Source organism: Pseudomonas sp. SA233 (assembly GCF_054792385.1).
The window spans coordinates 1,487,734-1,544,482 of sequence record NZ_CP096449.1 but is presented as its reverse complement, the minus strand read 5'-3'; the positions used below and the strand labels follow the sequence as shown (position 1 = coordinate 1,544,482).

Here is a 56,749-nt window from a genome sequence, read left to right as displayed (position 1 = left end):
GCCCGGTGCGCCGAGGCTTTGCCTTGTTCCAGCAGAATTGCCTGGCGTGTCATAGGTTGAATGGCGCAGGGGATGCACAGGTGGGGCCGGACCTGAATATGCCGCATAACCCGACCGAGTATTTTCGGCCTGAATATCTACGCCAGCTGATTCGTGACCCGCAAAGCCTGCGGCAGTGGCCGCAGGCAAAGATGCCGGGGTTTGCAGAGAGTGTCTTGAGTGAATCGGAGCTGGATGAATTGCTGGCTTACCTGGGGCATATGGCTGGGCGCAGGCCTTGAGGGCTGTGTGTGCTTCTTCGCGGGCTTGCCCGCGAAGAAGGCAACACAAAACTCTCAGGCTATGGGCCGCTCCTGCTTGACCCCCCACCCTTCCACCTCACCGCCATAAGGTGTCACCAGCTGCTCGAAGGCCTCTTCAAAGTCGCCAATCCCGCCATGGGTGGCATACATGACCTTGCTCAGTTCCAGATGCCATGCACCGTCGCCCATCTCCTTGACCTGGGCATTCAGCGATTCCCCACGAAACTGCCCGGCCGCACGGCGGGCCCCTGCTTCGTCGGGGAATATGGCGTAGAACTCGATGGGATGGATCTGGGTGAAGTCGAAACCGCCTGCCTTCATCTGGCGCAGGACGTTGCTGCTGATATCGTCGTTCTGGCTGCTCATGAAACGTCCTCCTGAATAATGCGATGGATAGACTTTCCGTGCACTACGCACCTGCCGGCAGCGGCCGGGCAGTTCGAGCTGATGCAAGACGCGAAGGGATGCGGTGCCGACCCGCAGAATAGGCCGGCACCTTCATGCAGCGTAGTGCCTGCCAGGGCACCACGCAAACGTGTGGTTCAGGGCGTTTCGTGGATGCTGGTGATGGTCACGCCACTCTGCTCCTTCAGCCAGCGTGCGGTGGGGGAAATGGTGCGGTCCTGGAAGTCGTTGAGGTCCAGCTCGTCCATCACCGGGAACAGGTGCGAACGGATGGCCCGCGCGGCGTCCTCTTCGCTGGGGCACTGGTCGCCGCGCAGCGTCAGGGTGGTGAGCACGCCTTTCTGGTCGGCAAAGATGACTTCCCACTCTTTCATTGAACGAACCCTCTCAGTCAACGAACACCAGGTGTGTAATGCCTGAAACAAGTGACCTTGAGGTGGGGAGAATGTTCAGTCTGTGCCGGCCTCTTCGCGGGTAAACCCGCTCCCACAGGGATATCACTGCCCTCAGACCCTGTGAAATCCCTGTGGGAGCGGGTTTACCCGCGAATGGGCCGCAAAGCGGCCCCTGTTGCAGCCTTACTTAGGCGTGCCGTGCACTACACCAGCAGTGTTATCCAGCAAGCTCTTGGTCGCAGTCTGGATATACGCTTCCAGCTTCTTCAGCATTTCCGGCTGGTCCGGGCTTTCGATCAGCTCGGCCTTGAACTCGCTGCCCAGCTGGTAGCGGTACATGCGCGGGGTCATGTCCTTGGACTCGATCAGGATACGGTCGCCCTGTACCAGGCCGACGATCTGCTCGCTGCCCGATGGCTTGATCATGCCCATGCCCTGGTCGCCCTCAGGCAGGTTGAGCAGGTCGCGGCCCCAGCACTGGTGACGGGCCTGGCCACCCAGGCGGCCCATGATGGTCGGCACGATGTCGACCTGGGTGCCCACGGTGTGGTTGACCGCACCGAACTTCTCCTGGATGCCTGGGGCAATCAGCAGCAGCGGCACGTTGAAGCGACCCAGGTCCAGCTCGGTGACCTGCTGGTGGTTGCCAAAGCCATGGTCGCCAACGATGACGAACAGGGTTTCCTTGAAGTACGGCTCCTTGCGCGCCTTCTCGAAGAACTGCCCCAGCGCCCAGTCCGAATAGCGCATGGCAGTGAGGTGCTCGTCCAGGCGACCCTGGCCGGTTACCGGCTCTACCGGCAGGTCTTTGGGCAGCGCGTACGGGGTGTGGTTGGACAGGGTCTGCAGCAGCGCGTAGATCGGCTTCTTGCCATCGTGCTTGGCCAGCTCTTCGGCGCCGCGGTCGAACATGTCCTGGTCGGACACGCCCCAAGTCGGGTCGGAGAACACCGGGTTGACGAAGTCGTTACGGCCAATGAAGGTGGTCATGCCCTGGTTGCCGAAGAACCCGGACTGGTTGTCCCAGGCAAAGTCGCCGTTGTAGACGTAAACGTCGTCGTAATCGCGGGCGCTGAGCAAGGCTGGCAGGCCGGAGAGCTTGTGGCCCCCTTCCGGGGTCTGCATCAGGTACTCAAAGCCTGGCAGGTTGGGGAAGCAGGCCATGGTGGCGAACATGCCCTGGTGGGTATGGGTGCCGTTGGAGAAGAAGCGGTCGAACAGCAGGCCTTCTTTGGCCAGCTTGTCGAAGTACGGGGTGATGTTGTTGGGGCTGCCCAGCGCGCCCACCGAGTGGCCGGCGAAGCTTTCCATCAGGATCACCACCACGTTCTTGATCGGCAGGGTGCGCTCGGCCGGCGGCACGAAGTCGCGGCGGATTGCAGCCTCGTCGGCATCGACCAGGGTGTCGTGGGCGGTCAGCAGCTGCTCGCGCACGCTCTGCGTGGCCACGTCCTGCTCCAGCACCGGCTTCCAGATGTTGGCGCGGTCTTCGCCGAAGCGGCTCTTGGCAGCATCGATCAGGGTCAGGGTGCCGTTCAGGCCCAGCTGGTTGACGAAGTTGGAATCGGTGGTGAAGGCATCACCCCAGCGCATCGGCGGGCCCTGACGCAGGGTGCCACGGGCGGCGACCACGGCCACCAGCAGGATCACCATGAACACCGCCAGGCGGTTGTACCACGGCGCGGCACGGCGCTGCAGGGTGACCTCGCCGGCACCGTTGCCACGGGTCATGCGGTCGATGCCCTTGAACAGCAGGCTCAGCAGCCAGGTGCCGAACAGCCAGGCCAGCAGGTAGCGCACCACCGGGAAGCCGTACCAGAGCATGCTCAGCACGGTCTTCGGGTCTTCCTTGATGTACTGGAACACCAAACCGTTGAGGCGCTGGTGGAACTCGCGATAGAAGTCCATTTCCATCAGGCCGAGGAACATCACCACGCTCGAGGTGATGGTCAGCCAGAAACGGAACAGGCCACGCCGGGCCATGGCCCAGGGACTGAGGATGGCCAGCAGCAGCGGAATGCTGATGTACACCACTACCCGCAGGTCGAAGCGCAAACCGTTGAGGAAGCCTTCTGCGACGGTCGCGCTGGGGGTATCGCCGATCATGTCGCTGTTGTAGACCAGCAGCGCCAGGCGCACGAGGCTGAGCATCAGCATGATCACCAGGCCACTGAGCAGGGTGTAGGCCAGGTGGGATTTCAGAGTGGGCGAGAACGACGCTCGCGCGCCCCGTTGCTTCAAGGCGTCCAGGTTAGCCATGAATGGGAAGGTCCTAGGATTGCGGGTTTGCGGAGATGGCGCAGGTGTTTACCAACGCAGCATTGTGCGGGTGCGGATTCTGTTTAAACCAATGTGAAAATTTTGTCACGGGGGTGTTGCCGCTTTTGTCTGTTACGGCCTCTTCGCGGGCACGCCCGCTCCCACAGGAAGATCACTGCCCTCAGGTCTAGTGATCCCCCTGTGGGAGCGGGTTCACCCGCGAAGAGGCCAGCACAGCCATTCAGATCCGCACATTCCCCCGCGGCCCGGCGATCGCCCAGATCACCAGCCCCACCACCGGCAGCAAGGCGATCAGCAGGATCCACAACACCTTGATGCCCACTTCACTGCCACTCTTGATCACATTCAGGATGGCCCAGATATCCAGCGCCAGGATGATCAGCCCGACCAGGCTGTTGAACGTCGACCCCATGCCAAAACTCCTGTCAAAGGCTTTGCTGCACAGCATAGTCAGCTATCAAGGCGATAGAAGGGAATCCTTGGCGATTGGTGCAGGTCCCTGAGTAGACTGCCATTATTTACTGATTCGAGGTTCACATGCCCCCCGCCCACACTCAAAGCGCCGCCCCGACCTCGCTGCTGAACGCCTGGCGCCAACAGGCCGTGAACACCCCGTGGCTCAGCGCCGGCCTGGGGTTGAGCCTGCTGGCGGTGTTGCTACTGCTGGCCGCCAGCCTGTGGAACGCAGTGAACGGCGACCATGCCGACAACCTGCACCTGGCCATGCTGGGAGGGTTGTCCGGCTTTGGCGCCACAGCGCTGGGCGCGGTGCTGGCAGTGGTGCTGCGCGATGTCAAGGCCCGCACCCAGGATGTGATGCTGGGTTTTGCCGCCGGCATGATGCTGGCGGCCAGTTCGTTTTCGCTGATTCTGCCGGGCCTGGATGCCGCCCGCGAAATTACCGGCAACGGCCCGGCCGCGGCCTTTACCGTGGTGCTGGGCATGGGCCTGGGCGTGCTGCTGATGCTGGGCCTGGATCGCTTCACCCCGCATGAACACGAAAGCACCGGCCCTTGCGGCCCGGAGGCCGAGCGCATCAGCCGGGTATGGTTGTTTGTGCTGGCGATTACCCTGCACAACCTGCCTGAGGGCATGGCCATTGGCGTGAGCTTTGCCAATGGCGACATGAACATCGGCCTGCCGCTGACCAGCGCCATTGCCATTCAGGACATCCCCGAGGGGTTGGCCGTGGCGCTGGCCTTGCGCGCTACCGGGTTGTCGAACCTGAAAGCCGCGCTGGTGGCGATCGGGTCGGGGCTGATGGAGCCGCTGGGTGCGGTGATCGGCCTGGGGATTTCGACCGGCTTTGCCTTGGCCTACCCGGTCAGCATGGGGCTGGCGGCGGGGGCGATGATTTTTGTGGTGAGCCACGAGGTGATACCCGAAACCCACCGCAATGGGCACCAGACGGCGGCGACCCTGGGGTTGATGGGTGGGTTTGCGGTGATGATGTTCCTCGATACCGCGCTGGGCTGAAGATTGAAGCTGCCTGTGCCAGCCTCTTCGCGGGTAAACCCGCTCCCACAGGGGTCTCACTGGGCCCGAGGGAAGTGATGTCCCTGTGGGAGCGGGTTTACCCGCGAAGAAGCAAACGCGGAAATCAGACGTGTACGGCGACCTTCAATGCCTCAAGCGCCGGCTCGACCTTGATCCCCACCTCAGCCCCCAGCTCCAGCACCCGCGCCAGGTCGTTCTGCCCTACCATCACCATCTGCAGCTCGTCATCCAGCAACTGGCTGAAGTTGAGCAGAACATACCCACCCGCCTCCTTGTTCAGCGCCCCCATCTGCACCTGAATGCGATTGAGCGCGGTCAGCGGCTCGGTGCGGGCCAGTTGTTTGGGCTTGAGGGTGAACGGCACGCTCTGGTCGAACGAGTCGCTGATCTGCTGGAACAGGTCCTGGTAGCTGTCGGCCTGGAACACCACGGTGTCCGGCAGGCTGCCCAGCACCACCCATTCGCCCAGCGGAATGGGGAAGCTGTCGTCGTAGTTGATGTCGGGGTTGGCGGCCAGGAAGGCGGCGGGGTCGGCGTAGGCCTGGGCGGCCTCGTCGGCGATGCGCTCGATGTCTTCCTCGCGCATGCAGCCAGCGCCAATGAGGCTGATGAATTCGAGCAACTGAGTTTTCATGAAAGGGGGCCTGCGACGGGTGAAAAGTCGCCAAGGATAGCCGCAAATGCCCCCTTGCGGTTAGCCGGCCAGCACTTGCAGGCGCGCTGCGGCGTCCACGGCCCCCATGGTTTGCGCTGCCATCAGTGCGGTGGTACCACGGGCATCCTGACGGGCCGGGTCGGCACCCTGGGCCAGCAGGTACTCGAGGATTTCGCTGCGGTTGAACATGGCTGCCAGCATCAGTGCGGTGCGGCCATCCTGCGCGGCGGCGTCCACCGGTACGCCGTGCTCCAGCAACAGGCGAATCATGGCCAGGTCCCCCTTGAACGCGGCGCCGGCGATGGGCAGTTGGCCGTTATCGTTGGCAATCAGCGGGTCGGCGCCATGCGCCAGCAGCACACGCACTGCGTCGTGGTGGCCGTGGTAGCTGGCCAGCATCAGCAGGGTGTCGCCCTTGTGGTTGCGCAGGTTGGCCGGCAGGCCGCTGGCTAGCAGGCGCCCGAGCATCTCTGCATCGCCCTGTCGGGCACGTTCGAACACCTGCTCGGCAAAGGCGGCGGTCTCGTCGTCGGTCATGGTGGTGGGCGTGGGTTGGCTGGACATTTGGAACCTCCTGGCAGAAATCGTTGCCCAAGTCTTTGTCAGGCAAGGCTGCCGGGTCAAAGGTTCAGATTCTATCGGGGCGATAGCTGGCCGCGGGTCGTGCAATATGCACTGTGCAAAATGCACGACCATGCAGGTTGCACGACAGCGTCTCGGCAAAAAATACGTAATCGACTGAAATTAAAGGGTTTTTTCAGAAAAAGCTTCCTGGCACGGTCACTGCAACGATCAACTCACGTCTGCCACGCAACAGCCAGGAGTTGATATGGACCTCATCCAGGAAAAGTTCGTTTCGGTATTTTCGGCCTACCAGGTGAACACCCAGGCCCGCCCAGACGGCGGTGTGCTGCTGACCCTGCGCGCAGCTGATGGCAAGGTCACCCGCCGCGTGCTGACCTACGCGCAATTGCACAGTGCCGAGCAGCTGTCCTGGGCGATCAGTGCGATTCGCCGCGATTTGGCCGAGCAGGCCAGTGAATTGCCGGTGATTTCGATGCTGCAGAGCCAGCAGCGGTTTGCCTTGCCGACTTATCGCTGAGTTTTGTGTTGGTTGATCTGGCCTCTTCGCAGCACAAGGCTGCTCCTACAGGGCCCGCGCTGGCCTCAAGCTTCGCGTTTTACTTGTAGGAGCAGCCTTGTGCTGCGAAGAGGCCGGCAAAGCCATCACAACTCATCAATACCCAGAAACGCCCGCGCAGTCACATCCCCGGTAAACCTCGGCTGCATCCCTTCCTCGCTGCTGTACAACCGCAACGCCAAGCAAAACGGTGTATCGCCCAGCTCGACCCAGCGCCGAGTCCCCGCCGGCAGCACCAGCTGGTCGCCCTTCTCGCACAGCACCGAATACACCCAATCCCCCGCACGCAGGCCAACCTGAGCCCGCCCGCTGACCACGGCGAACACCTCGTCGGCGTCATGCACATGCTCATCGCGAACGTCCACCTGCGCAGGGGCCTCACCCTCACGGTTGAGTACCACGAAAGCCTTGCTGCCATGCGCCGTCATCAGCTGGTCAAGGTGCTCGCGACAGGCCTCCAGTACCTCCTCCTGGACGGTACCAGGGCGCACACGCAGGCCATGCTCGGCATGGGCAAAGCGCACGCCCTGCTCGGCCAGGGTGGCAACGATATCGTCGTGGTGGGTCAACACCTTGTTCGGCAGTTCCGGGCTGGAGGGGTGGAAAACGCTGAGAATGCTCATCAGGGGCGGGTCCTGGTCGGTTGCGAACAAAGGGCAATGATAACGGCTGCAGCCAAGGCTGCGGCACTGGCCATACCAAAGGTGAAGGTGGGCCCCAGCAGTTTCCAGCTGTAGCCCGAATACAATGCCCCCAGCGCACCGCCAGTGCCCGACAGCGCCGCATACAGCGCCTGGCCCTGGCCCTGCTGGCGGGCACCGAAGCTGGCCTGCACGAAAGCGATGCTGGCGGCATGGAAGCAGCCGAAGGTGGCCGCGTGCAACACCTGGGCAAACACCAGCACCGCCGGCTCGCCGGCAAGGTTGCCCAGCAACAGCCAGCGCAGCGCCGCCAGCACGAAGCTGGCCAGCAGCACCCGCTGCACCGAAAACCGCGCGAAGATACGGCTCATGGCCATGAACACCAGTACTTCAGCCACCACCCCCAGTGCCCACAGCAGACCGATGGCCCCCCTGGCATAGCCCAAGTGTTCCAGGTGCAGAGTGAGGAAGGTGTAGTACGGCCCGTGGCTGAGTTGCATCAGTGCCACGCAGGCGTAGAACGCGACCACCCCCGGCGCCCGCAGTTGCTGGAGGAAGCCGCCCGCGCCACTGCGCTCGCCCTGCTCCACCGGCTGGGCATTGGGCACCCACAGGCTGGCGGCGACGATGCCGGCCATGATCGTGACCAGCGCCACCGGGTAGATGTCCAGGCTCAGCCACTCGAACAGCCGGCCCAGGCCGACCACGGTGAGGATGAAGCCGATCGAGCCCCACAGGCGCACCTGGCTGTAGCGCGCGGTTTGCCCATGCAGGTGGGCCAGGGTGATGACCTCGAACTGCGGCAGCACCGCATGCCAGAAAAATGCGTGCAGGGCCATGACCAGCGCCAGCCAGGCGTAGCTTTTGCCAAGGAAGATCAGGGCGAAGGTGGCCAGGGTAGATAGCGCGCCCAGGCGCACGATCAGCAAGCGCTGGCCAGTGCGGTCACCCAGCCAGCCCCACAGGTTGGGGGCGATGCAGCGCATGAGCATGGGGATGGCCACCAGCTCGCCGATGCGTGCCGGAGAGAAGCCCAGGTGGTCGAAGTACAGCGCCAGGAACGGGGCGGTGGAACCGAGCAGGGCGAAGTAGAACAGGTAGAAGCTGGACAGGCGCCAGTAGGGGATTGGTTGCATGGGTGACCTTGTGGGGACCTGTGCCGGCCTCTTCGCGGGTAAACCAGCTCCCACAGGTACCTCACTGCCCTCAGGCCCAGTGATATTCCTGTGGGAGGGGATTGGTTGCATGGGGTGGCCTTGTGGGGACCTGTGCCGGCCTCTTCGCGGGTAAACCCGCTCCCACAGGTACCCCACTGCCCTCAGGCCCAGTGATATTCCTGTGGGAGCGGGTTTACCCGCGAAGAGGCCGGTACTGGCGAATCAGAGCTGGCCCAGCACCGGGGTATTCACCTTCACATCGGCATTCTGCGCGCGGTGGCGCAGCAGGTGGTCCATCAGCACGATGGCCATCATCGCCTCGGCGATCGGCGTGGCGCGGATGCCCACGCACGGGTCGTGGCGGCCTTTGGTGATGACGTCCACCGGGTTGCCGTCGATGTCGATGGAGCGGCCCGGGGTGGTGATGCTGGAGGTCGGCTTCAGCGCCAGGTGGGCAACGATCGGCTGACCCGAGGAAATACCGCCGAGGATGCCGCCAGCATTGTTGCTGAGGAAGCCTTCCGGGGTCAGTTCGTCACGGTGCTCGGTGCCGCGCTGGGCCACGCTGGCGAAGCCGGCGCCGATCTCCACGCCCTTGACCGCGTTGATACTCATCAGCGCGTGGGCCAGTTCGGCGTCGAGGCGGTCGAAGATAGGCTCGCCCAGGCCCGGCATCACGCCTTCGGCGACCACGGTAATCTTGGCACCCACCGAGTCCTGGTCACGGCGCAGCTGGTCCATGTAGGCCTCCAGCTCCGGCACTTTGCTCGGGTCTGGGCTGAAGAAGGCGTTCTGCTCCACCGACTCCCAGGTCTTGAACGGGATTTCGATCGGGCCCAGCTGGCTCATGTAGCCGCGCACGGTGATGCCTTGGGTGGCCAGGTATTTCTTGGCGATGGCACCGGCGGCCACGCGCATGGCGGTTTCGCGCGCCGAGCTGCGGCCACCGCCGCGGTAGTCGCGAACGCCGTACTTATGGTGGTAGGTGTAGTCGGCGTGGGCCGGGCGGAACAGGTCCTTGATCGCCGAGTAGTCCTTGGACTTCTGGTCGGTGTTGCGGATCAGCAGGCCGATCGAGCAGCCGGTGGTTCGGCCTTCGAACACGCCGGAGAGGATTTCCACCTCGTCGGCTTCCTGGCGCTGGGTGGTGTGCCGGCTGGTGCCGGGCTTGCGCCGGTCAAGGTCGTGCTGCAGGTCGTCGAGAGAAATCTCCAGGCCCGGTGGGCATCCATCGACAATGGCGACCAACGCCGGGCCATGGCTCTCGCCAGCGGTGGTGACAGTGAACAGCTTGCCGTAGGTATTGCCGGACATGGACGCTCCGCGAGATCTGCCTAAAGTGAACGAAAGCGGCAGTATACAGATGGATTGATCGCCTGTGCTGGCCTCTTCGCGGGTAAACCCGCTCCCACAGGGTAGTCACAAGATGCGAAAATTGTGCTGTACCTGTGGGAGCGGGTTTACCCGCGAAGAGGCCAGTACAGGCAACCTCCCCTTCGAACCTTCCCGCAAACACTGGGTCAAACCCTCATCTCCCCATGTAGTACCGCATGATGTCGCGCCTCGTCGCCCTCTTCTTCCTGCTGTGCACCGGCCTGGCCCAGGCCGCCGCCCCCACCGTGCTGCAACGCCCGATCGACCTCGATACCGGCCAGGGCGTGCTGCACGGCAGCCTGCTGCTGCCGCAACAGCCAACCCCGCCACCGGTGGTGCTGATCATCGCCGGCTCCGGCCCCACCGACCGAGACGGCAACAACCCGGCGTCAGGCCGGGTCGACAACCTCAAGCGCCTGGCCCTGCTGCTGGCCAACGAACACATCGCCAGCGTGCGCTACGACAAACGCGGGGTGGCCGCCAGCCAGCCGGCCACGCCCGACGAGCGTGACCTGAGCGTGGAGCGCTATGTAGCAGACGTGGTCGCCTGGAGCCGCAAGCTCAAGGCCGATCCGCGCTTCGGCCCGTTGGTCCTGATCGGCCACAGCGAAGGCGCGCTGATCGCCAGCCTGGCCGCCGAGCAGGCCGGCGCCAGCGCGGTGATTACACTGGCTGGCAGCGGCCGACCGCTGGCCGACGTGCTGCGCGAACAGCTGGCCCAGCGCCTGCCGCCGGCACAACTGGCCGGCGGCAGCGCCCTGCTCGACCGCCTGCAGGCCGGGCAGACCAGCCTGGAGGTACCGGCGCCGCTGCGTCAGGTGTTCCGCCCTAGCGTGCAGCCCTACCTGATTTCGCTGTTCCAGCAAAACCCGGCGGCGGCCTTCGCCCGCCTGCCCATGCCCGCGCTGATCGTGCAGGGGCGCAACGACGTGCAGGTAGGCGTGATCGACGCCGAACGACTGAAGGCGGCCAAGCCGGATGCACAACTGGTGCTGATCGATGGCATGAACCACATGCTGCGCATCAGCCCCAAGGCGATGAGCCAGCAGCGCGACAGCTACCTCAACCCAGAACTGCCGCTGGCAAGGGAGCTTGGCGAGCAGATTGTGACGTTTATCCAGCATTTGCCTTCGGCGTAAGGGAAATAGCCTCAGGTCCTGGGCGCTTCTGCCGATAGGGTGGATAACGGCGAAAATTGGGGCCGCTGCGCGGCCCTTCGCGACACAAGGCCGCTCCTACAGCGTTACGCGTCGTCTCTGCGATGCGCGATCCTCTGTGGGAGCGGCCTTGCGTCGCGAAAGGGGCACGCAGTGCCCCCTCTTGCAGCCGGCACGCACTTGAGGACAAGCCCTGATGACAACCGCCCCCGCCGCCGTAGAGCCAGCCGAAGAGCCCGAGGAAAGCCCTGCCCTGCCCTGGGCCGAGCTGGCCGCCGAACATTTCCAGCTGTTGCGCCTGGCCGCCCTGCCCACCGACCGCAACACCGGCGCGCGGCCCCTGCGCTTCGTGCAGTTCGGCTATGCCGAACGCCACGACAAGGCCCACAGCCTGCTGCGCATGGAAATCCAGCTGCCCGGGCAGAAGGTGCACAAGGAACAGAACCGCCTGGACATTCGCGTCGACCACTCCGCGCGCCTGGTGCGCATTGGCAATGAACATGGCCTGCAACTGGAGCCGCTGAACCGTGGCATCGGCCGCTTCCTGCTGGCCCAGGCCGCGCAGTGGCTGCAGCGCAAGTGGTCGCACTACCGGATCGAGGGCATGGCGCTGCCGAGCAAGGATGCGCTGAACGAAGACTCACGCCTGCGTCGTGACCACTGCCTGCGCGGGATGGGTATCGAGGTGGAGTACGAGGACAGCCAGCATCTGAAGGGCCGTACCGTGGAAATGACGGTGGGCGAGCTCAAGGGGGCATGGAACAGCGAGCGCTTGCAGCGAGTGGGGATACTGGATGCTGCCGGCCTGCTGCAGCAGGCTGACCAGCAGTTGCAGGAGAAGGAAGGGCAACTGCGTGAGCGGGATGAACGGGTTGCCAAGTACCAGCGTGAAGACAGCGGGTTGCGCTTTACCATTACCTGCCTGGTGGCGTTTGCGGTGTTCCAGGCGGGGTTGCTGATCTGGATTGCCACGCGCTGAGACCGCGTCGCCTAATTCGCGGGTAAACCCGCTCCCACAGGGTCCGCGTCGCACCTGAGGGCAACGCTATACCTGTGGGAGCGGGTTTACCCGCGAAGAGGCCCTGGAATCAGACCCGGGCCTTGAACAGTTCCTGATGCTGGCGGCACTGCTCGGCGGTCAGCATGAACACCCCGTGCCCACCGCGCTCGAACTCCAGCCAGGCAAAGTCCACCTCGGGGTATAGCGCCTCGACATGCACCTGGCTGTTGCCCACCTCGACAATCAGCAAGCCCTTGTCGGTCAGGTGGTCCGCCGCCTCGGCCAGCATGCGCCGCACCAGGTCCAGGCCATCGTTGCCGCAGGCCAGGCCCAACTCGGGCTCGTGGTGGTACTCGGCCGGCATGTCGTCGAAGTCTTCGGCATCGACATACGGCGGGTTGGACAGGATCAGGTCGAAACGCTGCCCCGGCAAACCACCAAAACCGTCGCCCTGCACGGTGTACACGCGCCCGTCCAGGCCGTGGCGTTCGATGTTCTGGTTGGCCACTTCGAGCGCTTCGAACGACAGGTCGGCCAGCACTACCTCGGCCTCGGGGAACACGTCGGCGGCAACGATGCCGATGCAGCCAGAACCGGTGCACAGGTCAAGAATGCGCGCCGGCTCGCTCGCCAGCCACGGCTCGAAGCGTTTCTCGATCAGCTCGCCAATCGGCGAACGCGGCACCAGCACGCGCTCGTCGACGATGAACGACATGCCGCAGAACCAGGCCTCGCCCAACAGGTAGGCGGCCGGCACGCGTTCTTCGATACGGCGCTTGAGCAGGTGCTGCAGGCGTACCCGCTCGTCGTCCTCGAGCATGCAGTCCAGATAGCTGTCGGCCACCTCCCACGGCAGGTGCACCGCCCCCAGTACCAGCAGGCGGGCCTCGTCCCAGGCATTGTCGGCACCGTGGCCGAAGAACAGGTCGTGCTCGTGGAAGCGGCTGACCGCCCAGCGGATGTAGTCGCGCAGCGTGCGCAGGCGGGATGTGATCACGGGGTACTCCTAATTCAGACCGGACAAAAGTCTAACAGCCCCACCCGCACATTTGTTCCTTTGCCTTACCCAATGGCTAGCCACAAGCCAGTAACCATGCCGCTTGCGTTGTCAACCATTCCCATTGGCGCCAAGGCAGGGGAGAATAGGTATACAAAAGCCCTATCCAAGGAGCCCTTGATGTCCGTTCCAACCACGATGTTTCGCCTCACTGGCCGCGACTACCCGCCGGCCAAGCTGAGCCACGCCAGCCTGATCATCATCGATGCGCAAAAGGAGTACCTCAGCGGGCCCCTGGCGCTGTCGGGCATGGACGAGGCCGTGGCCAACATCGCCAGGTTGCTCGACGCCGCGCGCAAGAGCGGCCGTCCGATCATCCACGTTCGCCACCTGGGCACTGTCGGTGGCCGCTTCGACCCACAAGGGCCGGCCGGCCAGTTCATTCCGGGGCTGGAGCCGCTGGAAGGCGAAATCGTCATCGAAAAACGCATGCCCAACGCATTCAAGAACACCCAGCTGCATGAGACCCTGCAGGCGCTGGGCCACCTGGACCTGATCGTCTGCGGTTTCATGAGCCACTCCAGCGTCAGCACCACGGTACGCCGCGCCAAGGACTATGGTTACCGCTGCACCCTGGTGGAAGACGCTTCGGCGACCCGCGACCTGGCATTCAAGGATAGGGTGATCCCGGCCGCGCAGATCCACCAGTGCGAAATGGCCGTGATGGCCGACAACTTCGCTTGCGTGGCCCCCACCGCCAGCCTGATCTGAGCGGCTGAGCACAACCGCCCGGCAGCCGGGCGGAACCCGATGGGCGGCCCCAGGTCGAATTCCGGATATCCACAGAGGAGAGCGGAATGAAGCTCAAAGGCAGTTTCGACGCCAAGCGCCTGCGCCCGCGCGAACCGCGTAACTGGGGTGCCCGCCTGGCGGCAGGCCTTTCGGCCATGCTGGCGACCCTTGGCGTGCTGCTGGCGATGGCCGGCGTTGCCGGCCTGCTGGGCAACTACCCTGCCCTGGCGGAGCTCAATGCCAACAAACCGCTGGCCGGCATCCTCACCGTGGCCGGTTTGCTGCTGCTGTGGCTGGGCGTGCGCTTCTGGCGGCGCAGCCGCATTCGCCTGCGCCGCGGGCGGGAACTGAACCTGTCGCCGCACCTGATGAAAAAACACGATTGAGGCACTGCTGACGCGGTCCCTGTGGGAGCGGGTTTACCCGCGAAAGGGCCGGCACAGGCTGCACAAGGCCCCACAGTCGCGTAAACTACGCCGCCCACGTGGAGGCATCATGCAAGACGACGATTTTTCCCTGTTCAAGGCCGAAGTGCGCGGTGTCAAACCGATCAGGCACGACCGCGCCGAAGTCGGCAAGCCCAAGGCCGACCGCCAGAAGCTGGCCGGCCTGCGTCAGGCGGCGACCGTGCGCAGTGACAAGGCGCTGGTGATCGACGGCATGTCCGACCAGTTCGTCATCGACGTTGGCGCCGAAGACGAGTTGCTGTGGCGCCGCGATGGCGTACAGGAAGGCCAGCTGCGCAAGCTGAAGCTGGGGCAGATCCCGTTCGAGGGCAGCCTCGACCTGCATGGCATGACCGTGGAAAAGGCCCGTGAAACCCTGTGGGATTTCATCGCCGAGGCCACCAGACTGGAAGTGCGCTGCGTGCGGGTTACCCACGGCAAGGCCGCGCGCCTGGACGGCAAGCGCCCGATGATCAAGAGCCACGTCAACACCTGGCTGCGCCAGCACCCGCAGGTGCTCGGTTTTGCCTCGTGCAGCGCCCGCCATGGCGGCACCGGCGCGGTGTATGTGATGCTCAAGCGAACCATGCTCGAAGGCCGCGACGAGTAACGCCGCGCTTGCAGCGCCGCCCTCACCGCCGTACCCTTCGTTTTTGCGATTTTTTCCCACAGGTAGATCCATGTCCCTGGAACAGAACTACACCGAGATCCTCAGCCAGATTGGCGAGGACGTCTCCCGTGAGGGCCTGCTCGACACGCCCAAGCGGGCTGCAAAGGCGATGAAGTACCTTTGCCGCGGTTATGAGCAAACACTGGAAGAAGTCACCAACAACGCGCTGTTCAGCTCTGACAACAGCGAAATGGTGCTGGTCCGGGACATCGAGCTGTATTCGATGTGCGAACACCACATGCTGCCGTTCATCGGCAAGGCGCACGTGGCCTACCTGCCCAAGGGCAAGGTACTGGGCCTGTCGAAGGTGGCGCGCATCGTCGACATGTACGCTCGCCGCCTGCAGATCCAGGAAAACCTCAGCCGCCAGGTTGCCGAGGCCGTGCAGCAGGTAACCGGTGCCGCCGGCGTTGCCGTGGTCATCGAAGCCAAGCACATGTGCATGATGATGCGCGGTGTCGAGAAGCAGAACTCGACCATGATCACCTCGGTGATGCTGGGTGAGTTCCGCGAAAACGCCGCCACCCGCAGCGAGTTCCTCAGCCTGATCAAGTGATTGGCTGCTGACCCCGAGCCGACCCTGCCGGGTCGGCTTTTTCATTTCAGGAGTTGCCCATGATCGTCAAAGCCCTGCGGGTTGGCCTCGGCCAGCTCATCGTGTTCGGCGACTGGATCAGCCGCCCGGCCAAGCGCAAACGCGACGCCACCGCCCAGGCTCGCGTCGAGCAAGCGGCCCAGGGCCTGGCGCTGTACCAGTTCCACGCCTGCCCGTTCTGCGTCAAGACCCGCCGCACCCTGCACCGTTTGAACGTGCCGGTAGCGCTGCGCGATGCCAAGAACGACCCGGTGCACCGCCAGGCCCTGCAGGAAGGTGGCGGCCGGGTGAAAGTGCCGTGCCTGCGCATTGAAGAAGCGGGCAAGGTGACCTGGATGTATGAGTCCAAGGCGATCATTGCCTACCTGGATGAGCGGTTCGCGTCGGCCTGACCGTTTGCAGGTGGCCTGTACTGGCCCTTTCGCGGGTAAACCCGCTCCCACAGGTACTCCGCTGCCCTCAGGCCCTGTGATTTCCCTGTGGGAGCGGGTTTACCCGCGAAGAGGCCGGCACAGGCTATAACCTAACCCACCATCGGCACATGCCGCGGGTGGCTGCTGACCCGCTCCAGCCAGGCCCTCACTGCGGGGTAGTCGGCCAGGTCGAACCCGCCCTGCTGCGCCACATGGGTGTAGGCATACAACGCCACATCGGCAATCGAATACTGCTCGCCGACCAGGTACGGCGTCATCTGCAGCTGCCGCTCCATCACCTTCAGTGCCTTGTAACCCCCCTTGTGCAGCTTGCGGTATTCCTCCACTCGCTCGTCCGGCAACCCCAGGTAGAACTGGATGAAACGCGCCACGGCAATGTAGGGCTCATGACTGTACTGCTCGAAGAACTGCCACTGCAGCACCTGGGTGCGCAGGCGTGGCTCGGTGGGCAGGAACTCGCTGCCGTCGGCCAGGTAGTTGAGAATGGCATTGGACTCCCACAAGTAGCTGCCGTCTTCCAGCTCCAGCACCGGTACCTTGCCGTTGGGGTTCATCGCCAGGAACTCGGGCGTTTCGGTCTCGCCCTTGAGGATGTCCACCGGGTGCCATTCATATGGCCGGCCCAGCAGGCTCAACATCAGCTTGACCTTGTAACAGTTGCCCGACTGGTAGTCGCCATAGACCTTGTACATCGCCCCTCTCCCCCTCTATGCCAAAGATCTCGCCTGGCCCTGTAGGAGCAGCCTTGTGCTGCGAAGAGGCCGTTACAGGCGCAGCACCTGGATGGGCTGAAACGGCCTCTTCGCAGCACAAGGCTGCTCCTACAAAAACGGGCACCATTCTTGTGGCTGCCTGTGCAGTTCTGCATTTTCACCCAATAGTTGGCGACTGTACGGCTAAAAGCAATGGCCGCTGTATGGCAAGGATCAACCTTGCTCGCTGTAGTCTGAAAAAACTGCTTACACCTTTACAAGGATTTTGTTCATGACCGACGCCACTTCCATACGCCTGCGGCCCCTGGCAGACAGCTCCCCGTCGGCGGTGGTCGCCGGCTTCATCGCCATGCTTACCGGCTATACCAGCTCGCTGGTGCTAATGTTCCAGGCCGGGCAGGCAGCCGGGCTGACCACCGCGCAGATTTCCTCATGGATCTGGGCGTTGTCGATCGGCATGGCGGTGTGCAGCATCGGCCTGTCGCTGCGTTACCGCACGCCGATTACCGTGGCCTGGTCCACCCCCGGCGCCGCCCTGCTGATCACCAGCCTGGGCGGGGTCAGCTATGGCGAAGCGATCGGCGCCTACATCACCTGTGCCGTGCTGGTGCTGATCTGTGGCCTGACCGGCAGCTTCGAGCGCCTGGTCAAGCGCATCCCGGCCTCGCTGGCCTCGGCGCTGCTGGCGGGTATCCTGTTCAAGATCGGCAGCGAAATCTTCGTTGCCGCCCAGCATCGCACCCTGCTGGTACTGGGCATGTTCTTCAGCTACCTGCTGGTCAAACGCCTGTCGCCGCGTTACTGCGTGCTGGCCGCGCTATTGGTGGGTACGGCGCTGTCCGGCGCCCTGGGCCTGCTGGACTTCAGCGGCTTCCGGCTGGAAGTGGCCACGCCGGTGTGGACCACGCCAAGCTTCTCGCTGGCGGCGACCATCAGCATTGGCATTCCGCTGTTCGTGGTGGCGATGACCTCGCAGAACATGCCGGGTGTGGCCGTGCTGCGCGCCGACGGCTACCAGGTGCCGGCCTCGCCGCTGATCTCGGCCACCGGCTTTGCCTCGCTGCTGCTGGCGCCGTTTGGTTCGCATGGGGTCAACCTGGCGGCGATCAGCGCGGCAATCTGCACCGGGCCGCATGCCCATGAAGACCCGGCCAAACGTTATACCGCGGCGGTGTGGTGCGGGATTTTCTATGGCATTGCCGGGGTGTTCGGCGCGACCTTGGCGGCGCTGTTTGCGGCGCTGCCAAAAGAACTGGTGCTGTCGATTGCGGCGCTGGCGCTGTTCGGCTCGATCATGAACGGGCTGACCGTGGCAATGAGCGAAGCGCGCGAGCGGGAGGCGGCGGTGATTACCTTCATGGTTACCGCTTCGGGGCTGACCTTGTTCTCGATTGGTTCGGCGTTCTGGGGGATTGTGGCGGGGGTATTGGCCTTGATGATCCTCAACCCGCGCAGGGCCTGAAGGTATTTGTTGCCTGTACTGGCCTCTTCGCGGGTAAACCCGCTCCCACAGGAATACCACAATGCTGAATATTGTGTGATCCCTGTGGGAGCGGGTTTACCCGCGAAGGGGCCGGTACAGGCAACACAAGCCCCAGACCTGGATCACAACCTGAAATGCCCCACCATCCCCTTCAGGTCGGTACCCAGCTGCGCCAGCTCGATACTCGACCGGGCATTGTCCTGCATCGCCAACGCCGCCTGATCGGCACTACCACGGATTTGCGTGACACTGCGGCTGATCTCTTCTGCCACCGAGCTCTGCTGCTCGGCCGCCGCGGCAATCTGCTGGTTCATCTGCTGAATCAATGACACCGCCGCCGCAATGCTGCCCAGCGCGCTTTCGGTCTGCAGCGCATCAGCCACCGCCAAACGCACCAGCTCGGTACTGCCGCGAATCTGCGCCACCGACTGCTGGGCATTGCCGCGCAGGCTGGCGACCAAGGTCTCGATCTGCTCGGTAGACTGCCGGGTACGCCGCGCCAGCGCACGCACTTCATCCGCGACCACGGCAAAGCCACGCCCCTGCTCACCAGCCCGGGCTGCTTCGATAGCAGCATTCAGCGCCAGCAGGTTGGTCTGTTCGGCCACACTCTTGATCACTTCCAGCACGTCGCCAATGGTGTGGATCTCGGCACTGAGGCTGTCGATACCGGCGCTGGCCGTCTCCGCCGCCGACGCCAGTTGCTCGATGCGCTGCATGCTCTGGCGCACCACCTGCTGCCCGGAATCAACCTTCTCATCCGCAGCCTGGGCCGCCTGCGCCGCCTCCTCGGCATTACGCGCCACATCGTGCACGGTGGCGGTCATCTGCTGCATGGCGGTAGCCACCTGCTCGGTCTCTTCCTTCTGGCTGCCCACCTCGCGGTTGGTCTGTTCGGTCACCGCCGACAGCGCCTGCGCATTGCCGGCCAGTTGCTCGATGCCCTGCTGCAAACCGCTGACAATGCCCGACAGGCCCGCCGCCATCTGCTGCATGGCCTGCATCAGCTGCCCTACTTCGTCACGGCGTGGTGCCTGGGCGTCGAAGCTCAGCTCGCCGGCAGCGATGCGCTGGGCGCGGGCAATCACATGCTTGAGCGGGCCGACCACGGCGCGGGTGATCAGCCAGGCTGCCAGCACACCTACCAGCAGCGCCAATGCGGTAGCCAGGCCGATAGCCACGGCATTGCGTTGCAGATCGCCCTGCAGGGCCTGCTCTTGCCCCAGGTAAGCCTGGTCGACCCGGTTGGTGACTTGCTCGGCACTGGCCTGCAACTGCGCCTTCAAGCCCTGCTCGCGGGCCAGTTGGTCCGTGTATTCGTTAAGCTTTTCCGAGAAGCTGCCAATGTGCCCCGCCACTTCGCCCAACACACTCTGGTAGCCGGCATCGCTGACAGCGCCCTGCAACTGGCTGACCAGGCTGGCGGCTTCGACGGTCTGGGCGATGCGTTCCTGGCTGACGCCCTCTTCGCCCTTGCGGCTTTTTTCCAGGCGTACCCGCGCTTCGTCCATGGCCTGCAGCATCAGCCGCGACACCTGCGCCACCTGCGTGGCCTGCTCGAGGAACGCGCCGCCCTGCTGGCCCTGGGACTGCTTGAGGGTATACACGCCGTCATCGGCCAGGCCGGCCTGCAGTACGTCGAGGTTGTTGGCCACGCTGGACACCGACCAACTGGCCATGTCCAGCGCCAGCTCCTTGGCCTGCACCGCCTCGACAAAGGCCTCGAACGCCTGGCCATAGGCTGCCAGGTCGGTTTCCGCCGCCGCCAGCGCCGGCAGGCCACGGGCGCGTTCGACCAGGCCCTGCAAGCCGCTGCGCAAGGCCTCGGCCTGCTGCAGGTCGGAGCGCAGGGCAAATGCCTGCTCGTGCTGGCGCAAGCGCAGCAGGTCAGTATTGAACTGGGCCAGCTGGCGCAAGCTGTCGAAGCGCTGGCCAACGCTGTGCAGCGCGGCAATGCCAATGCCGGCCACCGCCAAGGTCAGCACCAGCACCAGGGCAAAGCCCAGGCCGAGTTTGCGTGCCATGCCCAGGTTCGCCAGCACACCGTGCTTGCTCGTGCCCATGCCGATTCCCCTTCTGCGTGCGAGGTTATCCCGAAGGCCAAGGGTGGCAACGTTGCCAGCCGATGAACAAGGGCCTGACGTCAGAATAGTGTCAAATAGCTATGAGCGTGTCGCTATCAGCTTGGCAGAGGTCGCCCTGCGTGCTGAAGGAAGGCCTGGGCGCGGGAGTCCTGCCCGTAAGCGACATTGATGCGCAGCCAGGCGCTGGCCGCGCCCTGGTAATCGAAGGCGCTGCCGGGGGTGAGCAGCACGTCGTGTTCCAGTGCAAGCCGCTCCAGGCTGGCAAAATCGCGGCCTGGCACCCGGGCCCAGACGAACATGCCGCCGTAGGGCTCGCAGAACACCTGCCAGCCAGCCTGCTCCAGCTGGCCGAGCAGCCTGGCCATGTGCTGCCCCAGGCGCACGCGCAGGCGCTGCACGCTCTTGCGGTAACTACCGTTGGCCAGCATCTGTCCCACCACCTGCTCGGCAAAGCGCGAGGTGCCAATGCCGCTGACCATCTTCAACTCGGCCAGACGCGCCAACAACACCGGGTCGGCGACCAGGTAGCCGACCCGCAACGAGCTGCTGAGGGTTTTCGAGAAACTGGCCATGTAGATTACCCGCTGCTCGCTGTCGAGGGTGGCCAGGCGCGTGACGGGGCCTTCCTGGAAGTCGGCGTAGATATCGTCCTCGATGATGCGCAGGTCGTGCTCGCGGGCCAGTTCCAGCAGGCGGTAAGCCACCTTGGGGGTCAGGCTGGTGCCGGTGGGGTTGTGGTACAGGCTGTTGATGAACAGGCAGCGCGGCTTGTGCGCCGCCAGCAGCGCTTCGAGGGCCGCCAGGTCCGGGCCTTCGGCGGTGCGCGGCACCGGCAGCATGCGCACCTGGTGTTGGCGCAGCAGGTTGTACAGGTTGTAGTAGCCTGGGTTTTCTACAAGGACCGTGTCGCCCGGGCGCAGCAGGGTGCGCACCAGCAGGTCCAGGCCGTGGCTGGCGCCGTGGGTGGTGAGGATACGTTCGGGGCCGGCGGCGATGCCCAGCTGCGCCAGGCGCTTGTGCAGCTGTTGGCGCAGGCTGGCCAGGCCCAGGGGTGGGCAATAGTCGAACAGGTCCTGCGGGTTGCCACGGCTCACCTGACGCACTGCCTGGGCCAGCTCGGTGGCCGCGCGCCAACTGCTGGGTAGCCAGCCGCAGCCCAGCTTGAGCAATTCGTCATGGCCCTCGCGAAACTGCCGCCAGCTGCCGTCGCTGGCCTCGCCCCAGGGTTGGGCGTCTTCCACGGCCAGGCCGGGTTTGCGCTCGGCGACGAAAAAGCCGGTGCCGTGACGGGCCTCCAGCCAGCCGTTGGCGACCAGGCGGTCGTAGGCTTCGATCACGCACGACGCACTGACCGCCTGGCTGCGGGCCAAAGCCCGAATCGACGGCAGGCGCGCGCCGGGGCGCAGGCGTTGCTGGCCGATCCAGGTTTGCAGGTGGTCGGTGAGTTGCTGCACCAGCGGGGTGGGGCTGGTGCGGTCGAGGGGCAAGTGCATGGGGCAAGTGTTCGCTGGTTTTGAGCGAACAGTTAAGCATAAAAGGGTTGGCGGTGTGTCTGGTGATCGGAATGGGCTGGCATCAGAGTGAACAGGCCCGGCCCTTTCGCGGGTGAACCCGCTCCCACAGAGATCGCACCAACCCGAGAGCGGTGCAGTACCTGTGGGAGCGGGTTCACCCGCGAAAGGGCCGGTACAGCCACTACAGAACCAGGATCCTACCCAATGCCCTCCGCCCCGGCCCGCCTGGCCTTCGCCCTCTGCCTGATCACCCTGGCGGTCAACCTGCAGGCCCCGCTGTACATCACCTATGCCGACCTCTCCGGCCAAGGCGCCGCCGCCACCGCAGTGGCCTTCTCTGGCTATGTGCTCGGCGTGCTACCCGTACTGCTGGCCCTGGGCGGGCTGGCCGACCGGGTTGGGCGCCGGCCATTGGTGCTCGCCGCACTGGCCCTGTCGATGGTCGCCACCGTGCTGATGCTGCTGGCCCCCAGCCTGCAAACCCTGGGCCTCGCCCGGCTGTTCCTCGGCCTGGGTACCGGCCTGGCCTCGGCCACGGCCACCGCCTACATGGGTGAACTGATGGGCAGCGCGGACAACACCCGCGCCGCCAACTGGGTTACCGCCAGCACCTCGCTGGGCTTTGGCCTGGGCGCGGCGCTGACTAGCCTGTTCCTGCTGCGCGGCCCCAGCCTGACCCCGGGCAGTTTCCACCTGCAACTGCTGCTGGCGGCGCTGGCCATGCTGCTGGTATGGCGCCTGCCGGACCCACGCCCGGCAAAACGCAACCCCATGCTGCGGCTGCCCTGCTATCCGCGTGGCAGCGTGGCCTATGGCCTTGCCATTTTGCTGGCTTGGGCCTGCGTGGGGCTGGTGATCGCCCTGCTGCCGGGCATCCTGCGCCAGCATGGGCTTAGCGCCTGGTCAGGGTTCTCGACCTTTTGCGTGATCAGCTGCGGGTTGTTGTTCCAGCCCATGGCACGGCACCTGCGCAGCCGTACGGCCACGCTGCTGGGGCTGGTGATATTGCCGTGCAGCTATGCCGTGCTGGCCTGGGGTGCGGACAGCGGCCAACTGGGCGCGGTATTGCTGGGTGCGGTGGCGGCCAGCAGTGCGTGCTACGGGTTTATCTACCTGGGCGGGCTGGCAGCGGTGAACCAGCTCGCCGGCAACGAGAAGACACGGGCCAGTGCCGGGTTCTTCCTGTTGGCGTATCTGGGGTTCAGCCTGCCGGTGATCTTTACCGGGCTGCTGAGTGACCGGTTAGGGTCACAGCTGGCCTTACTGGTATTTGGTGAAGTGTTGGTGGTGGGATGTGTTGTTGTTGGGCTGGCATTGTGGTGGTCTGCCAGGGCCTCTTCGCGGGCTTGCCCGCTCCCACAGAGACATCACAGGACCTGAGGGCAGCGGGGTACCTGTGGGAGCGGGCAAGCCCGCGAAGAAGGCCACGCGGTTTCGGCTCAGATCGCCGTAGCCCCACCATCCACCGCCAGGCAATGCCCTGTAGTGAACGCCGCGCCATCACTGCACAGGTACAGCACGGCACTGGCAATTTCCTCGACCTTGCCAATGCGCCCCACCGGATGCATGGCAGCGGCAAACTCGGCCTTGCGTGGGTCGGCCTCATAGGCGCGGCGGAACATGTCGGTGTCGATCACCGCCGGGCACACCGCATTCACCCGGATGCCCTTCTTGGCGTATTCGATGGCCGCCGACTTGGTCAGGCCGATCACCGCGTGCTTCGAGGCGCTGTAGATGCTCATCTTCGGCGCCGCGCCCAAGCCCGCCACCGAAGCGGTATTGACGATGGCCCCACCGCCCTGAACCAACAGCAACGGCAGCTGGTACTTCATGCACAGCCACACACCCTTCACGTTGACGCCCATGATGGCATCGAACTCCGCCTCGCTGCCCTCGGCCAGGCGGCCCTGCTCTATCTCGATACCTGCATTGTTGTAGGCATAGTCCAGCCGGCCATAGGCAGCGATCAGGCGCTCGTGCAGTTGGCGCACCTCGGCGTCACGAGTAACGTCGCAGGCAATGAACAGCGCCTCACCGCCCGCGGCGTGGATCAGGGCCACAGTAGCCTCGCCACCGGCCGGGTCGAGGTCGGCAACCACCACCTTCAGGCCCTCCTGGGCGAAAGCCAGGGCGGTTGCCCGGCCGATGCCGGCGGCGCCGCCGGTGACCAGGGCTACCTGGCCGGAAAAGGTCATGCTCATCGCGTGCTCCAAAGCGTGCTTGGTGGGGTTCAGAGCATAGTCAGCCACCACCCGCCCGGGCAGCATCATCACCCCACCGGTTGGGCTACCATGCTTGTCAGTGATGTTAAGGACCTGCCTACATCAACAGGGTAGATTTGACGCCTCCCCCTTCCATTGCCCACAAGGACCCGCCATGACCAACACCAACCGCCGCTTCCTGCTCGCCAAACGCCCGGTCGGCGCCGTGAGCCGTGACGACTTCAGCTTCGAGACCGTGCCCGCCGAACAACCCGGCGAAGGCCAGGTGCTGGTGCGCAACCTGTACCTGTCGCTGGACCCGGCCATGCGCGGCTGGATGAACGAAGGCAAGTCCTACATCCCGCCCGTGGCCCTGGGCCAGGTGATGCGCGCGCTGGGTGTTGGCGAAGTGATTGCCTCCAACCACCCCGCCTACAAGCCGGGCGACCATGTAAGCGGCGCCCTTGGCGTGCAGGACTACTTCACTGGCGACCCCCAGGGCCTGCACAAGATCGACCCCAACCTGGCCCCCCTGCCCCGCTATCTGTCGGCGCTGGGCATGACCGGCATGACCGCCTACTTCGCCCTGCTGGACGTCGGCCAGCCCAAGGCCGGTGACACCGTGGTCATTTCCGGCGCGGCTGGCGCGGTGGGCAGCATTGTCGGGCAAATTGCCAAGATCAAAGGCTGCCGCGTGGTCGGCATTGCCGGCGGCGCCGAGAAGTGCCAGTACCTGAAGGACGAACTGGGCTTTGATGGAGTGATCGACTACAAGGCCGAAGACGTGCTGGCCGGCCTGAAGCGCGAATGCCCCAAAGGCGTGGACGTGTACTTCGACAACGTCGGCGGCGACATCCTCGACGCCGTGCTGACCCGCATCAACTTCAAGGCACGCATCGTGATTTGCGGCGCGATCAGCCAGTACAACAACAAGGAAGCGGTGAAAGGCCCGGCCAACTACCTGTCGTTGCTGGTGAACCGCGCGCGCATGGAAGGCTTCGTGGTGATGGATTACGCCAAGGATTACGGCAAGGCCGCGCTGGAGATTGCCGGGTGGCTGGCCAGCGGGCAGGTGAAGAGCAAGGAGGATGTGGTGGAAGGGCTGGAGACCTTCCCCGAGACCTTGCTGAAGCTGTTCAGTGGGGAGAACTTTGGCAAGTTGGTGCTGAAGGTTTGAGATTGAGGTAGCCAACACTGGCCTCATCGCCGGCAAGCCAGCTCCCACAGGTACAGCGCCACCGTCGAGCCCGACGCTGTACCTGTGGGAGATTACCCAGCCCTTTTGGGCTGCGCTGTCGCGCAGAGAACAAATATCGCTCGTCTGACGCGTCCTTTGTAGGAGCAGCCTTGTGCTGCGAAGAGGCCGGTACAAGCAACAGACAGGCTTTGTCAGTACCGGCCTCTTCGCAGCACAAGGCTGCTCCTACAGAACCTCGCCGAACCAATGAGTCATGTGTTGTTCTATGAGAGCTGGCTTGCCGGCGATTGGGCCGCACAGCGGCCCCGGCGATAACTGCAGCACCGCGTTCGCAGCGCGTCAGACTTTCCTGAACCTTGCCCCCACCGCTTCAGCTTGAAGCAGCAAGCGAACTATCCTACGCAGCGGTCGGAAGCAGCTGAATTGTCGGGGAAATCCCTCAGGGATAACTTCACCGGGTCGCCATGTTGGCGACCGGGTGTGAGAACCTGTTATGCACTGCTGCTCCACTGTTCAATGGCAGCCATTCGCGGGCAGGCTTCGGCTTGGCCGGCGTCAGTGCACCGGTTTCTCACCCCGCGCAATGGCTGCCACCTTTGTCCGTGAGAAAGATCCGGGTGGTTGCTCCTCATCACGCACTGGATTTTCACCATGAAAAAGCACACCCCCTCCCCCATCCTAACCGCAGGCCTGGAAACCTTCCTCGAAGCTGGCAACCCCACCCTCGACCTGCTCCGCGTACAACCCGGCATACCGATCGATGATGCCTACGAGCACGTGTCAGTCCTGCTGGGCTACATCAAGCACCTTGTACGCGAAGGCGACATGGAAGATGACCACAAGCTGCTGGGCTCAGCCGATTACCTGCTGGCCATGGCCAAGGCCCTGATGAACGACATCGAACTGGCCAGGAACAAACTGCACTGACAGGTTTTGAGGGAACAACCCAAAATCCAAAAGCTGACTCGCCCGCTCACACAGGTCCAGCTCTGCCTGTGAGGCTGCGCTCTTCCGTGGGAGCCGGCTTGCCGGCGATCACCGCCAAAGGCGGTGCATGCACCAAGCCAAACAAAAAAGGCCAGCACTCTCGTGCCGGCCTTTCTTCACAACGCGGGCTACTTCTACTTACCCACGAATCTCCGCCACAACCGCAGCCAACGCCTGCGCCGGGTCGGCAGCCTGGCTGATCGGCCGGCCGATCACCAGGTAATCCGAACCCGCATCCAGTGCCTGACGCGGGGTGAGGATACGGCGCTGGTCATCCTGCGCACTGCCCGCCGGGCGAATACCCGGGGTCACCAGTTGCAGCGACGGGTGCGCAGCCTTCAGCGCCGGGGCTTCCAGCGCCGAGCACACCAAACCGTCCATGCCAGCCTTCTCGGCCAGCGCCGCCAGGCGCAGCACCTGCTCTTGCGGGTCGACATCCAGGCCGATGCCGGCCAGGTCTTCACGCTCCATGCTGGTCAGCACGGTCACGCCAATCAGCAACGGCTGCGGGCCGCTGCGCTTGGCCAGCTCTTCGCGGCAGGCCGCCATCATGCGCAGGCCACCGGAGCAATGCACGTTCACCATCCACACACCCATCTCGGCCGCAGCCCTCACCGCCATGGCGGTGGTGTTGGGGATGTCGTGGAACTTGAGGTCCAGGAACACTTCGAAGCCCTTGTCGCACAGGGCTTCGACAATGCCCGAAGCACTGCTGGTGAACAGCTCCTTGCCAACCTTCACCCGGCACAGCGCAGGGTCAAGCTGGTCAGCCAGCTTCAGGGCGGCCTCACGGGTAGGGAAATCCAGGGCGACGATCAGGGGCGTCTGGCAGGCGGACATGGGCAGGGTCTCTTGGCAAGTCGAAAACGGCGCGCATTGTAAACGAAGTGGCGCAGGCTTTGGGGCCCGCGGGTCACGGAATTGGCCCGACAGTGGCTGGCTCCTATAATTGAACCAACGGAACGGGCAATTGCTCAACATTTGTACAAGCGCTGCCCATCACCAGCAAAGGAGAACGACAATGCCCTGGTATGCCTGGCTGATACTCATCATAGCCCTCGGCTCGATCGTCGGCGGGCTGATGCTGCTGCGCGACACCGCAAAAAAACTGCCACTGACCGAAGAACAGCTGCGCAAGGTGCATGAGCGCAATGCCGAAGCGGATGCCAAGGATGCGCAGGACCGCTAGCGCCCCCTGGTCGCTGGCGCTGCCACGATCTGACCCGCTGATACGGTCCCTGTAGGAGCGGCCTTGCGTCGCGAAAGGGCTGCAAAGCAGCCCCAGCTATTCCTGCAACGCCGCTGAACCCCGGGGGCCGCTCTGCGGCCCTCTTCGCGACGCAAGGCCGCTCCTACACGAGGCTCGTCAACCAGCCAATTGCAGCACCTACTTCATGAAAGTCAGGGCCAGGACAAAAACCCAGCCCCCTCCCCCTTATTCCACCATCACCTTATCCCGGTTGCGCTCCAGCAACGCATTACCAATCCCTTTGATCTCCAGCAGCTCATCCACCGAAGCAAACGGCCCATTGGCCTCCCGGTAGGCCACTATGGCCTCAGCCTTGGCCTTCCCTATCCCGTTCAGCTCCTTCTGCAAAGTAAGCGCATCAGCCGTGTTCAGGTCCAGCCGCTGCGGCTGCTGGGCCTGCTGCTGGGTTACCACCGGCACCGGCTCGGCCACCGCCGTGGTGCTGGCCGGGGCGGCGCTAAGGGAAAAGGACAGGCTGGCGAACAGCGGTAGCAGCAGGTACGACAGAACGTTGTTACGCATGGTGAACACTCCTGGGTTGGTCATTTTCCAGCAGCCGGTTTCCTTCAGCTGCGCAATCAACCCTAGCGGCAAACCCGACATCGAAACAGCTACCATCATCGGCGAATGGTTACCAAATCGATCAATCACTCAGCCAACTTCGCCAACCCAAAAAACAATCGCCTTTTCCCTCCACCACCCCAGCCCGAGAGCATTGGCGCCATGCATCACGGCCTGTAGCCGAATACCCGTTTGTCCGATGCCGCATTCACAGCAAAACCTGCCCACATTCCTACAACCTCCGGTGAACAAGGCCTGAGCAGGAACAACAGCACTCTCCAGCGGGCCATCCCCACCTACGCCAACTGGCATCACATGAACCAACTGCTAGATTTTTTGAGCAATGGACAGCCGTTTGCTTGAAGGACCAAAGCTGCATGCCCTCACCCACCCGCCGCTTGCCCTCGCTCCCGGCCCGTCCACAAGGCCAGTCTCCGCGCGCCTGCCCGGCCCCTTTTTGGCCCACCCGTACCAGCCCGTCCAGCAAGAGGATCACCGCCGTGCCCCTCAAGACCCTCACCGTATTTGGCACCCGTCCAGAAGCCATCAAGATGGCCCCCCTTGCCCTGCAACTCGCCCAGGACGCCCGCTTCGAGTCGCGCGTGTGCGTAACCGGCCAACACCGGCAAATGCTCGACCAGGTACTGGAACTGTTCGGTATCACCCCCGATTACGACTTGAACATCATGAAACCCGGCCAGGACCTGACCGGCGTGACCACCGGGATTTTGCAGGGTATCCAGCCGGTACTGGCCGAATTCAAGCCCGATGTGGTGCTGGTGCATGGCGACACCGCGACCACTTTTGCTACCAGCCTGGCAGCCTATTACCAACAAATACCCATAGCCCACGTAGAAGCCGGCCTGCGCACCAATAACCTGTATTCACCCTGGCCAGAGGAAGGCAACCGGCGCCTTACCGGCACCCTGGCCGCCCTGCACTTCGCCCCCACCGCCACCTCGCGTGACAACCTGCTAAGGGAAGGCATCGACCCGGCGAGCATCTTCACCACCGGCAACACTGTGATCGACGCCCTGCTGGAAGTGGTGCACAAACTGGAGAGCCCGGCGCTGAGGGCACAGTTCGAGCGCCAGTTCGATTACCTGGCTGCCAACCGCCGCATGGTTTTGGTAACAGGCCATCGTCGCGAGAACTTTGGCGGTGGCTTCGAACGCATCTGCCAGGCTTTGGTACAGACGGCGCGCCAGTTCCCCGAGGTGGATGTACTGTACCCGGTGCACCTCAACCCCAACGTGCGCGAACCGGTCAACCGGCTGCTGGCGGATGTCGGGAATATCTACCTGATCGAACCACTGGATTACCTGCCGTTCGTTTATCTGATGAGCCGGGCGTACGTAATTTTGACCGACTCGGGGGGCATTCAGGAGGAAGCGCCGGCGCTGGGTAAGCCGGTGCTGGTGATGCGCGATACCACGGAGCGGCCAGAGGCGGTGGCAGCGGGGACGGTGAAGCTGGTGGGTACGGAGGTTGGGTCTATTGTCGGGGAGCTGGCTAGGTTACTGACCGATGAGGAGGCGTATCAGGAGATGAGCGTGGCGCATAATCCGTATGGCGACGGGAAAGCGTGTAGGCGGATAGTACAGGCGCTCGCTGATTTTGCCGTTGTACAAGATGATGGGAAGGCCCCGAGGGCTAACTAATCGATCCGGAGACAATGCGGCTGGCATGCCGCACTGCCCCGCATTACTTAATTTAGTTTTTGCAGCCTTTCCTTAGCCTGTACAACACCCGCATCAGCAGATTCTACCAACAAAGCCTTGCCACGCGCTGGATCCCTATTAGGATTATCGTCTGCGAGCAACACCTCCGCCAAATAAAATTTGGCGACATTTGATCTTCTTAGCACAGGAGTGCCAAGAATTTGCGCCGCCTTCTGATAATCCTTCTCGACATAACGACCGATTTTATATTCCAGCCCTGCGCGATTGGCCAAAACTGGATCATTATTAACGAGGAAACCCTGCTCCGCAATCAAAACAGCCAACTTATTAGCCTGTTTATCACGGGTCTGGTAGATAAGCTCATCAACCAGCTGCTTTATAAACTGATTGTCGCGATCCTTGACCAACTCTACGGCAACTTGCTTCAAATCCTGATCACTGAACGACTTTGTTTCTTCATTAACATAGCGAGCCGCATCAACCGCAGTAGCCGGCGCTCCCTGCGATACCTTATCAATAGGACTCTGACTATCGCATGCACCTATAAGCACACTTGCACCCAGCACAACCCCAAGAACAACAACCCTTATTACTCTATTATGACTCACGCTGACTCCCCTTATGGTGTTAGATAAAAAGGCTTGGTAACCGTTACGAAACCAGGTAGAGAACTACTTTTATTATAACGCAACATCGCCGAAGCGCTGGCTGTTCAAAACCCAAAAATCTAGCACGACCATGATAAGAACCGGCCATTATCACACACCGTCTTCCAAGGCCTGATAGACTTGTAAATGCTGGTTGACAATACTTTCGATCGCAAATGCTTGTTCGGCCAAAGCCCTGCCTTCAGCCCCCATCCGACCACGCATCTCATCATCTTCAACAAGAAGCTGGATTGCATCAGCGAGTGCACAAGCATCGCGAACTGGAACAAGTAACCCGGTAATATTCGGTATGATCGCGTCACGGCAGCCAGGAACATCTGTAGTGACAACAGCTCGCGCACTTGCAGCCGCCTCCGCTAAAACTTTCGGGAGGCCCTCACGATAGGATGGCAAAGTGACAATATGTGATTGCCTGAGAACTTCAGCAACATCAGCGTGATAACCTATACATGAGACGACCCCCTCCGACTTCCAACCGTCGAGTTCCGCTGCGGTGATACTTGTCGGGTTCCCTGGATCTGGCTGCCCGACTAACTGAAATTGTACTTTCACCCCGCGCGCATTCAGAATACGTGCAGCATCCACAAATTCCAGTACACCTTTATCACGCAGAAGACGAGCTACCAGCGTAACGACGCGAGTTGTCGGCTCTTCGGGATGCGGTTTGAAATGCTGAAGATCTACACCAGAACCACGGATGAGAGTACTCTTATCAGCGGTAATTGCCCCTATTGAAGCTAAAGCCTGGAGATCATCAGGGTTCTGGAAAACGGCTCGTAGATTTCGTTTACCCAGCGCAACTTTATACATCAAGTTTACAATTAAACGAATCAGCGTAGCCTTTTTACCGCTCGCCATAAAAACAAAACCCAGCCCCGAAATCGCCGCCAACACTCCCTTCACAGGTGACAGCCGCGCCACAATCCCCCCATACAATACAGGCTTTATGGTAACCATATGAAGAACGTTGGGCCGCAGCCGCCAGCACAGCAGCCATAAAGAATATATGGCTTTTATTTCAGATAGTGGATTTTTACCACTCCGACTCAAACAGACTGTGTGATGCGTAAAACCAAGGCGGACGATATCGTCGACCGCCGGGCCCTGGCGAGTGGCGATATGGACTTGATAACCTTCACGCCGGGCCGCTTCTGCTATGGGCAACCGATGTGAGAGAAAAAATCCAGGATCATTGATCACCATCAGTAGTACCGGTTTCATGCCATCCCTTTTTAACAAAAATCCAGGCCAGTGAGTATGTCGCGGGAATTCAGTGAGCCTAGAGAATCTGAACCAAACCGCCAATAAGGACCACAACCAACTCCACGAACGCAATGCATGGCCGTTCCGTGCTGACCATGAACCCCGTAGCATTCAGACACTAACCATTTCCGATTAACGCCCTAAAAATAATTCCGCACATTTGCCAATCTCGACGGCCTACGCGACCTGCTATATCTGGACAAACTTATGCCGAACAGCTAACAATGAGCGAACCGCACCAAAAAACTTATTTACTAAAAAATGAAATCCTGCGCTGAGCCCATTGCATAAATAGCCTCGGCTCACGTACATTACATAGGCACAACCCTGCAAAATAGCAACTTGCGAAAGGCAAGCAAAGCAGTAACCAAAAATCAGTGACATATGCATCCATCAACACAAGCAACGCAACTGCCGGAACAACACAACAAACCGATACAAATATCGTCCAAAAGTTGGGACTTACCAGCTTGATATCGAGGTCCTTCCTTACAAAATAAGTGGCAAACAAGAAGCTGGCGATTGTCGAAAGCACAATGGACCAGGCCAGTCCTAACATACCGTAAAGCTGATAGCTGAATATACTAAACACCAGATTGAGCATCAACGCCGTAACTGATATCAGCAATGGCCTTGATGTATTCCCCCGCGAGAAGAAAACCCGATTCAAAAGATCGCGTCCCAGCGCGAACGGAACGGCTGTAAGGATTACCGCCAACACAGCCGCGACGCTGATCGCATCGGCTTCAGAAAACTTTCCTCTTTGAAATAAAAGCTCAACGAGCGAGCGGGCATAGAAAATCATAAAGACCACTATTGGTATAGCAGACAAAAAAATTGTTCTCAAGCAGAGGTTAACGTAATCTTCTAAACCCTGCTGATCATTATCCGCAACGAGTCGCGCTATCTTCGGAAAAAGTGTTGCAGTGAGGAAAACAAGAAAAACAGACAAAAATATAAGATTTAACTTTCCGGCATAACCAAGAATAGAAATAGCTCCGTCGCCCAAACGAGAGGCGAAGTACACACCAACGTAGTTATTACCTTGCTCGACATAAAATGAAAAAGCAGCGGGAGCGAAGACCCCTAACATACTCACAAAACCCGGCGAACTGTCCCCGCCCCCAACGCTAGGCGAGAAATAATAACGACATGACCAAGCATTGACCAAAACCAACAACAACCATGCTACCACTCCCAAGTAGAGTATTTCGCGCAAGCCGTGGGAGGCGCTTAAAATCATCAAACCAAAACAAAAGATAGCATTATTAACCAATGGAACAATGTAGCTCGGTAGTGGTCGTTTGTGTACAGACTGCAGGGCATTGAGAAAACCTACGACTGTAGAAAGCGCGAATGTCAGCGCCATGATTTTCAAATAGTCATTAGCAAGCCCCCTTACCTCCTCGCTTGCACCTGCTGCAAAAACCTGAACAATCTCCTCAGACCAAAAAGTGACTAAACCACTTAACACCAAAGACGTGCCCAGAAAAAATATCATGACCCGAGTAAGATCTCTGTCGGTCTGAGCCTGATTATTATTTGTTAGCAGCCTCGAATAAAGAGGAACCACGATGACCGGGATCGACGCATATACAGCAATATACAAGAGCGATGAGATCGAGTTAGCCAGGAAATAACCATCCGTGACATTCGAAACACCGTAATAATATGTGAAGATAATATCTTTTAAAAAACCACTGAGTTTTCCTAGCAAGATAAGCACGAATGCTAGCAAAGCATAGCTACGAATCCTGGCGCTCATTGTACGCTTGCCTCAGACACGTGATTTGATTCAACTGCCAGCACCCGCTGATTAGAAGATCGCCACCATCCGAGCACTAAATAAACCAGCACCATCACACCTGATAAGCTATGCATGAGCTGATTATTGGAGTAGCTAAAAATAAGCCCCATCGAGAGATAAATGAACAAAGGTCCAGAATAAGGGTTTGAACCAGAGACAGCCTGTAGCCACACCCGCGCGTAAACAAAGGCAAATACTGGAGCCAGTAGTACTACCCCAAGGAATGTAAGGTCAGATGCGAGCCATGAGAACAAAGAATGCCACTTGTCAAACTCCCAGCCGTACACCTCCCCCACACGATAAGGATAGGTACGACTGAGAATATCCCCGTTACCACCCGTAAAGATTTCAACCACTCGACCCAGCGAGTAGGAATTACCAAACATATAAGACCACTCAAACGGCAGTGTCAGACTGAGATAAAGACCATTAAGCCCAAGGAATATCCCCAGCGGCAGGGCATAATCCGAACCAACCAGACTGATAACCCACGCATCATAATTCCAGTAAACTAGCGGATGGACCTTCTCATAAATATTATCAATACTGATATTTGCCGCTTGGTAGCGCTGCCTTAGAATTTCCACAAAGACAAAAAAAATGACACCACCAGCAGCACCGCCAAGAGCGAGCCACTTCAAACTGATACGCTTTCTTCGAGCGGCACAGTTTATGGCAAGCAAAAAGGCGCCAAAGATCACCAAATCCCCTAGATATTTCTGTTTCCCCACGCCAAGCACGTTAACCAGAAGATAGGTAAGCACAACAAAAATAAAAACAATCTTAAGTACGCGACTCAAAACTGAGTAATAATAAAAACCGAACAGCAATGCCAGCATCATGAACGTTTGCAGGAAAATATTCAGGATATAGGCTGCATCAATTGTAGCCTTACCGCGCTCATAGCCCTCGTACCCAGCGACATAACTTTCTCCTATTCCATCCAGCGACAAGCCGCCCCCAGACGAAATGAAGCTATACCACTGCGCCGCAGATGAAACTGCCGCAATAACAAGCAGGAGCTTCACCACCCGCCCGATTCGCTGCATTGAGTTCAATCGGCCTGCAGCCGTATCAGTGAACTGATTAAAATCCCCCCGCCCCCCTATAACGAATCCGACTATAAAGAGGAACAGCATAGGTAGAAGAAAACTCATAAGCAGGACACTGTCCATACCCTTGTATTCAATGGGACCAAAAAACAAGCTTCCCAACACAAACGCCGAATATAAAATATAGATATTTGCTGGCAGATAACGATAGCTAAACCATTTCATTGTTTGTTGAAGATCCGTTTATAAGCATCAACTTTCGCCTGACCATGCAAGTCTCCAATCTTCAGAGACTTAGCCTGGGCTCGCTGCAGAAAATCCTCAGTAGAACCTATAACTCGTGCGGGATTACCAGCAACAATAGTGCCATCTGGCACAGATTTGGTTACCACTGAGTTTGCACCAACAATGCAATTATCGCCAATCTCGACGTTTGGTAGAATCAAAGCCCCCATACCAATAAAAACATTGTTACCCACCTTGATTTCGCCTGCCAGCTCCAAGTCTGGAATTTTCCGCCTGAAAGGAAGGGTTGAACCATCGTGACAAACAAAATGTGCATTAATGCTAATAAAAACATTATCCCCCAAGGTCACGAGATAAGGCTCCGAACTGAACATCGCGTAGCTGGAACCGTAAATAGTGACCTTACCACGAACATTGACACCTATTCGCCTAGCATAAGCCGCTGGCTTATAAGCTGCGTAGAACCGCAGGAAGGGGACAGTGAATACTCTCATTAACCGGCGAAGACTCATTTCAGACCCCTAGCTTGCGCATGAATACGTCAACGTCACTGTAATAATTCTCATAGTGGAATGTTCTTGCTTTGAAAGCGTCTTGTTTCAACGAATCAATCTGTGTAGCTGACAAAGCGAACAGTGACTCTACTACTTCCATCTCGCAGCCGGGATCAGCGAGAACAATGCCAGGGCTACCTGCAAATGACTCAAGGCTCAGCATACGGTTCACCACGACTGGAGTACCAATGCTTATCGATTCAGCTAGCTTCGAAGGGAAGCCGGCAAGGGTGACCCGTGTACGATCTCGAAAGAAAATACTGAAATCGCTTTCACCAATTAACCCAACGACCTGATCATTTGGCACTCTTCCATGAAAGCAAGCGACATCACGCATTTCGTCCAGTAGCATTCGATGCTCAGGGAAAACCTTCAAATAGTCGCTCTGCGTAATGCCAACAACGTCAAATCTAAAAGCTTTTCCTTTGGCATGCAGGCTGTGAAAAATCTCGACGCACGTATCCAAGCGTTCTTTTAAGTTCGTGCGAGATCGATTGACTTTATCAACATCAAAAGGTGAGCCGACATAAATAAATTTCAAATTACCTTCGCCCCGCCCTACATGAGGCGCGCTAAATCTGGCGCCATCAAAAAGGGTGGGCAATTCGACTGTCAGTTTGCCTTGGCGCGCATAAAAATCAGTTAGGTACCTGCTAGTCGTAATGATCCCATGCATACGTGGATGCACTATATACATGCGCACAGCAGTATCTAGGGCCTTGATCAAACGATGAGGGAGGCTCCCACCAGTCGCATCGTACCATTCAGTCGCATCCGACAGCATTTTAATACCGAGACGCGTGCAGAGTTTCTCAATCCGCAAGCTCGCAACGGCAGGGTAGTTATAACAAATTGCCGCTACCGGACTAGCACCTCCATACGATTTCAAAATCTTCAAAATAGCAGGAAGACCACACAAGTATTTAATCCAGGATAATGTCCCTGTAGGATAGGGTACCGACCAGCATTCGAAGCCGGAATTGACTGTATGAGTTGCGTCCGCACCGCCCGGTAGAGCCTTATCGATACCGATGAATACGACTCGATACCCAAGATCTCGCAAAATCTTTCCGTTGGCCATCACTCTGAGTGCCGCAGCATTCTTATCTGGCAGTTCAAAACCACCAATATAAAACACGGTCCCTTTGCTCATTTCAATCAATTTTCCAATCTATATAGCACAACGAGATCCCAAGTAAGGCACAACCGAAACCAGCCAGCCGTCTACTTAGTCAACAGTTCGATGTACCAGGGCATCGCCTTCTGAATGCCTTGTCGGATTGTGAAAGCGGGATCGTAGCCCAATAGCGATCGAGCCTTACTAATGTCTGCTTGGGAATGGCGAACATCACCGTCACGAAAGTCTCGATACACAGGTGCCTTATTGTAGCTAATACCATTTTCCTGAAGTGACTGAGTCAAATAGGTAAACAGGTCGTTGAGGGTTGTTCTCCCACCTACAGCAACGTTGTAGATCTGATTCTGCGCAGGTTCTGCACTAGTAGCCGCGAGCAGGTTAATCTGCACTACGTTCTCGATAAAACAGAAATCGCGACTTGTTTCACCATCACCATTGATATACAAATCAGCCTGCTGGAGCATTGCCGATGTCCATTTCGGAATGACAGCAGCGTAGGCACCATTTGGATCTTGGCGTTTGCCAAACACATTGAAGTAACGCAGCCCAATAGTCTTGAAGCCGTACGTCCGAGCAAAAACATCGGCGTAGAGTTCATTAACATATTTGGTAACAGCATAAGGCGATAAAGGCTTACCGATACGCTCTTCGACTTTTGGCAACCCGGGATGATCGCCATAGGTTGAGCTGCTCGCAGCATAAGTAAAGCTCTGCACCCGAGCATCTCGAGCCGCAACCAGCATATTCAGAAAACCGTCAATATTGGTCGCATTTGTAGAAATCGGATCATTAATCGATCTAGGAACAGAACCTAGTGCTGCTTGGTGCAAAACGTAATCCACATCCTTGCAAGCACGTTGACAGTCTTCGATATTACGAATGTCTCCCTGCAAAAATTCGAAAGCGGACCACTGCTCAGGCGTTACGCTTTTCCTCACCTCATCCAGATTGGACTGATGCCCCGTGGCGAAATTATCCATACCTTTAACCTTTTGCCCCAAGGTTAGCAACGTTTCCAAAAGATTGGAGCCAATGAAGCCTGCAACACCAGTGATCAGCCAGGTTTTTGGTGACAGAGGAATGTTTTTAAGGAGGGTCTGGTAATTATCCATGAGAAGCACCTTTCCGATTTACAACTGTTAGAGGAATTAAAGGCGGATATCACTCAAGCCCGCTGGAAGTAGGTACTTAAGATCGTACAAAACATGTTCCGGCTTGCCCATCGCTCGAATGGTGTCTGCCCCCATCTCAACGAAATGATCGTGTGCCACCGCAAGAATCACACCATCATAGGTAGAGTGCTCAGGGAGCTGCACGGGCCTGATTCCATACTCCTTTAATGCATCATCGGTACTAACCCACGGATCGAATACGTCTACTTGGACGTTGTATTCTTGCAATTCGCGATAAATATCCACAACCTTGGTATTTCGCAAGTCTGGGCAGTTTTCCTTAAAAGTCAAACCCATGATCAGAACTCGGGCCCCGTCAACGTGAATTTTCCGCTTGAGCATTGCTTTAACAAGCTGCGAAACAACATACGCCCCCATGTTGTCATTCAACCGACGGCCTGCCAAGATGATTTCTGGGTGATACCCGATGCTTTGAGCTTTATGGGTCAAATAATAGGGATCAACACCAATACAGTGCCCCCCAACCAACCCCGGTCGGAACGGCAAGAAGTTCCATTTGGTGCCTGCTGCCTTGAGCACAGCTTCAGTATCGATCCCAAGCTTATTGAAAATCACCGCCAGCTCGTTGATCAGTGCAATGTTAAGATCTCGCTGGGTATTTTCAATAACTTTTGCCGCCTCAGCCACTTTAATACTAGGCGCTTTGTGCGTACCCGCAACAATAATATCCCGGTATAACTTGTCGACAAATTCCGCGATCTCTGGAGTAGAGCCAGAGGTCACCTTTTTGATATCAATCAAGCGATGTTGCTTGTCACCCGGATTAATGCGCTCCGGACTATAACCCGCATAAAAGTCTCGATTGAAAACCAGCCCTGAAACACTTTCAAGTACTGGCACACAATTCTCTTCTGTAGCCCCCGGATACACCGTTGACTCGTAAATTACAACATCACCAGGCTTTAGAATACTTCCAATTGTCTTTGAAGCCTTGATAAGTGGGGTCAAATCAGGTTGATTATGCTCATCAATCGGCGTAGGGACAGTAACGATAAACACGTTACACTCTCGGAGATCAGCGATATCTGTGCTAAAAATGAGTTCTTTGGCATCCGCCAACTCCTTATCACTCACTTCAAGCGTCGAATCATGACCTTTTTTCAATGCATTGATGCGATCTTGATTAATGTCAAAACCTACAGTGGCGCGCTTCTTCCCGAACTCCACCGCCAAAGGTAGGCCAACATACCCGAGACCTATGATTGCGACCCGAACGCTTTCAACTGCGCGCATAATTCTCCCTCTCCCCAAGAACGCAAAACGCGGTCGGACTGCATAGACAGCCGGCCATATCACAAAATACTTTTACATTTTAAACATCCCACAATCCTGCACACATACGGGACATCACGACAGCGGCAAAACTGTCGCGATACTCGAGGGAGAGTTCATAGGACGATTATTAAAGTGCTACTAGTTCGCCAAGCCCGCCGCCCTTCGAGATCAAGCGAGACTCAAGCGTAAATCAAGCCTTACCGTCTGAAAGGATCTTCATGGCCTGGATTTGTGATTCAACCCACGAGTCTGAATTCGAAACTTCACTTTCCCGGGCCCTCATAGCGTGACGAATAAGCACAAACACCAAACCGATGATTACGCCAAATACAAGCCCTAGAGCAACGACCAGTGGCTTTTTGGGATAAACGCTCTTCAAAGGATCGACTGCAACTCTATCAACAGTTACCAAGTTTAGGTTGCTCATATCAGTATCAATCGCTAGCAACCGCGCGCGCTCAGCCCGCAAGGATTTAACGTTCTCGAGGAACAGCTCGTCATTCTTGCGCTGCTCCAGCGATTGAATTTGGCGATTTTGCTCCAGCAACATGAGTTGTTTACGTATTTCGGAAACACGCGGCGATACAAAATCGTCCGAAGCACGATTACGCAATGCTTGCTTTTCAGCCTCAAGCGCGTCCGTTCCCATAAAGTAAAGAGGGATGACTTGGTTGTTGATTTCGGTGCGAATCACATTCCCCCCATTATCAACCTCCCCCCCCATGGCAGAAGGAGTAGTGGGCTTTTTCAGCCCTAACGTACGAGCAATTGCAATTGCCTCGTTCAGTTGAGAGATGCGATCCTCACGACGCTGTTTCAACTGCACTCTGAGCGCTCGAAGCTCGTCATTTAACTGAGCGCGCTTTAAGGCATCATCCTCACGAAGCACAGCAATACGGCTTGCTTTATCCGCATCATAATTAACCCGAACTACCGCTAATTGAGAGTCTAGTTCTTTAACGCGGTTGCCAATGACAACTTTCAAATCTCGAGAAATCTGTTCGCGCTCCCGCTCTAGAGCAAATTGAACCAGACCATTGAGTACCGACTTCCCGTCAAGGCCTGCGGGATAACGCATTTCTACACCAATAAACTTGGAAAGTAGATCCGTTTTCTTTGGATCAGGCTGGACAACCTTAAGAGCTTTACGATTGAAGTCCTCAAACGCCTGCTCTTGAGTACGCCCAGATTCTAGATAGACCGCTTGCAACTCTCCGTTAGTTTTGAAATACTCAAACCGCGTATCATAACTATCAAGCGACGCGCCCAGCCTATTCAGCGCTTTCTGCGGAGGAAGCGAATAAACTTTAGTACGATTCAATGCATCCAGATCTTTGATTGCAGCCGGGCGCAAGAGTGTATTAACTTCATACTCAGGCGTTACCATAAATGCGTAGACGGCAGCGATTACACCTGCAGCCAGAGCAAACCCTGCCACTTGTAACTTCTTCCGCCAAATAATCTGCATAAGGCCAAGAAAGTCAATTTCATCGCGAACTGCTACGGATGGTATCGAGGAAATGCTAGTCACGCTAATCCCTGCAAATAAGTGGTGTCGCCCCACGGGATAAGCAAGTGACGCCAGCAAAAACAGGCGGTACCTTCCTTGGCCCGAACGGATGTAGGCGGACATCATAACAGGGAAAAAATTCAGTGGCCACTCAATATTTCATCCTGCACAGCCCCTAGACCTGCTTAATCAGCGGTTCCAGCGCTGAAAGACCTGCGACCGCTGGCCCCGTCACATGGATGGGAGGTCGCTCTGAGAGCAGTGCTAGTACTCAAGCCTAAACCAAGCAACATCAATTTGACATCATTCCATATATCCTTGCCCGCCTCGGAGACAACAAACCACTAAGCGGGAGAGGGCTCAGCCTACATAGAAAAATTTATTCCCTCATAGACTGCAGTGTGCAGGAAGATAGCAATAACGCTTCCGACTAACCATAATTCTGCTGGAAGCACCGAAAGTCGACTCACTTCATCCAACAATCGAAGTTAAGCGTGCCCCCATGCTTCAGGAACGACTTGCACGCGATCATACGCGTACGCACAAGCCTTCAGACTTGATCTACAGCCCCCCAAAAAAACAAAGATAGTGGGCACTCGGCCAAATATCGAAGAGTGCCCAGAGACAGTTAAGGTAAAACCATCCGATAATATCTGCTATTTATTTCGTCCAGACCGTGCGGTTGATGTAGTCGGTGTAGCTGTACACGATCCGTACCACCTGCTTGGAGACCGGGCCGCCCAGGTAATCCTGCACCACCGGGATCACCCGCTTGTTACGGTCATGCTGACTGATCACCACACGCACGGCATCCAGCACTCGGTCCGGGGTAAGGCCGCACATGATCAGGGTGCCTTCATCCATGCCTTCCGGGCGCTCGTGGGCGTTACGGATCGTGACCGCTGGCAAGTTCAGCAGCGAAGCCTCTTCGGTGATGGTGCCGCTGTCCGAGAGCACACACAACGCGCCCATCTGCAGACGGATATAGTCCAGCAGGCCATAAGGCTTGACGAAGCGGATCAGTGGATGCTCCAGGCTTTCGCCCAGGTCCTCGAGGCGCTTACGGGTACGCGGATGGGTGGAGACGATGATCGGGAAGCCATAGGTATCGGCCAGGGCGCGCAGCGAAGCCAGCAGATCGCGCAGATTCTGTGGCGTATCGACGTTTTCTTCACGGTGGGTGCTGACGATGAAGTACTTCCCCTCCTCCAGCCCCTCGCGCTCCAGTACCGTGGAAGCGTCGATACGAGGTCGGTAGTAGTCCAGCACCTCCTGCATGTGCGAACCGGTCTTGATGATGGTTTCCGGTCGGATACCTTCATCCAGCAGGTAGCGCCGGGCATGCTCGGTCAGCACCATATTGATGTCGCTGAGGTGGTCGAGCACCTTGCGGTTCAGCTCTTCCGGCACCCGCTGATCGAAGCAGCGGTTACCCGCCTCCATGTGGAACACAGGGATCTTCCGACGCTTGGCAGCGATCACGGCCAGGCACGTGTTGGTGTCGCCATACAGCAGCAGGGCGTCGGGTTTTTCCAGCTCGAAGATTTCATCGGACTTGGCGATGACTTCGGCGATAGTACCGGCTGCCGTGCTACCCACCGCCCCCAGGAAGTGATCCGGCTTGCGAATGCCCAGGTCATCGAAGAACACCTGGTTGAGCTCGTAATCGTAGTTCTGGCCGGAATGCACCAGTACATGGTTGGCCTGCTCGTCGAGCTCAGCGATGACGCGGCTCATCTTGATCAGTTCGGGCCGGGTGCCGACCAGGGTCATGACCTTAAGCATTGAGTTGTTCCTGGATATAGTCGAGTTTCAGCAGCAGGGCCTTGATGCCGTCGATGTCGAGCCGCTCGGTATTGTGGGAGGTATAGTCATCCAGCTCGGAGATATGCTGCTCGCCTTCAACAAAGTACTTCTTGTAGTTCAGGTCGCGGTTGTCGGCCGGAATGCGGTAGTAACGACCCATGTCGTCGGCCTTGGCCATTTCCTCGCGGGAAATAAGGGATTCGTAGAGCTTTTCGCCATGTCGGGTACCGATCACCTTGATCGGGTTTTCCCGCTTGAACAACTGGCGCAGCGCTTCTGCCAGCTCCTGCACGGTAGAGGCCGGCGCCTTCTGCACGAAAATGTCCCCCTGCTGGGCGTTCTCGAAGGCATGCAGCACCAGATCCACCGAGTCCTCCAGCGACATCAGGAAGCGCGTCATGTTCGGGTCGGTCACTGTCAGTTCGTTGCCGGCCTTGAGCTGATCGACGAACAGCGGAATCACCGACCCCCGCGAGGCCATGACGTTACCGTAACGAGTGGCGCAGATCACCGGGCCCTGCTGAGGAATCATCCGTGACTTGGCCACCATCAGTTTTTCCGCCATTGCCTTGGAAATGCCCATGGCGTTGATCGGGTACACTGCCTTGTCGGTGCTCAGCACTACCACGCGCTGTACTCCGTTGGCGATGGCCGCATTCAGCACGTTTTCGGTACCGATGACATTGGTCTTCACGGCTTCCATCGGATAGAACTCGCAGGACGGCACCTGCTTCAACGCAGCGGCATGGAAGATGTAATCCACTCCGACCATGGCCTCTGCCACGCTTTGATAGTCACGCACATCGCCGATATAAAACTTCACCTTGTCGTTGGACAAGGCAATACGCATGTCTTCCTGCTTTTTCTCGTCGCGGCTGAAAACGCGGATTTCCTTGACGTTGGTATTCAGAAAACGCTTGAGTACCGTATTGCCGAAAGAACCGGTACCACCGGTAATCATCAGAATCTTGTTGTCGAACATGTGTGCGCTCCTTGCTGTACTTTAGTGATTCTGTGCGTGCATGAATTGAATGAGTGCAGGCCAGGAAGGTGGTTGGTAGCCCGCATCTGCACGGAAGCGAGAAGAGTCCAGTGAACGATCGATCACCAGTTTGTCGTCCGGTACGATATTGATGTCCTTGCCGTAAACCTTCGCCACCTGCCTGAGCAGCTCATACTTGTCGATCGGCTCTGCAGAAACGTGGTAAAGCCCCTTCAGCGCAGGGTTGGGAATGACGTAATCCAGCATCACCCGGGCCAGTTCGGCGGTCGGCAGCCCCGAGAAAACCGCCTTGGTGAAACCCTTCACACTACCCTGCTGGGACAGGAACCAGTCGACCAGCGATGCATTGCTTTGCAATTCATGACCAATGATGGATGTACGCAGCGTTACGGCATCGTCAAGGTCGTGCAATTCGCCAATGTATTTGGACTTGCCATACAAGTCGGTGCAGTCAGACTCGTCCTGCTCCCGGTACATGCCCTTGGCACCCGAAAATACGCAATCGGTACTGATATGGATCAGGCGCGCGCCAGCCACGCGGCAGAGCATAGCCAGGCGATGCGGGAGCATGGCGTTGATTGGCAGTGCAGTAAGCGGGTCCTTGGCATCAGCCAGTTGCTTGATCAGGCCCACGCAATTGATTACCACATCCGGCTTAGCCTTAGCGAAAGCCGCCATCAGCGCGTCAGCATCAAGTACATCTACACCACACAGGAGATGCTCAGCCTGATCAGGCGTGAAGAACCTGCGCCCGGACGACGAGCGCAGCGTGCCCACCACTCGGTGCTGCGAATTGGCCGAGAAATACCGGAAGACGGCGTTGCCCAGCATGCCCGAGACACCCAAAACTAAGATTTTCACTGCGTTGTTATGTCCTTAAAATGCTTTGTTCAGATAAGATCGCGCATGCCGATCAGAGCGCTCAAGGATCGAGTTTTCATAACTAATCCAAGCGGTGTGGAGATAAGCTAGGCTGATACTTGAGAAGCCAAAGGCCATTTGACCTTCATGTTGGTGACAACCAAACGTATGGCGGAAGCAAATACCACATAGCGCGCTGAATGCGAGATAAGGTCCCAAACCGCCAAGAATACCATCTATAGCCAAAAGGAAGCCACGAGGAACTCATCAGGGCGGGCCATGAGATGGTTGACCTCCCAGTAAGGTGGTCCCGGCCGGATCTAGGCTCACCGACAATTGCAGTAGAGATTCGGAGCAAAGCTCTCCCCCGGCGTCAGAATAGTTGTCGCCTCGCCAGATTCACCTAAAGCCAGACCCCAGGGACGGAAAGAGAGCCGTTGTGCCGTACTATTCCTCTGAGCGGCAAAGCCGAGCTGCTCAAGATGCTGGACCCTCCACTCAATCTGACGATGGTCGAAGTCGCCAGACGTGAAGGCGTTACCAGCTTGTCCGACATTGAACTAGGTGCATACTGCCGTCACAAAGGCTTGTACCCCAAGCAGATTGCCGCTTGGCGGCAAGCCTTCCTGATTGGGAAGGCGCCTCAAAAAACACCACCCAAGGTTGATCGCGAACAGTCCCGTCAGGATCAGAAACGCATTAAACAGCTCGAGCGCGAACTGCGCCGTAAGATAAGGCGCTGGCTGAAACAGCCGCGTTGCCGGTGCTGCGAAAAAAGCTCAATGACTAATGAGGAGTAGATGAGGACAATTGACCGCTGTGCCGGAACGGCAACTGCTGGCGGCGTGGCTGACAGAAGCTTCCTCCTCATCATGGAACAGTACTTAAAGTCCCTGCCTATGTGTCACCTCCACTTAATAAACCTTATCCTGCACCAACCTCTTCAGATACTGCCCATACCCATTCTTAGCCAACGGTTCAGCCAGCTTGAGTAGCTGCTCCGCCCCAATCCACCCTTGTCGGAACGCCACCTCTTCCGGACAAGCCACCTTCAACCCCTGCCGCCGCTCGATTGTTGCGATATACCCACTAGCCTCCAGCAACGAATCATGCGTCCCGGTATCCAGCCAGGCATACCCGCGCCCCATGATCTCCACCGACAACCGGTGCTGCTCCAGGTAGGTGCGGTTCACATCAGTGATCTCCAGCTCGCCCCGCCCAGACGGTCGGACCCCCTTGGCAATCTCGATCACATCGTTGTCATAGAAGTACAGCCCGGTCACGGCATAGTTAGACTTGGGTTTCGCCGGTTTCTCTTCCAGGCTGATCGCATTGCCCTGCCCGTCGAACTCAACCACACCGTAACGCTCAGGGTCTTGCACATGGTATGCGAATACACTAGCGCTCCCTTTACGCTCCATGGCATTGCGCAGCAACTGCTGGAAGTCATGGCCGTAATAGATATTGTCACCCAACACTAGCGCCGTGGGTGCCTTGCCGATAAAGCCTTCGCCAATCAAAAAGGCCTGGGCCAAACCATCTGGCGAGGATTGCACGGCGTAACTGATGTTGATGCCCCACTGGTGGCCATCGCCCAGCAGTTGCTCGAACCGCGGGGTATCCTGCGGGGTGGAGATGATCAGGATGTCCTGGATACCCGCCAGCATCAGGGTGGTCAGCGGGTAGTAGATCATCGGCTTGTCATAAACCGGCAGCAGTTGCTTGGAAATAGCCAGGGTAGCGGGATGCAGACGGGTACCCGACCCGCCCGCCAGAATGATGCCTTTACGCTTCATAGTGGTCATTTCTCGTGTATTTCCGTAAGCATGCGAGCCACACCCAGGCGCCAGTCTGGCAGGTTCAGGGCAAAGGCTTGCTGCAGTTTATGGGTGTCCAGACGCGAGTTGGCCGGCCGCTTGGCCGGGGTCGGGTAGGCGTCGGTGGTCAACGGGTTGACCTGTTCGGCGTGGGCTTTCAATGGCACACCTAGGGCCGCTGCCTGCTCCAGCACATAACGAGCGTAGCCGCACCAGGTGATTTCGCCGGCCGCCGCCAGGTGGTACAGGCCGGCCAGGGCCGGGGCGCGTCGGGTGGCGGTGATGGCGTGGGCGGTGATGTCGGCGATCAGTTCCGCACCGGTCGGGGCGCCGTACTGGTCGTCGATCACGCCCAGGCTGTCGCGTTCCGCAGCCAGACGCAGCATGGTCTTGGCGAAGTTGTTGCCGCGTGCGGCATACACCCAGCAGGTTCGGAAGATCAGGTGCTGGCAACCGGCGGCCTGGATGGCCTGTTCGCCAGCCAGCTTGCTTTCGCCATAGGCATTCAGTGGGCCGACGCTGTCGTCTTCGCGCCAGGCTTGAGTGCCCTGCCCCGGGAACACGTAATCGGTGGAGTAATGCACCAGCAATGCTCCGCAGTCGGCGGCGGCGCGGGCCAGCACGCCGACGGCTTCGGCGTTTACCTTGAAGGCTTGTTCGCGGTCGCTCTCCGCCTTGTCCACGGCAGTGTAGGCGGCGGCGTTGACGATTACATCGGGGGCGTAGGCGCGCACGGTTTCGGCCAGGCCCGGCAGATTGGCCAGGTCGCCGCAGTGTGCCTGGCTGCGGGAATTGAGCGCCAGCACCTGGCCCAGTGGGGCCAGGCTGCGCTGCAGCTCCCAACCTACCTGGCCATCCTTGCCCAGTAGCAGAATCTTCATGCCGAACGCCCTGCGTAGTTTTTCTCGACCCAGTCGCGGTAGCTGCCGGACTGTACGTTCTGCACCCACTCCTGGTTGTCGAGGTACCAGGCCACGGTCTTGCGAATGCCGGTTTCGAAGGTTTCGGCAGGCTTCCAGCCCAGTTCGCGCTCGAGCTTGCGGGCGTCGATGGCGTAGCGGCGGTCATGGCCTGGGCGGTCGGTCACGTAAGTGATCTGCTCGGCGTAGGGCTTGCCGTCGGCGCGGGGGCGCAGTTCGTCCAGCAGGGCGCACACGCGGTTGACGATTTCCAGGTTGGGCTTTTCGTTCCAGCCGCCCACGTTGTACACCTCGCCGGTCTTGCCGGCTTCCAGCACGCGGCGGATGGCGCTGCAGTGGTCCTTGACGTACAGCCAGTCGCGAATCTGCTGGCCGTCGCCGTATACCGGCAGCGGTTTGCCAGCCAGGGCGTTGACGATCATCAGCGGGATGAGTTTTTCCGGGAAGTGGTAAGGGCCGTAGTTGTTCGAGCAGTTGGTGGTCAGCACCGGCAGGCCGTAGGTGTGGTGGTACGAGCGCACCAGGTGGTCGCTAGCGGCCTTGCTGGCCGAGTACGGGCTGTTGGGCTGGTACTGGTGGGTTTCGGTAAAGGCCGGTTCGCCGGCGGCCAACGAACCGTAAACTTCGTCGGTGGACACATGAAGGAAGCGAAAAGCCTTGCGCGCCGGCTCATCCAGGCCACCCCAATACGCGCGTACCGCTTCCAGCAGGCGGAAGGTGCCGACGATGTTGGTTTCGATGAAGTCTTCTGGGCCGTGAATCGAGCGGTCGACGTGCGACTCGGCGGCAAAGTTGACGATGGCGCGCGGCTGGTGGGTTTTCAGCAGCTGTTCCACCAGCGCGGAATCACCAATGTCGCCATGCACGAAAATGTGCCGCGCGTCGTCTTGCAGGCTGCTAAGGGTCTGCAGGTTGCCTGCGTAGGTGAGTTTGTCGAGATTGACCACGGGCTCGTCATTGCCGGCCAGCCAGTCCAGCACGAAGTTCGCGCCGATAAAGCCTGCACCGCCGGTTACCAGAATGGTCATATTTGTCTGCTTCCGCTGTCGTCTTCTGTTCCCCCACCTTCTGGATTCTAGCCTGTCGGCGATTGATCAGAGAGCGAGAGGTGATATCAATATGGCACCCGACCATGGCCGCGCGGGCTACTTCGCTCAATCGAAGCAGTCCAGCTCTTGCAGCGCTTTGCCCAATTGGTCCTTGCCTGACAGGAATGGATGTTCGATAGGCCATTGAATGCCGACCGCTGGGTCATTCCAGGCTAGGCAACGTTCGAATTTGGGGGCGTAGTAAGCCGTGGTCTTGTACAGGAATTCCGCATGGTCGGACAACACTACGAAGCCGTGCGCGAAACCTTCCGGGACCCAGAGTTGATGCTTGTTGTGTGCTGAAAGGTGGGCACCGACCCAACGGCCGAAGGTACGCGATGAACGGCGCAGATCTACCGCGACATCGAACACCTCACCAGCCACTACCCTTATCAGTTTCCCTTGGGGTTGGTGTACCTGATAGTGCAAGCCACGCAGGACGTGCTGGCGCGAGCTGGAGTGGTTGTCCTGAAGGAAGTTGACGGGACGTCCTACGGCACGTTCGAAAGCTGCGTGGTGGAAGCTTTCGAAGAAGAATCCACGTTCGTCAGTGAATACGTTTGGCTCGAGCAGGAGTACTTCGGGTATTGCGAGAGGGGTTGCTTTCATTCAACGGCCTTGAAAGTTAAAGCATGGGGCAGGAGATTGCTGGGGTAGGCATTCCCTACCCCTGTGGGAGCGGGTTTACCCGCGAACACCGGCGTGGCCGGTGCCAAATACCGCGTCGTATTATTCGCGGGTAACCCCGCCCCACAGGAAAAGCCCAAACCTTTGAGCCTTGAGCAAGACTAACCCACGCACTGCAGCTGAATCAGGGTTCCAGCCGTCGCTGCTGGTAAATCCAGTCGACAATCTCGCCTTCCGGCGAATAGCCGCTCACAGTTTCGCGCAACAACTGCCGTACCCGCACAAAATCATCTTCAGCCACGGCCGCCAGCAATTGCCGCAGCGCTTCCTTGAGCATATCCCAGGCTAGGAAATCTTCGTTGGCGCTCATGATCATCGGGTGGCGTGTGGCAATCACGTTATCGCCAATCAGCAGCTCCTCGTACAGCTTTTCACCTGGCCGCAGACCGCTGAACTCGATGGCAATATCGCCCATCGGGTTACGTTCGGAGCGCACGCTGAAGCCGGACAGGTGAATCATCTTCTCAGCCAGCTCCACTATCTTCACCGGCTCGCCCATATCCAGCACGAACACATCACCACCCTTGCCCATCGAGCCGGCCTGAATCACCAGCTGCGCCGCTTCGGGGATAGTCATGAAGTAACGAGTGATCTTCGGGTGGGTGACAGTCAGCGGGCCACCCGCCTTGATCTGTTTGTGGAAAAGCGGAATCACCGAGCCCGACGAGCCCAGCACATTGCCGAAGCGAACCATGGTGAAGCGTGTCTTGTTCACCTGCGAGACATTGCTGCTGTCGCCGAACAGCACTGGCGCCATTTCCCGGCTAAGGGCTTGCAGGGTCATTTCCGCCAAGCGTTTGGTGCTGCCCATCACGTTGGTAGGGCGCACAGCTTTGTCGGTGGAAATCAGCACGAAGTTGGCAACGCCGGCCTGCAGCGCAGCCTGGGCGGTGTGCAGGGTGCCGATGACGTTGTTCATCAGGCCTTCGGCGATGTTGTGTTCCACCATCGGCACGTGCTTGTAGGCGGCGGCGTGATAGACGGTGTCGACCCGCCAGGTTTTCATTATATCGAACAGTTGCGGCTGGTTGCGGACCGAACCCAGGATTGGTACCAGGCACACCGACAGCGATTCGCGGGCTATGCGCTGCTCGAGTTCGGAGAGAATGCTGTACAGGTTGAACTCGCTGTGCTCGAACAACAGCATGGTTTTCGGCGCCTGGCCCAAAATCTGTCGGCACAGTTCCGAGCCGATCGAACCACCGGCACCGGTAACCATCACGGTCTGTTCGACAATGCAGCGTTCCAGCAGATCAGGCTGTGCAGGCACAGCATCACGGCCCAGCAAGTCTGCAATGTCCACTTCCTGGATGTCGTCCACCTTGACTTTGCCGCTGGCCAGGTCCATGAAGCTGGGGATACTGCGCACATGCAGCGGGTAGCCTTCGAGGAAGTTGAGGATCTCGCGGCGGCGGGTGCGGGTGGAGGATGGTATGGCCAGCAAAATTTCCTGGGCGCCGGTAGCATCAATCATGTCTTGCAACTGGTCAGGGCGGTACACCTGCAGGCCGGCAATCACCCTGTCGGTGATGCTCGGGTCATCGTCGATGAACGCTACCGGGCGCAGCGCTCGGTCGGACCGCAAGGCTGCAACCAATTGGTTGCCGGCGCCACCGGCGCCATATACGGCCACCCTTGGCAGGCCGTCGCCGCGACTGTTACCGGTAAAGGGTACGTGCTGTACTGCGGCGGTAAACCAGTCACCAAGAAAATACTGGCGCATGGCCAAGCGCAGCCCGCCGACCATAATAAGGCTCAGCCACCAGTAGTTGAAGGTGATGGAGCGTGGCACAACGTTCTGATGGTTGCTGGCCCAATAGATGATGAAACCGAGGATAAGTGCAGACAGAGTAACGGCCTTGGTGATAGCAATCAGCGCATCGGTGCCGAAATAGCGCATTACCGCGCGGTACAGGCCAAAGCGGATGAACAAGGGGATACCTACCATCGGGGCGGCGAGGAACAGCCAGCCATGGTCGAGGATGGGGTTGGCTAACTCGTCGATGCCAAGACGTACCACGAATGCCAGCCACAAGGCGGCCCAGATCAGAACGACGTCGGTCACCACCTGCAACAAACGTTTGTGTCTACGTGGTAGAGCAAGCAGTTTAGCGCGCACCTTGTCCATCCTTTTTCTGAAACGGTTCCATAAAATCCCTGCCATTGACTCGCTCACAATACCTTAATCACTTCTCAATTTCGCCCGCGCGAAACCGTACTGCTAGCAGCACAAGTGGAATGTAGGCCAGCACCAAACCAACTGCGCCATCTAAGCCCAGCTGAGCAACGCAAAAGGCTATGGGCAGCAACCAGCATAGGTTCAATACGGCGACAGCCAATGTGACCGGCAAGTGCCTGCCGAATTTTCGAGAGGCGAACTGATAAGCATGGCTGCGGTGCGCCTCGTAGACCCTGTCACCCCGAAGCAAGCGGCGTATTAGTGTAAGGGTCGCGTCGACTATGAACACACCGAGCAGAATCAGCCAGCACCAAAGTAGGTTGGGCGCCACCCAAGCCGCCTCCAGCGAAAGGCCGCCTAGGACAATTCCAAGAAACCCACTGCCTGCGTCGCCCATGAAAATTTTGGCAGGCGGAAAGTTCCAAACTAGGAAACCTGCCACTGCTGCGGCCAGTGCCAGTGGCAAAAGAACATGGCTATCCAGACCAGAAAGTGAGTATAGGACACCTGCACCAAGGCAAACAGTGATCGCTTCGATACTGGCAATGCCATCGATGCCGTCCATGAAGTTATATAGGTTGAGTAGCCAGACCAAGTAGACGGCGGCGAGCACCCCACCCACCCAGCCCATGTCCACGTGCCAGCCGAAAAAGATCAACGCCGGCAGCCCCCCCATCCAGACCAGCATCCAGGCTGCAGCAATGAAATGCCCCAGCAGCCGCCAGCGTGCGGGGATATGGCCGTGATCATCCATGAAGCCAATGATGGCGATCAATGCCCCGCCGCCGCCCAGCGCTATCAGCACATGTCTGTCGACGGCGCCGGTAAGCATGAGCCCTATAATGGCCAACAAAAATGTCAATACAATGGCGGCCCCGCCACCCCGCGGAGTGGGCACTGTATGCGAACTTCGCGCGTTTGGTACATCCATAACACTGCGCGCAAGCGCGTAACGGCGCAGGCCCGCAGTCATCAAAAAAGAAAGTAGCAGTACAAAAAATAAAGCACACAAAAGCATCATTGGTTGTCATCTTCCTGATAGTACTTGGCCGCTGCCAGAAGGGCGGTATCCACCTGCACTGGAGGCCGCCAACCGAGCAAATCACGGGTTTTGCTAATATCAACCTGCAACGAACCGCACAGACGCTGAGACAATGCACCTTTGCCTAGCGCTCTAGCGGCACCACTAAGCATCCAGGAGGGCACCGGGAGCAGACGCGCGGGCCTGCCCAAGGCATGAGCCATACGCGTGAGGAGCTCAGTAGTGGACAGGTCCTCGTCGTCACTGACCAAAAATATCTGGTTGGCAGCTGCTGGGTGATCGATGCAGGTCAGTACCAAATCCACCAGATTTTCCAGCGCGACTAGGCTACGACGGTTGTGAATCGCGCCGAAAGGCAAAGGTACGCCTCGGTCTAACCAACGCATCATATTGCGGAAATTAGCCTTCACACCGGGGCCATAGACCAGCACGGGGCGAATAATGACAATTTCCATGCCTGTCTGGGCACCGAGCGCCAACAAGCCCTGCTCCGCTTCATGCTTGGAAACCCCATAAGGATCGACAGGTTGCGGTATATCATCAGCACGATATGCACAGCCGGGACGGGTCTGTTCGCCATTGACCTTGATCGAGCTGACGAACACGAAACGACGAGCACCGCTAGCGCTGGCGGCGCGAGCCAGAGCCAAGGTGCCGTCGACGTTGACCCGACGAAATTCAGTCAGTGGGTCATCGGCTGTATCAGCCATGATGTGTACGCGCGACGCACAATGAATCACCACATCAGGAGCGTGGGCCTTCAAGGGCGCAGTCTGGTCATCTGTGAGATCTGCAATAGGGTAGCTAAGAACCCCAGTCGGCATCGAGCGCAAAGGGGAACGCAAAGGTACGACCGTTTGCATATTTGCCATGCGACCGAGCGCCTCGAGAACTGCACCACCGACGAAGCCGGAAGCGCCCGTCAAAATTACTTTCATTCTCACCTGATCACTGTAAGGGTTGACTGGCTGGGCCGCCCGAAAAAACACGCAACAACGTAGGACAATTTACCTAATCCCTATAAATCTCTGTTGAAGCGAGCCTGATCCATAGGCGCTGTAGCATATCCCAAGGGTTTGAAGTGATTGATTAGCGCCGACCATAATCAATCCGAAGCAAATCCACAAATCCAAGTCGGACACCCCGCTTTTCCCATGAGCAGCAACATCCACTGAAGTCAGGCCCTCAGAGCATGGACAGTTGCTGTAAAACCCAACAAAATCCGTGCTCCTCTCAAGGTACCCATAAGAACCCATGTCCACAGGGAAAGTCACCAACGCCCTCTCCTCCCCGATTGCCGCTAGTATTGCCGCCATATTTGGTCGCTTCCTACTGCTTGGCACCGGCGCCCTGACGGGCATTATAATTCCCCTGACCATGCCGCAGAGCTCGGTGGGCCTGTTTTTTCTGGCCCAATCGCTAATTGCCGCGCTTGCAACGCTGGGCCAACTGGGTCTCAGCATTACGGCACCGGCTTGTATTTCCACGGCGCAGGGGCACCGCGATGGTGGTCAGGTCAAACAGGTGCTGCGCCGCACCTTATTGCTAGCGGCGTTGTCTACCATTGCCCTGGCCATCGGATTCAACGTTTTCATGCAGGTTTTGTCGCGTTACGAAGGCGACGACCTGCTGCGCCTGCTGCACGGTATTGCCCCGCTCGTGTCGCTGAGCATGATCCTGGCGGCGATGAGCACTATCCTGTCCGAACAGCACCGGGCGCTGGGCCACTTCGTGCAAGCCAGCTTTCTGACCACCGGGGCCAGCCTGGCCAGTGCAGCAACGGTGATTCTGGCCTGGCGCGGCGAATTGCACATAGAGCTGAGCACGTTAATCCTGGCCGGTGCGGTGGGTGCCGGCTGCACCACGCTGCTGGGCGCCTGGAGTCTGCGGCGCTGGTATCGGGCGCAGCAGCAGGACAAGCCAGCCAGCAACATTGGCTATACTACCCTGCTGCGTGAAACCCGCCCCAACCTCACCACTACCATGGTGCTGTTCATCATGTCGCAGGCCGACTTGTGGATCATCGCCTGGTTCGGTGATGCGGCCGGGCTGGCGATCTATGGCCTGGCTTCACGCCTGGTAGCCTTGGTACTGATACCTTTGGCAGTAATCAACACGGTGGTGGCGCCCTCCATCGGGCGCATCTGGGTTCGGGGCAAAAGGCGCTACCTGCAGCGCGTGCTGGGGGTGGGCGCTGGTGCAGCGACGGTGCTCGGCCTGGCGGGCTACCTACTGTTCATTCTGTGCGGCCAGTTCCTGCTGGCCCATGTCTGGTCCAGCGAATACGCCAATGCATACTATATTTTTGCCATCCTCGGCGTTTCGCAACTGGCACAAACTTACGCCGGTACTGCCGGGTTTGTGCTGATGATGCTGCAGAAACAGCACGTGGCGATGCGTATTTCCGTGATCAGCGGCCTATGCATGATTGCGGCCGGACTAGTGGCCATGTGGCTGTATGGAATCATCGGTTTGGCCGTGGTATACAGCCTCGGTGGGGTCTGCCAATCGCTGGCTCAGATCTATTACGTCAAACGCATATTCCACCTCAGCACTACCGCCGATTACTCTTCATTGCGCAGGTTCATGCGCCTCTATTACCGTCGAAAGGTATCTCATGGACGCTAGCAACATAATGCCCAAGGTGTCGATCATCATCCCTACCTATAATACCGGGCGCTATGTTCTGGATGCGATCGACAGTGTGCTACAGCAGACCTACCCGAACGTAGAGCTGATCGTCGTCGACGATGGCTCCACCGACGACACCGCGGCACTGCTGGAGCAACACCCGGGCAATTTCATTCGTTACCGCCAAGTAAACGCCGGACAGAGTGCGGCGATGAATTTTGGCTGGCAGCAAAGTAGTGGCGAGCTGCTAGGTTACCTGAGCGCCGACGACCGCCTGCACCCGCGCGCCGTCGAGGCCATCGTCGCAACCATGGCCAAGGAGCCTGAGGCCGTGCTTGCCTACCCGGACTTCTGCGTCATCGATGAAGACTCCAAGCACGTGCGCACTGTGCAGACCCCCGACTATGACGAGCGCCTGCTGATCGCAAACTTCCAGTGTCTGCCGGGCCCCGGGGCGCTGTTCCGGCGTTCGGTGTGGGACAAGGTTGGTGGCTGGAACACCGGGCTGCGCAATATCCCGGACATGGACTTCTTCTTGCGCCTTTGCCAATACGGGCCATTTACTCGGGTGGCCGAGCCACTGGCAGACTTCCGCATACACTCCGGCTCGACCACTTACAACCCATGCAACGCCGAACGTTCCGACGAGCCGCTGAAGGTAATCAACAGCCTTTACCAGACCAGCGGTCTGTCGCCTTCCATCCTTGGCTGGAAGCGTAAGGCGGTTGCCAATGCCCATATGCTTTCGGGCTTCATGCACGGATTTTCCGGGCGCTATGCAATGTTCGTAGTACGCATGGGCAAGGCCGCACTGCTGGACCCGCCGTCGATTCTTTCCCGCAAGATGGTAAGTTACGTGCTGACCATTTTCAGGCCAAAGTCCAAAGCCTGAGTTTCCGGGGCAATCGATGGTTGCCCCCAAATCCGTTAATCTTGCGCTGCGCCTGTAGGTTCAGCGGTCCCGCAGGTATCGAGAGCAGCAAAACCATTCTCCCCCCTCCTGGAGCGCGCGGATGAAGAGTGTTCAAGCTAACTTGCTGGGTAACCGCTACTTGCATGTCAGTGCGTTACTGCTGGTTGCCGTGGCCACCCTCGCCGCAGCAGTGGACTATCCAGCGTCCCTGGCGCCGCTGCTGCTTAACGGTTTTCTGGCCGGCTTGCTGGTACGCAGCTTGCTCTCCAACCGCACCAGCTTCTTCTCGTTCTTCCTGTTGGCATTCCTGATTCTCGGCTGCTGGGCGAAGCTGGTGCTGCATTTCATTCTCGGCACCCAGTTCATCGAACCAATCGGGGCCTTCGATAATTCGTCGAAGGCATGGGATTCAGCCATGCTGGCCCTGAACATCGCATTTGCCACACTACTGACCTGCCAAGCCGTTGCTTCGCGCCTACAGCCGCCAGCAGTCATCCATATCGAGCGGCCGCGCGGGCTGCTCAAACCGTCCATGTGGTTGGCCATACTGCTCACGGCCCTGCTACTGGCCGCAAATTTCAAGTTTGCCATTCTCAAGGTGGGCACCGAGCCTGCGCTGAAGCTCCACAGCTACGTCTACGTACTGGTCTCGTTCATGATCGCCTGGGGCAACCTGATCCTGCTTGCTACCCTGGGTTATTGGCTGGTACAGGCGCGCCAGATGAAGCTGGAGACGCTATTCTACATTCTCATTCTGGAAGGCGCGGTAACAGCGGTATCCATGGGCAGTCGGGCGCAGATGATCCTGCATGTTGCCGCGCCGTTCGCGGTTTACCTGGTGCATGGCCGCGATCTGGTCACTGCATTGCGCTTCGTCCAATGGGTCAAGATTCTGCTGGTGACGGCGGTGTTGTTCGTGACATCACTGCTATTGGTGTCTGCCGACCGACTGCAGTCGTTCGCCCAAGCCCGGCCAGTCGTGGCCTCCATGGCTATCGGCGAGCAGGCGGTGAGCGACGTCAAACTGGCGCCCGCGCGTCCATCTACAAGCCTGCTCATAGCATTGGCCGATTCAGCGCAGGCAGTTGCAGGCGCACTGGCACCAGCACTGCCTCAACTGCAGCTGATCGCGAACCCGGTATCGGCGGCGCCTGTCTACGCAAAACCTGTTCCAGTAACCGTGGCTCCTTTCGAGGAAACCGCCGAGGTCAAGCGTGCCCGCTGGAAAGGTATGCTGATGGAACTGAGCAAACTGGTGGTGGACCGCTGGGTTGGCCTGGAAGGAATACTGGCGGTGGTCAGCCACGAAAACACCGGCTGGCCTCTATTTCTGCGCAGCCTGGCCGAGCGCCCGGAAGCCGGCACTCAGGCCATCTACCAGCGTATGTCGAATGCACAATACCAGGCTTTCGAAAACTTCACGTTCATGACCATTCCCGGCCCGCTGGCCATTCTGCTCTACAGCGACAACCTGGCAGTGCTGGCC

At 59.0% G+C, this 56,749-nt stretch carries 54 protein-coding genes and 2 pseudogenes (2 of these 56 running past the window's edge); 20 read left to right on the top strand and 36 right to left on the bottom strand.

The window, feature by feature from the left end; translation table 11 throughout:
• Positions 1-281, top strand: partial view of a c-type cytochrome gene (locus tag M1D87_RS07165; RefSeq protein WP_123085317.1) — the 3' end only. 520 nt of this gene lie to the left of the window's left edge; only the last 281 of its 801 coding nucleotides appear in the window; its start codon lies beyond the left edge, outside the window; the stop codon is at positions 279-281.
• A gap of 54 nt (positions 282-335) precedes the next feature.
• On the opposite strand, the gene M1D87_RS07160 is transcribed toward M1D87_RS07165, so the two are convergent.
• The 4 genes from M1D87_RS07160 to M1D87_RS07145 all read right to left on the bottom strand — a co-directional run bounded on the left by M1D87_RS07160 (position 336) and on the right by M1D87_RS07145 (position 3,794).
• Positions 336-668, bottom strand: a complete 333-nt coding sequence (locus M1D87_RS07160; protein ID WP_023661860.1) for a ribonuclease E inhibitor RraB — start codon at positions 666-668, stop codon at positions 336-338.
• 176 nt (positions 669-844) lie between these two features.
• Positions 845-1,081: a hypothetical protein gene (locus M1D87_RS07155; RefSeq protein WP_015269359.1), complete on the bottom strand. Its 237-nt coding sequence runs from the start codon at positions 1,079-1,081 to the stop codon at positions 845-847.
• Between the two features lie 204 nt (positions 1,082-1,285).
• On the bottom strand, positions 1,286-3,361 hold the full coding sequence (locus tag M1D87_RS07150) for an LTA synthase family protein (RefSeq protein ID WP_015269358.1): 2,076 nt from the start codon (positions 3,359-3,361) through the stop codon (positions 1,286-1,288).
• Positions 3,362-3,602: 241 nt separating this feature from the next.
• On the bottom strand, positions 3,603-3,794 hold the full coding sequence (locus M1D87_RS07145; RefSeq protein ID WP_012271091.1) for a PLDc N-terminal domain-containing protein: 192 nt from the start codon (positions 3,792-3,794) through the stop codon (positions 3,603-3,605).
• Between the two features lie 125 nt (positions 3,795-3,919).
• Here M1D87_RS07145 and M1D87_RS07140 point away from each other — a divergent pair, with 125 nt between their 5' ends.
• Positions 3,920-4,858 (top strand): ZIP family metal transporter, encoded by a 939-nt coding sequence (locus M1D87_RS07140; protein WP_123085318.1) that lies wholly within the window; start codon positions 3,920-3,922, stop codon positions 4,856-4,858.
• Positions 4,859-4,982: 124 nt separating this feature from the next.
• Here the strand turns inward: M1D87_RS07140 and M1D87_RS07135 are convergent, their stop codons facing one another.
• Positions 4,983-5,513: a hypothetical protein gene (locus tag M1D87_RS07135; RefSeq protein WP_013971513.1), complete on the bottom strand. Its 531-nt coding sequence runs from the start codon at positions 5,511-5,513 to the stop codon at positions 4,983-4,985.
• 60 nt (positions 5,514-5,573) lie between these two features.
• Entirely contained in the window at positions 5,574-6,098 is a 525-nt protein-coding gene (locus M1D87_RS07130; RefSeq protein WP_039614927.1) for an ankyrin repeat domain-containing protein, read from the bottom strand.
• 265 nt (positions 6,099-6,363) lie between these two features.
• On the opposite strand from M1D87_RS07130, the gene M1D87_RS07125 reads away from it, so the two are divergent.
• A complete protein-coding gene (locus M1D87_RS07125; protein WP_013971511.1) occupies positions 6,364-6,636 on the top strand; it encodes a DUF3509 domain-containing protein in 273 nt (90 codons plus the stop codon).
• A 125-nt stretch (positions 6,637-6,761) separates the two neighbouring features.
• Here M1D87_RS07125 and M1D87_RS07120 read toward each other — a convergent pair whose 3' ends face one another.
• From M1D87_RS07120 to aroC, 3 genes are all read right to left on the bottom strand, one after another.
• Entirely contained in the window at positions 6,762-7,298 is a 537-nt protein-coding gene (locus M1D87_RS07120) for an oxidase (protein WP_123085319.1), read from the bottom strand.
• Positions 7,298-8,452 carry an MFS transporter gene (locus tag M1D87_RS07115; RefSeq protein WP_015269353.1) on the bottom strand — a complete coding sequence of 385 codons (1,155 nt, stop codon included), beginning with the start codon at positions 8,450-8,452 and terminating at the stop codon, positions 7,298-7,300. The genes M1D87_RS07120 and M1D87_RS07115 overlap by 1 nt, the downstream gene beginning before the upstream one ends.
• A gap of 243 nt (positions 8,453-8,695) precedes the next feature.
• A complete protein-coding gene (aroC, locus tag M1D87_RS07110; RefSeq protein WP_038409100.1) occupies positions 8,696-9,787 on the bottom strand; it encodes a chorismate synthase in 1,092 nt (363 codons plus the stop codon).
• Positions 9,788-10,023: 236 nt separating this feature from the next.
• On the opposite strand from aroC, the gene M1D87_RS07105 reads away from it, so the two are divergent.
• Together M1D87_RS07105 and M1D87_RS07100 are read left to right on the top strand one after the other, a co-directional pair.
• Positions 10,024-10,986 (top strand): alpha/beta hydrolase, encoded by a 963-nt coding sequence (locus tag M1D87_RS07105; protein ID WP_123085320.1) that lies wholly within the window; start codon positions 10,024-10,026, stop codon positions 10,984-10,986.
• Positions 10,987-11,200: 214 nt separating this feature from the next.
• Positions 11,201-11,983, top strand: coding sequence for a hypothetical protein (locus M1D87_RS07100; protein WP_013971507.1), 783 nt, complete (start codon positions 11,201-11,203; stop codon positions 11,981-11,983).
• Between the two features lie 109 nt (positions 11,984-12,092).
• Here the strand turns inward: M1D87_RS07100 and prmB are convergent, their stop codons facing one another.
• Positions 12,093-13,001, bottom strand: coding sequence for a 50S ribosomal protein L3 N(5)-glutamine methyltransferase (gene prmB, locus M1D87_RS07095; RefSeq protein ID WP_015269350.1), 909 nt, complete (start codon positions 12,999-13,001; stop codon positions 12,093-12,095).
• Positions 13,002-13,181: 180 nt separating this feature from the next.
• On the opposite strand from prmB, the gene M1D87_RS07090 reads away from it, so the two are divergent.
• The 5 genes from M1D87_RS07090 (at position 13,182) to M1D87_RS07070 (ending at position 15,896) form a co-directional block, all read left to right on the top strand.
• On the top strand, positions 13,182-13,772 hold the full coding sequence (locus tag M1D87_RS07090; RefSeq protein WP_015269349.1) for a cysteine hydrolase family protein: 591 nt from the start codon (positions 13,182-13,184) through the stop codon (positions 13,770-13,772).
• 86 nt (positions 13,773-13,858) lie between these two features.
• Positions 13,859-14,179 carry a hypothetical protein gene (locus M1D87_RS07085; RefSeq protein WP_024086500.1) on the top strand — a complete coding sequence of 107 codons (321 nt, stop codon included), beginning with the start codon at positions 13,859-13,861 and terminating at the stop codon, positions 14,177-14,179.
• 109 nt (positions 14,180-14,288) lie between these two features.
• Positions 14,289-14,849, top strand: coding sequence for a Smr/MutS family protein (locus M1D87_RS07080; RefSeq protein WP_013971503.1), 561 nt, complete (start codon positions 14,289-14,291; stop codon positions 14,847-14,849).
• A gap of 70 nt (positions 14,850-14,919) precedes the next feature.
• Positions 14,920-15,465 carry a GTP cyclohydrolase I FolE gene (gene folE, locus M1D87_RS07075; protein WP_013971502.1) on the top strand — a complete coding sequence of 182 codons (546 nt, stop codon included), beginning with the start codon at positions 14,920-14,922 and terminating at the stop codon, positions 15,463-15,465.
• A 59-nt stretch (positions 15,466-15,524) separates the two neighbouring features.
• Complete coding sequence (locus tag M1D87_RS07070; RefSeq protein WP_123085751.1) at positions 15,525-15,896, top strand: glutaredoxin family protein; 372 nt, start codon at positions 15,525-15,527, stop codon at positions 15,894-15,896.
• A 131-nt stretch (positions 15,897-16,027) separates the two neighbouring features.
• Here M1D87_RS07070 and M1D87_RS07065 read toward each other — a convergent pair whose 3' ends face one another.
• The gene (locus tag M1D87_RS07065; protein ID WP_013971500.1) at positions 16,028-16,630 is read right to left on the bottom strand and encodes a glutathione S-transferase family protein; all 603 of its coding nucleotides are present in this window, start codon (positions 16,628-16,630) and stop codon (positions 16,028-16,030) included.
• 292 nt (positions 16,631-16,922) lie between these two features.
• Here M1D87_RS07065 and M1D87_RS07060 point away from each other — a divergent pair, with 292 nt between their 5' ends.
• A complete protein-coding gene (locus M1D87_RS07060) occupies positions 16,923-18,113 on the top strand; it encodes a benzoate/H(+) symporter BenE family transporter (protein WP_044046915.1) in 1,191 nt (396 codons plus the stop codon).
• 143 nt (positions 18,114-18,256) lie between these two features.
• Here the strand turns inward: M1D87_RS07060 and M1D87_RS07055 are convergent, their stop codons facing one another.
• The 3 genes and pseudogenes from M1D87_RS07055 to M1D87_RS07045 all read right to left on the bottom strand — a co-directional run bounded on the left by M1D87_RS07055 (position 18,257) and on the right by M1D87_RS07045 (position 21,711).
• On the bottom strand, positions 18,257-18,961 hold the full coding sequence (locus M1D87_RS07055) for a methyl-accepting chemotaxis protein (protein WP_397427734.1): 705 nt from the start codon (positions 18,959-18,961) through the stop codon (positions 18,257-18,259).
• A 204-nt stretch (positions 18,962-19,165) separates the two neighbouring features.
• Positions 19,166-19,645 (bottom strand): annotated as a pseudogene (locus tag M1D87_RS07050) (methyl-accepting chemotaxis protein); the annotation flags it as partial.
• A 668-nt stretch (positions 19,646-20,313) separates the two neighbouring features.
• On the bottom strand, positions 20,314-21,711 hold the full coding sequence (locus tag M1D87_RS07045) for an aminotransferase-like domain-containing protein (protein ID WP_289810429.1): 1,398 nt from the start codon (positions 21,709-21,711) through the stop codon (positions 20,314-20,316).
• A gap of 225 nt (positions 21,712-21,936) precedes the next feature.
• Here M1D87_RS07045 and M1D87_RS07040 point away from each other — a divergent pair, with 225 nt between their 5' ends.
• Positions 21,937-23,112 carry an MFS transporter gene (locus tag M1D87_RS07040; RefSeq protein WP_123085755.1) on the top strand — a complete coding sequence of 392 codons (1,176 nt, stop codon included), beginning with the start codon at positions 21,937-21,939 and terminating at the stop codon, positions 23,110-23,112.
• Between the two features lie 59 nt (positions 23,113-23,171).
• On the opposite strand, the gene M1D87_RS07035 is transcribed toward M1D87_RS07040, so the two are convergent.
• Entirely contained in the window at positions 23,172-23,933 is a 762-nt protein-coding gene (locus M1D87_RS07035) for an SDR family oxidoreductase (RefSeq protein ID WP_096010081.1), read from the bottom strand.
• A gap of 175 nt (positions 23,934-24,108) precedes the next feature.
• Here M1D87_RS07035 and M1D87_RS07030 point away from each other — a divergent pair, with 175 nt between their 5' ends.
• Both M1D87_RS07030 and M1D87_RS07025 read left to right on the top strand, forming a co-directional pair.
• Positions 24,109-25,110 (top strand): NADP-dependent oxidoreductase, encoded by a 1,002-nt coding sequence (locus tag M1D87_RS07030; protein WP_096010016.1) that lies wholly within the window; start codon positions 24,109-24,111, stop codon positions 25,108-25,110.
• 672 nt (positions 25,111-25,782) lie between these two features.
• Entirely contained in the window at positions 25,783-26,058 is a 276-nt protein-coding gene (locus M1D87_RS07025) for a DUF3077 domain-containing protein (RefSeq protein WP_421091888.1), read from the top strand.
• A gap of 198 nt (positions 26,059-26,256) precedes the next feature.
• Here M1D87_RS07025 and pyrF read toward each other — a convergent pair whose 3' ends face one another.
• On the bottom strand, positions 26,257-26,958 hold the full coding sequence (pyrF, locus tag M1D87_RS07020) for an orotidine-5'-phosphate decarboxylase (RefSeq protein ID WP_421091887.1): 702 nt from the start codon (positions 26,956-26,958) through the stop codon (positions 26,257-26,259).
• Positions 26,959-27,139: 181 nt separating this feature from the next.
• On the opposite strand from pyrF, the gene M1D87_RS07015 reads away from it, so the two are divergent.
• The gene (locus tag M1D87_RS07015; RefSeq protein WP_010952850.1) at positions 27,140-27,307 is read left to right on the top strand and encodes a DUF2897 family protein; all 168 of its coding nucleotides are present in this window, start codon (positions 27,140-27,142) and stop codon (positions 27,305-27,307) included.
• 246 nt (positions 27,308-27,553) lie between these two features.
• Here the strand turns inward: M1D87_RS07015 and M1D87_RS07010 are convergent, their stop codons facing one another.
• Positions 27,554-27,889 (bottom strand): ComEA family DNA-binding protein, encoded by a 336-nt coding sequence (locus M1D87_RS07010; protein ID WP_024086485.1) that lies wholly within the window; start codon positions 27,887-27,889, stop codon positions 27,554-27,556.
• Positions 27,890-28,428: 539 nt separating this feature from the next.
• Here M1D87_RS07010 and wecB (M1D87_RS07005) point away from each other — a divergent pair.
• The gene (wecB, locus tag M1D87_RS07005) at positions 28,429-29,589 is read left to right on the top strand and encodes a non-hydrolyzing UDP-N-acetylglucosamine 2-epimerase (protein ID WP_421091886.1); all 1,161 of its coding nucleotides are present in this window, start codon (positions 28,429-28,431) and stop codon (positions 29,587-29,589) included.
• Positions 29,590-29,636: 47 nt separating this feature from the next.
• Here wecB (M1D87_RS07005) and M1D87_RS07000 read toward each other — a convergent pair whose 3' ends face one another.
• The 12 genes from M1D87_RS07000 to M1D87_RS06945 all read right to left on the bottom strand — a co-directional run bounded on the left by M1D87_RS07000 (position 29,637) and on the right by M1D87_RS06945 (position 43,986).
• Positions 29,637-30,218: an SEL1-like repeat protein gene (locus tag M1D87_RS07000; RefSeq protein ID WP_421091885.1), complete on the bottom strand. Its 582-nt coding sequence runs from the start codon at positions 30,216-30,218 to the stop codon at positions 29,637-29,639.
• Positions 30,219-30,368: 150 nt separating this feature from the next.
• Positions 30,369-31,499 carry a glycosyltransferase family 4 protein gene (locus tag M1D87_RS06995; protein ID WP_421091884.1) on the bottom strand — a complete coding sequence of 377 codons (1,131 nt, stop codon included), beginning with the start codon at positions 31,497-31,499 and terminating at the stop codon, positions 30,369-30,371.
• 289 nt (positions 31,500-31,788) lie between these two features.
• Positions 31,789-33,306 (bottom strand): murein biosynthesis integral membrane protein MurJ, encoded by a 1,518-nt coding sequence (murJ, locus tag M1D87_RS06990; RefSeq protein WP_421091883.1) that lies wholly within the window; start codon positions 33,304-33,306, stop codon positions 31,789-31,791.
• Positions 33,303-34,625 carry a hypothetical protein gene (locus M1D87_RS06985; protein WP_461241468.1) on the bottom strand — a complete coding sequence of 441 codons (1,323 nt, stop codon included), beginning with the start codon at positions 34,623-34,625 and terminating at the stop codon, positions 33,303-33,305. Before M1D87_RS06985 ends, murJ begins: the two co-directional genes overlap by 4 nt.
• The gene (locus M1D87_RS06980; protein ID WP_421091881.1) at positions 34,622-35,158 is read right to left on the bottom strand and encodes an acyltransferase; all 537 of its coding nucleotides are present in this window, start codon (positions 35,156-35,158) and stop codon (positions 34,622-34,624) included. Before M1D87_RS06980 ends, M1D87_RS06985 begins: the two co-directional genes overlap by 4 nt.
• A gap of 1 nt (position 35,159) precedes the next feature.
• Positions 35,160-36,353: a glycosyltransferase family protein gene (locus M1D87_RS06975; RefSeq protein WP_421091880.1), complete on the bottom strand. Its 1,194-nt coding sequence runs from the start codon at positions 36,351-36,353 to the stop codon at positions 35,160-35,162.
• Positions 36,354-36,424: 71 nt separating this feature from the next.
• The gene (locus tag M1D87_RS06970) at positions 36,425-37,450 is read right to left on the bottom strand and encodes an NAD-dependent epimerase/dehydratase family protein (protein WP_421091879.1); all 1,026 of its coding nucleotides are present in this window, start codon (positions 37,448-37,450) and stop codon (positions 36,425-36,427) included.
• 36 nt (positions 37,451-37,486) lie between these two features.
• Positions 37,487-38,764 carry a Vi polysaccharide biosynthesis UDP-N-acetylglucosamine C-6 dehydrogenase TviB gene (gene tviB, locus M1D87_RS06965; protein ID WP_421091878.1) on the bottom strand — a complete coding sequence of 426 codons (1,278 nt, stop codon included), beginning with the start codon at positions 38,762-38,764 and terminating at the stop codon, positions 37,487-37,489.
• Positions 38,765-38,996: 232 nt separating this feature from the next.
• A complete protein-coding gene (locus M1D87_RS06960) occupies positions 38,997-40,337 on the bottom strand; it encodes a Wzz/FepE/Etk N-terminal domain-containing protein (RefSeq protein ID WP_421091877.1) in 1,341 nt (446 codons plus the stop codon).
• A gap of 639 nt (positions 40,338-40,976) precedes the next feature.
• A complete protein-coding gene (wecB, locus tag M1D87_RS06955) occupies positions 40,977-42,101 on the bottom strand; it encodes a non-hydrolyzing UDP-N-acetylglucosamine 2-epimerase (protein ID WP_461241467.1) in 1,125 nt (374 codons plus the stop codon).
• Positions 42,094-43,104 carry a polysaccharide biosynthesis protein gene (locus M1D87_RS06950; protein ID WP_133978601.1) on the bottom strand — a complete coding sequence of 337 codons (1,011 nt, stop codon included), beginning with the start codon at positions 43,102-43,104 and terminating at the stop codon, positions 42,094-42,096. Before M1D87_RS06950 ends, wecB (M1D87_RS06955) begins: the two co-directional genes overlap by 8 nt.
• Positions 43,105-43,125: 21 nt before the next feature.
• Positions 43,126-43,986, bottom strand: coding sequence for a dTDP-4-dehydrorhamnose reductase family protein (locus M1D87_RS06945; RefSeq protein WP_461241466.1), 861 nt, complete (start codon positions 43,984-43,986; stop codon positions 43,126-43,128).
• Between the two features lie 397 nt (positions 43,987-44,383).
• Here M1D87_RS06945 and M1D87_RS06940 point away from each other — a divergent pair.
• Positions 44,384-44,787: pseudogene (locus tag M1D87_RS06940) on the top strand (hypothetical protein); the annotation flags it as partial.
• A 113-nt stretch (positions 44,788-44,900) separates the two neighbouring features.
• Here M1D87_RS06940 and rfbA read toward each other — a convergent pair.
• The 7 genes from rfbA to M1D87_RS06905 form a co-directional block, all read right to left on the bottom strand.
• A complete protein-coding gene (gene rfbA / locus M1D87_RS06935; protein ID WP_043936075.1) occupies positions 44,901-45,782 on the bottom strand; it encodes a glucose-1-phosphate thymidylyltransferase RfbA in 882 nt (293 codons plus the stop codon).
• Between the two features lie 5 nt (positions 45,783-45,787).
• Complete coding sequence (gene rfbD / locus M1D87_RS06930; RefSeq protein ID WP_421091862.1) at positions 45,788-46,684, bottom strand: dTDP-4-dehydrorhamnose reductase; 897 nt, start codon at positions 46,682-46,684, stop codon at positions 45,788-45,790.
• A complete protein-coding gene (gene rfbB, locus M1D87_RS06925; RefSeq protein WP_061550843.1) occupies positions 46,681-47,751 on the bottom strand; it encodes a dTDP-glucose 4,6-dehydratase in 1,071 nt (356 codons plus the stop codon). Before rfbB ends, rfbD begins: the two co-directional genes overlap by 4 nt.
• Before the next feature lie 126 nt (positions 47,752-47,877).
• A complete protein-coding gene (rfbC, locus tag M1D87_RS06920; RefSeq protein ID WP_137137998.1) occupies positions 47,878-48,420 on the bottom strand; it encodes a dTDP-4-dehydrorhamnose 3,5-epimerase in 543 nt (180 codons plus the stop codon).
• Positions 48,421-48,622: 202 nt separating this feature from the next.
• The gene (locus tag M1D87_RS06915; protein ID WP_421091863.1) at positions 48,623-50,626 is read right to left on the bottom strand and encodes a polysaccharide biosynthesis protein; all 2,004 of its coding nucleotides are present in this window, start codon (positions 50,624-50,626) and stop codon (positions 48,623-48,625) included.
• Between the two features lie 58 nt (positions 50,627-50,684).
• Complete coding sequence (locus M1D87_RS06910) at positions 50,685-51,698, bottom strand: MraY family glycosyltransferase (RefSeq protein ID WP_421091864.1); 1,014 nt, start codon at positions 51,696-51,698, stop codon at positions 50,685-50,687.
• Positions 51,695-52,663, bottom strand: a complete 969-nt coding sequence (locus M1D87_RS06905) for a UDP-glucose 4-epimerase family protein (RefSeq protein ID WP_421091865.1) — start codon at positions 52,661-52,663, stop codon at positions 51,695-51,697. The genes M1D87_RS06910 and M1D87_RS06905 overlap by 4 nt, the downstream gene beginning before the upstream one ends.
• A 310-nt stretch (positions 52,664-52,973) precedes the next feature.
• On the opposite strand from M1D87_RS06905, the gene M1D87_RS06900 reads away from it, so the two are divergent.
• From M1D87_RS06900 to M1D87_RS06890, 3 genes are all read left to right on the top strand, one after another.
• Positions 52,974-54,347: a lipopolysaccharide biosynthesis protein gene (locus M1D87_RS06900; protein ID WP_421091866.1), complete on the top strand. Its 1,374-nt coding sequence runs from the start codon at positions 52,974-52,976 to the stop codon at positions 54,345-54,347.
• Positions 54,337-55,242, top strand: a complete 906-nt coding sequence (locus M1D87_RS06895) for a glycosyltransferase (protein ID WP_139657546.1) — start codon at positions 54,337-54,339, stop codon at positions 55,240-55,242. Before M1D87_RS06900 ends, M1D87_RS06895 begins: the two co-directional genes overlap by 11 nt.
• Positions 55,243-55,432: 190 nt before the next feature.
• Positions 55,433-56,749: the 5' portion of a hypothetical protein gene (locus M1D87_RS06890; RefSeq protein WP_421091867.1), read on the top strand. Its footprint extends 249 nt past the window's final position; only the first 1,317 of its 1,566 coding nucleotides appear in the window; its start codon is at positions 55,433-55,435; its stop codon lies beyond the right edge, outside the window.

Coding starts and splice junctions, on each gene's coding strand:
- M1D87_RS07160 (WP_023661860.1), bottom strand. CDS start 668: ATGAGCAGCCAGAACGACGATATCAGCAGCAACGTCCTGCGCCAGATG.
- M1D87_RS07155 (WP_015269359.1), bottom strand. CDS start 1,081: ATGAAAGAGTGGGAAGTCATCTTTGCCGACCAGAAAGGCGTGCTCACC.
- M1D87_RS07150 (WP_015269358.1), bottom strand. CDS start 3,361: ATGGCTAACCTGGACGCCTTGAAGCAACGGGGCGCGCGAGCGTCGTTC.
- M1D87_RS07145 (WP_012271091.1), bottom strand. CDS start 3,794: ATGGGGTCGACGTTCAACAGCCTGGTCGGGCTGATCATCCTGGCGCTG.
- M1D87_RS07140 (WP_123085318.1), top strand. CDS start 3,920: ATGCCCCCCGCCCACACTCAAAGCGCCGCCCCGACCTCGCTGCTGAAC.
- M1D87_RS07135 (WP_013971513.1), bottom strand. CDS start 5,513: ATGAAAACTCAGTTGCTCGAATTCATCAGCCTCATTGGCGCTGGCTGC.
- M1D87_RS07130 (WP_039614927.1), bottom strand. CDS start 6,098: ATGTCCAGCCAACCCACGCCCACCACCATGACCGACGACGAGACCGCC.
- M1D87_RS07125 (WP_013971511.1), top strand. CDS start 6,364: ATGGACCTCATCCAGGAAAAGTTCGTTTCGGTATTTTCGGCCTACCAG.
- M1D87_RS07120 (WP_123085319.1), bottom strand. CDS start 7,298: ATGAGCATTCTCAGCGTTTTCCACCCCTCCAGCCCGGAACTGCCGAAC.
- M1D87_RS07115 (WP_015269353.1), bottom strand. CDS start 8,452: ATGCAACCAATCCCCTACTGGCGCCTGTCCAGCTTCTACCTGTTCTAC.
- aroC (WP_038409100.1), bottom strand. CDS start 9,787: ATGTCCGGCAATACCTACGGCAAGCTGTTCACTGTCACCACCGCTGGC.
- M1D87_RS07105 (WP_123085320.1), top strand. CDS start 10,024: ATGATGTCGCGCCTCGTCGCCCTCTTCTTCCTGCTGTGCACCGGCCTG.
- M1D87_RS07100 (WP_013971507.1), top strand. CDS start 11,201: ATGACAACCGCCCCCGCCGCCGTAGAGCCAGCCGAAGAGCCCGAGGAA.
- M1D87_RS07090 (WP_015269349.1), top strand. CDS start 13,182: ATGTCCGTTCCAACCACGATGTTTCGCCTCACTGGCCGCGACTACCCG.
- M1D87_RS07085 (WP_024086500.1), top strand. CDS start 13,859: ATGAAGCTCAAAGGCAGTTTCGACGCCAAGCGCCTGCGCCCGCGCGAA.
- M1D87_RS07080 (WP_013971503.1), top strand. CDS start 14,289: ATGCAAGACGACGATTTTTCCCTGTTCAAGGCCGAAGTGCGCGGTGTC.
- folE (WP_013971502.1), top strand. CDS start 14,920: ATGTCCCTGGAACAGAACTACACCGAGATCCTCAGCCAGATTGGCGAG.
- M1D87_RS07070 (WP_123085751.1), top strand. CDS start 15,525: ATGATCGTCAAAGCCCTGCGGGTTGGCCTCGGCCAGCTCATCGTGTTC.
- M1D87_RS07065 (WP_013971500.1), bottom strand. CDS start 16,630: ATGTACAAGGTCTATGGCGACTACCAGTCGGGCAACTGTTACAAGGTC.
- M1D87_RS07060 (WP_044046915.1), top strand. CDS start 16,923: ATGACCGACGCCACTTCCATACGCCTGCGGCCCCTGGCAGACAGCTCC.
- M1D87_RS07055 (WP_397427734.1), bottom strand. CDS start 18,961: ATGACCGCCACCGTGCACGATGTGGCGCGTAATGCCGAGGAGGCGGCG.
- M1D87_RS07045 (WP_289810429.1), bottom strand. CDS start 21,711: ATGCACTTGCCCCTCGACCGCACCAGCCCCACCCCGCTGGTGCAGCAA.
- M1D87_RS07040 (WP_123085755.1), top strand. CDS start 21,937: ATGCCCTCCGCCCCGGCCCGCCTGGCCTTCGCCCTCTGCCTGATCACC.
- M1D87_RS07035 (WP_096010081.1), bottom strand. CDS start 23,933: ATGAGCATGACCTTTTCCGGCCAGGTAGCCCTGGTCACCGGCGGCGCC.
- M1D87_RS07030 (WP_096010016.1), top strand. CDS start 24,109: ATGACCAACACCAACCGCCGCTTCCTGCTCGCCAAACGCCCGGTCGGC.
- M1D87_RS07025 (WP_421091888.1), top strand. CDS start 25,783: ATGAAAAAGCACACCCCCTCCCCCATCCTAACCGCAGGCCTGGAAACC.
- pyrF (WP_421091887.1), bottom strand. CDS start 26,958: ATGTCCGCCTGCCAGACGCCCCTGATCGTCGCCCTGGATTTCCCTACC.
- M1D87_RS07015 (WP_010952850.1), top strand. CDS start 27,140: ATGCCCTGGTATGCCTGGCTGATACTCATCATAGCCCTCGGCTCGATC.
- M1D87_RS07010 (WP_024086485.1), bottom strand. CDS start 27,889: ATGCGTAACAACGTTCTGTCGTACCTGCTGCTACCGCTGTTCGCCAGC.
- M1D87_RS06995 (WP_421091884.1), bottom strand. CDS start 31,499: ATGAAACCGGTACTACTGATGGTGATCAATGATCCTGGATTTTTTCTC.
- murJ (WP_421091883.1), bottom strand. CDS start 33,306: ATGAGCGCCAGGATTCGTAGCTATGCTTTGCTAGCATTCGTGCTTATC.
- M1D87_RS06985 (WP_461241468.1), bottom strand. CDS start 34,625: ATGAAATGGTTTAGCTATCGTTATCTGCCAGCAAATATCTATATTTTA.
- M1D87_RS06980 (WP_421091881.1), bottom strand. CDS start 35,158: ATGAGTCTTCGCCGGTTAATGAGAGTATTCACTGTCCCCTTCCTGCGG.
- M1D87_RS06975 (WP_421091880.1), bottom strand. CDS start 36,353: ATGAGCAAAGGGACCGTGTTTTATATTGGTGGTTTTGAACTGCCAGAT.
- M1D87_RS06970 (WP_421091879.1), bottom strand. CDS start 37,450: ATGGATAATTACCAGACCCTCCTTAAAAACATTCCTCTGTCACCAAAA.
- tviB (WP_421091878.1), bottom strand. CDS start 38,764: ATGCGCGCAGTTGAAAGCGTTCGGGTCGCAATCATAGGTCTCGGGTAT.
- wecB (WP_461241467.1), bottom strand. CDS start 42,101: ATGCTTAAGGTCATGACCCTGGTCGGCACCCGGCCCGAACTGATCAAG.
- M1D87_RS06950 (WP_133978601.1), bottom strand. CDS start 43,104: ATGTTCGACAACAAGATTCTGATGATTACCGGTGGTACCGGTTCTTTC.
- rfbA (WP_043936075.1), bottom strand. CDS start 45,782: ATGAAGCGTAAAGGCATCATTCTGGCGGGCGGGTCGGGTACCCGTCTG.
- rfbD (WP_421091862.1), bottom strand. CDS start 46,684: ATGAAGATTCTGCTACTGGGCAAGGATGGCCAGGTAGGTTGGGAGCTG.
- rfbB (WP_061550843.1), bottom strand. CDS start 47,751: ATGACCATTCTGGTAACCGGCGGTGCAGGCTTTATCGGCGCGAACTTC.
- rfbC (WP_137137998.1), bottom strand. CDS start 48,420: ATGAAAGCAACCCCTCTCGCAATACCCGAAGTACTCCTGCTCGAGCCA.
- M1D87_RS06915 (WP_421091863.1), bottom strand. CDS start 50,626: ATGGACAAGGTGCGCGCTAAACTGCTTGCTCTACCACGTAGACACAAA.
- M1D87_RS06910 (WP_421091864.1), bottom strand. CDS start 51,698: ATGATGCTTTTGTGTGCTTTATTTTTTGTACTGCTACTTTCTTTTTTG.
- M1D87_RS06900 (WP_421091866.1), top strand. CDS start 52,974: ATGTCCACAGGGAAAGTCACCAACGCCCTCTCCTCCCCGATTGCCGCT.
- M1D87_RS06895 (WP_139657546.1), top strand. CDS start 54,337: ATGGACGCTAGCAACATAATGCCCAAGGTGTCGATCATCATCCCTACC.